The organism is Hydrogenophaga pseudoflava (assembly GCF_031020795.1).
Taxonomy (GTDB): Bacteria; Pseudomonadota; Gammaproteobacteria; order Burkholderiales; family Burkholderiaceae_C; genus Hydrogenophaga; species Hydrogenophaga pseudoflava_A.
Window position 1 is genome coordinate 222,464 of record NZ_JAVHJP010000001.1, and the last position, 55,478, is coordinate 277,941.

Consider the following 55,478-nt stretch of genomic DNA (forward strand, 5'->3'; position numbering starts at 1 on the left):
CAGCTCGTCCATCACCGCGCCCAGGATCACGTAGAACAGCAGGATCGCGGTCACGACCATGATGGGCGACAGGCCCCAGCCGTTGACCACCTCGGCCAGCATCGCCGGCACCTGGGTCAGCGCCAGCGCGGAGTTCATCAGGTCGGCGCCGATGAAGATCATGAAGATCATGGCGCTGGCCTCGGCGGTGGCAAAGAAGCAGTGCTTGACCTTGGCCCAGGTGAGCTCGCGCTTGAGCAGTGCCGCCACGAAGGTGGCCGCCGCGCCCACGCCCGCGCCTTCGGTGGGCGTGAACAGGCCGCCGTAGATGCCGCCGAAGACGATCAGGAACACCACCGCGATCGGCGCCACGCCCAGCACCAGCTTGCCGGTCAGCTTGGGCTGCCCATCGTCGTCGTGCTCGGGTGCCTGGCCAGGCACGACGCGCACGTAGATGGCGATCGCGATGATGTAGCCGGTCATCGCGATGATGCCGGGGATCATGGCCGCGGCGAACAGCTTGGCGATGTTCTGCTCGGTCAGGATGGCGTAGATCACCAGCGGCACCGACGGCGGAATCAGGATGCCCAGCGTGCCACCCGCGGCCAGCGTACCGGTCGCCAGACGGCCGGAATAGCCGTGGCGCTTCATCTCGGGCAAGGCCACCGAGGTGATGGTGGCGGCGGTGGCGATGGACGAGCCGCAGATCGCGCCGAACGCGGCGCTGGCCATCACGGCGGCCATGGCGAGGCCACCGCGGAAGCGGCCCATCAGCGCCGCAGCCAGCTCGAACAGCGATTTGGAGATGCCGCCCTGGGTGGCGAAGTTGCCCATCAGGATGAACAGCGGGATCACCGACAGGTCGTAGCTCGCGAAGCGGGCGAAGGCCATGCCGTTGACGTTGTTGGAGAACGGCAGCCAGCCCACCTGGCTGAGGTAGCCGAACACGCCGGCGGTGAACATCGAAACGGCGATCGGCACCCGCAGGGCCATCAGGACCAGCATCACGCCAAAAATGGCGCCGGCCATGGACAGGGAACTCATTGTTCTTGCTCCTCGAAGTTGCCGATGAAGGCCTGGTACAAGGCAATGAGACCGGTCAGGCACAGGGGCGGCACCATGGCCGCATAGACGATCCACTCGGGGAATCCGAGCATCATGGTGGTGGTCTGGGAGCTGTAGGAACTCATGCCACCGATGGCGGTGCGCCAGGCCAGCAGCAGCATCATGCTGGCCATGACCAGCGCGCCGAAGCGGTCCAGCCGGGCGTTGATCCGCTCGGGCACCTTGGCGGTGAAGAAGTCCACGATGATGTTGCCGCGGCGCAGCTGGGCCCACGGCAGGAACAGCGCCACCGCAGCGCCGGCCGTGACGGCCGTGAGCTCATAGTCACCGAGCAGCGTGACACCGATGGTGTTGCGACCCAGCAGGCTGGCACAGGTGACCAGTGTGATGGCGGTCATCAACAGACCCGCCAGGATGGCGCAGTACCGCGCCAGGGCAGAGAGCAGTTTCAATCGATCACCTTGAAGAAGAGGGGTTCGAAGAAGTCCTGACGGTGCAGGACGGAGGGCGCGGACCGGGGCCGCTGGCGGAAGGATTATCGCGTCCGGGTTCCGGCGTCATCTCGAAGAAGGCCGGCCGGACCAGGGCGCGACACTATAGCCTGAAGTTATGCATTGTTAAATGCATTCAACTTATCGAAATCCCTGAGCCGTGTCGCTCACTTGGCGTGCTTGGCGATGAGCGCACGGGCCTCGGACGCCAGCCTGGCGCCGTCGATGCCCTTGCCTTTCATCTCGGTGACCCAGTCGGACTCGACCGTGCCGGCGGTGCGCTTCCAGCGCTGCACCTCGGCGAGTTCCAGCTCGGTGATTTTGTTGCCCGCCTTGACGGCGATGTCGCGGCCGATCTTGTCGCCCTCCTCCATCGCGCGACCGAACAGCGCAGCGGTTTCGACGCCGGAGTTGTTGTCGATCACCTTCTTCAGGTCGGCCGGCAAGTTGTCGTAGGCGGCGCGGTTCATCGAGAAGGCGAAGGTCTGGGTGTACAGGCCTTCCTTGCCGGCGAAGGTGGTGTGGTTCTTCACCAGCTCGGCGATCTTGACCGAGGGTGTGACCTCCCATGGGATCGTGGTGCCATCGATCACGCCCTTGGTCAGCGCATCGGTGACGGCCGGCACTGGCATGCCGACCGGGGTGGCGCCCAGCTTGACCAGCATGTTGTTGATGATGCGCGAGCCGCCGCGCACCTTCATGCCGCGCAGGCTCTCCAGGCCGGTCACCGGCTGCTTGGTGTGGAACAGGCCGGGGCCATGGGTGTGGGCGGCCAGCAGCTTGACAGTCTTGAACTCGTCGGCGGCGTTCTTTTCCACGTACTCATGGAAGGCCCGCGAGCAGTTCTCGGGGCCTCCGCTGCACATGAACGGCAGCTCGAACACCTCGGACTTGTTGAAGCGGCCCGGGGTGTAGCCCAGCACCGTCCAGGTGATGTCGGCCACGCCGTCCTTGGCCTGGTCGAACAGCTGCTGGGGCGTGCCCCCCATCTGCATGGCGTGAAAGAGCTGGACCTTGATGCGGCCGCCCGATTCGGCTTCGACCTTCTTGGCCCAGGGAATGATGGCCTTGGCCGGGATTGCAGCCTGCTGAGGCAGGAACTGGTGCAGGCGCAGGGTCACGGTCTGGGCCTGGGCCAGCGTGGCCCCGGACAGCGCGGACAGGGCGGCCAATGCCACGAGGGCACGACGACGGAACGATTGCATGCTTGTCTCCAGAGATCGGGTGGGAACGGTCCGGCGAGGGCGGGAGCAAGCCCGGGCGCGTCGAACCATTGAGCGCCCGGGACTGTGCGCGCTTTGCCACCTATTGAAAAGCGGCAAGTGCGACTTTCAGCTATGCCGGTTTGGTCTGTACCAGACGGTTAATTTATCGGACCATCACCACCGCCGGGGGGCGGTCCACGGCGCGATGAGCGCGTCCCCTCACGGGTGCCAGGTCGCCGCCGGGCCCCCGGCCGGCGACGGCCGCCGCGTGCCCGCGATCGCGTACGACAACTCGTTGGCCGCGCTCATCACCGTCTGCGCCAGCTCCATCAGGCGCGCCTCCGGCAGGCGCGCCGTCGGCCCCGAGATGCAGACCGAGCCCAGCAGTCGCCAATGAAGCCCGAACACCGGCGCGGACACGCTGGAGACCTCGGGCTCGCGCTCGCCCAGCGAGAGGTGAAAGCCCCTGCGGCGGATCGACTCGTAGGGCTCGCCCGGCTCGCCGGAGAACGCCAAGATGACGCGCCCCGGGGCGCCCAGGTTCAGCGGCAGGCCGACGCCCACGCGCACGTGGTGGCGGATGGTCTGCGGCCCATCCACCCGCGCCAGGCACTGGCGCTGCTGGCCCTCGCGCACATAGAACGAAGCACTCTCGCCGCTCTGCACCGTCAGCGCGCGCAGCACCGGTTCCACCACCTCGTGCACGTCGAACACGGCCTGGTAACACGCCCCCAGCCAGCCCGCCGCACGCCCCAGGCGCCAGCTGCCGTCCTCCTTCTGCACCAGGTAACTCTCGGCCGCCAGCGTGCGCGCCAGGCGCAGCGTGGTGGTCTTGTGCATGCCGGTGCGCCGGCTCATCTCGGCCAGCGTGAGCTGGGGGTCGTCCATGCCGAAGCACTCCAGCAGGCGCAACGCACGGGTCACGGCGGTCACGCTGCCGGTGCTGGTGTCGCTGTCCGGGGCGTCGTCGGAAGGCTTTTTTGCGGGTTTCATGGTTTGGTCGTTGTTTCGACTATTGAAACACCATTGTATTGAACGAAACGCCGCCGTACAGTCCGCGCCAGCCGCCGGAACCCTCACCGCGGCCCTTCCATCCACCGATTGCCGGAGACAAGACATGAACCTTTCCCGCCGCCACGCCCTCGCCGCCGCCAGCCTGCTGCTGGCCACCGGTGCCGCCTTCGCACAGGCCTACCCCACCAAGCCCATCAAGGTCATCGTGCCCTTCCCGGCCGGTGGCGGCACCGACCTGATCGCCCGCGAAGTGACCACCAAGATCCAGACCACCAAGGGCTGGAACATCGTGGTCGAGAACCGCCCGGGCACCGGCGGCAACATCGGCATCGACGTGGTGGCCAAGTCGCCGGCCGACGGCTACACCATCGCGCTGGGCCAGACCAGCAACCTGTCGATCAACCCGACGCTCTACACCAAGATGCCGTACGACTCGGTCAAGGACCTGACCCCCATCGGTCTGGTGGCCAGCGCGCCGCTGGTGATGGTGGTGGGCGAGACCTCGCCTTTCAAGACCCTGGCCGAGGTGGTGGCCGCGTCCAAGGCCAAGCCTGGCTCGCTGAACATGGCCTTCTCGGGCAACGGCACGGTGGCGCACCTGGCCAGCGTGCTGTTCCAGAAGTCGGCCGGCGTCGACTTCACCCACGTGCCCTACAAGGGCGCGGCCCAGGCGGCCACCGACGTGGTCAGCGGCCGTGTGGAGCTGTACCTGTCTTCGGTGCCGACCCTGATCGGCCAGATCAAGACCGGCAAGATGCGCCCGATCGCGGTGACCTCGCTCAAGCGCGTGGACGACCTGCCCCAGGTGCCCACCATCGCCGAGTCGGGCGTGAAGGACTTCGAGGCCGTCACCTGGTTCGGCTTCGTCGCCCCCGCCGGCACACCCAAGGACATCGTCGCCGTGCTCAACACCGAGATCAACAAGGCGCTGCAGTCGCCCGACGTGAAGAAGAAGCTGAGCGACCAGGGCGCCGACGTGCTCGGCGGCACGCCCGAAGCCTTCGGCAGCCTGATCAAGAGCGACCTCGCACGCTGGGCGCCCATCGTCAAGGCCTCGGGCGCAACGCTCGACTGACACCCCCTGCGCCGCTGACGCGTCTTCCCCCTCTCTGGCGCGCCTGCGGCGCTGGGAGGGGGACACACCCTGCGGCCCGGCAGAGCCGGTTCCGCGGGTGCCCTGGACTCAGGCACTTCGCACCGGAGGCGGTGGTTGTGCCTCCCTCCGGCGAAAACCAGTTTCCTTTCTCTTTCTTTAACTGAGAGCCCCACCATGTCCCAGCCCGACATCGTCAAAGACTTCCCGCGCGTCGCGCCCGACCTGGTGGCGCAGGCCGCCCGGTTCCAGCCGGCCATCTTCTCCGACATCAACGGCCGCCGCGGCGCGCTGCACGGCCGCATCCAGGCCCTGCGCCCGCGCATGAAGGTGGCCGGCCCGGCCTTCACCGTCGAGGTGCGCCCGGGCGACAACCTCATGATCCACGCCGCCATGGCGCTGGCCAAACCCGGCGACGTGCTGGTGATCGACGGCAAGGGCGACCAGACCTCGGCCCTGATGGGCACCATCATGATGACCGCCTGCCGCCAGCTCGGCCTGGCCGGCGTGGTGATGGACGGCGCGGTGCGCGACAGCCTGGAGATCGACGAGATGGACTTCCCGGTCTTCTCGGTCGGCACCAACCCCAACGGTCCGACCAAACAGGTCGGCGGCCGCATCGGTCACCCGGTCAGCGTGGGCGGCGTGACGGTGCACCCCGGTGACTTCGTCATCGGCGACGGCGACGGCGTGGTGGTGATCGAGCGCGAGGCGCTGGCCGGCCTGCTGCCGCTGGCCGAGCACAAGGTGCAGGCGGAGGCCAAGCGCATCGCCCAGATCAAGGAAGGCAACACCTCGGCGTCGTGGCTGACCTCGTCGCTGGTCGCGGCCGGTGTGCTCAAGCAAGGAGAGACGCTGTGAGCGGCAAACCCGTCATCCTCATCACCGCCGCCGACCTGGCGCCGCAGGCCCTGGCCCTGCTCGCAGACCATGACCTGGTCTTTGCCGGCAAGACGCCGACGCAAGCCGATGTGGTGGCGCTGGCGCGCCAGCACAACCCGGTCGGCATCATCGTGCGCTACAGCGGCGTGAACGCAGAGGTCATGGACGCGGCGCCCGCGCTGCGCGTGATCTCCAAGCACGGCAGCGGCACCGACACCATCGACAAGGCGGCCGCCGCCGAGCGCGGCATCGCCGTCACGGCCGCCGTGGGCGCCAACGCCGCCGCCGTGGCCGAACAGGCCCTGGCCCTGCTGCTGGCCTGCGCCAAGTCCGTGGTGCAGCTGAACCAGCGCATGCACGAGGGCCACTGGGACAAGGCCACGCACAAGAGCCTGGAACTGGGCGGCCGCACGGTCGGCCTGGTCGGTCTGGGCGCCATCGGCCTGCGCTTTGCGAAGATGGCCGACGCCATGGGCATGCGCGTGATCGGCTTCGATCCGTTCGCCAAGAACCTGCCGGCCTACGTGACGGCGGTGGACCTGGAAACGATCTGGAAAGAATCGGACGCGATCTCGCTGCACTGCCCGCTCACGCCCGAGAACAAGGGCCTGCTGAACGCGCAGACCCTGGCGCGCTGCAAGCCGGGCGTGATCGTGGTGAACACCGCGCGCGGCGGCCTGATCGACGAGCCGGCGCTGCTGGCCGCGGTGCAGTCGGGCCAGGTGCGCATGGCGGGTCTGGACAGCTTCGCGATCGAACCCATGACCGTGCCGCACATCTTCCACGGCCAGCCCGGCTTCATCCTCAGCCCGCACATCGGCGGCGTCACCAGCGACGCCTATGTGAACATGGGTGTGGCCGCCGCGCAGAACACGCTCGCGGTGCTGCAGCAGACCGCCGCCACGGCCTGAGCCATGCCGCCCCGCTGGAAGCACGCGCCACCCGGTGGTCACTGGGGCGAATTCGGCCCCGATGACCAACGGGGCCGCATGAACCTGGTGGACACCACCAAGGTGTTGCAGGGAGTGGCCGAGGTCAAGACCGGCCGGACTTTCTGCCTGTCACTGCCGCTGGACGTCCCCGGTGGTCAGCGCATGAACCCGCGCCGCATGCCACCGCGCCGCTACAGCGTGCTGCGCGACGGCAAAAGCGCCGGTCAGCAAGGCTTTTGCTGGTCGTACCAGAGCGAAGACCCGGACCTGACCGACGTCGTCAACGACGATGTCGTGCTGATGAGCCTGCAGTACTCGACCCAGTGGGACAGCCTGTCGCACATGGGCAGCCACTTCGACGCAGACGGTGATGGCGTGGCCGAGGCCGTGTTCTACAACGGCTTTCGGGCGGGCGTCGACATCCGCCCCGGCACGGAAGACCCCGGTGCGGCCGAGCCCTGGGCCCGCTACCGGGACCCGAAAGCCGATGTGCTGGACATCGCGGTGCTGGCCGAACATGGCGCACAAGGCCGGGGCGTGATGATCGACCTGGAGCACCACATCGGCCGCCAGCGGCAGGCCGTGGGCTACGACGCACTGATGCGCATCCTCGACGCGGACGGCGTGGCGGTCGAGCCCGGCGACATGGTCTGCATCCACACCGGCTTCGCCGACACGCTGCTGGCCATGAACCGGAACCCGGACGTCGAGCACCTGCACGCCACCGGCAGCGGTCTGGACGGCCACGACGGCCGCTTGCTCAACTGGATCACCGACACCCGGCTGGCCTGCCTGCTGGCCGACAACCCGGCGGTGGAACTGGTGGTGCCCAAGCTGGCCAGCGGCTCGCAACCCGGCACCCCGATGCGCCAGCCGCGCCTGCCGCTGCACGAACACTGCCTGTTCAAGAACGGCATCCACCTGGGCGAGCTCTGGTACCTGACCGAACTGGCGCACTGGCTGCGCCTGAACCAGCGCAACCGTTTCCTGCTGACCGCCCCACCGCTGCGCCTGCCCGGCGCGGTCGGATCACCCGCCACCCCGATCGCCACCGTTTGAACCCAGAAAGACAGGAGACAAGATGATGAACAACCGCCACCTATCCCGCCGCCAATGGGTCGCCGCCGCGACCGCCGGCATGGCAACCCTCTGGATGAGCGCGCCAGCCTGGGCGCAATCCTGGCCCGACCGCCCGATCAAGCTGGTCGTTCCCTATCCCGCCGGGGGTGCCGCCGACCAGACCGCCCGCCTGATCGCCGGCCCCCTGGGTGAGCGACTGAAAACCACGGTGGTGGTGGACAACCGCCCCGGCGGCGGCGGCTCCATCGGCGCGGCAGCCGTTGCGAAGGCGGCGCCGGACGGCTACACATTGCTGCTCGATGCCACGGGCTTCACCGTCAACCCGGCCCTGCTGCCCAAGATGCCGTTTGATCCGGTCAAAGACCTGCAGCCCGTGTCGCTGGTCATGCAGGTGCCCATGCTGCTGGTGGTGCCGGCGGGTTCGCCGCACAAGACCGTGGCGGACCTGATACAGGCCGCACGCAGCCAGCCCGGCAAGCTGTCGTTCGCGTCAGCCGGCAACGGCAGCGCCCAACACCTGACGGGGGAACTGTTCAAGCAAGGACACAAGCTCTTCATCACCCACATCCCGTACCGGGGTGGCGCCCCCGCGCTCAGCGATCTGATGGGCGGACAGGTGGACATGATGTTCTCGGCCATGCCCGCATCACTGCCCCTGGTGCGCAGTGGCAAGCTGCGCGCTCTGGCGGTCACGGCGCCGCAGCGCGCCGAGCTGGTCGGGGCCATCCCGACCGTCGCCGAAACCGGTCTCAAAGGTTTCGCGGCCCAGGAGTGGAACGGCATCTGGGCGCCCACCGGGACACCACCCGACGTCATGGGGCGGCTGGAGACCGAACTGCGCGCGGTCATGGCCCTGCCCGAAGTCCGCCAGCGCCTTGCCGCCAACGGTGCCGTCGCGATGGGCACCCCCCGCGCCGACTTCGGCAAATTCGTCCAGACAGAAATGGCCCAGTGGGCCCGCGTGATCCAGCAAGCGGGCATCAAGCTGGACTGAGCCCCCATATCAACAACACAGGAGACACACATGATCCATCCCGAACCCAACAAGCAAGTTCAAGCAAGCCGTCGTTTCATGCTTCTGGCGGTGATGGCCGCTGCCGCAGGATCGGTGGCGCCCCTGGCCCACGCCCAGCAGGCCCCCTGGCCCGGCAAAACCGTCAAGATCATCGTGCCTTACCCGCCCGGCGGAGCCGTGGACGTGGCCACCCGGAAGATGGCGCAGAAGCTCACCGAGCAGACTGGCCAAAGCTTCATCGTGGAAAACAAGCCCGGCGCCACGGGCACCATCGGCGCCAGCTTCGTGGCCCAGGCCCAGCCCGACGGTTACACCCTGCTGGCCAATGACACCACCTATTCGCTGCTGCCGCACATCTTCAAGAAGCTGCCTTTCGACCACGCCACGCAACTGGTGCCCGTCAGCGCCTACCTGTTTGCGCCCATGGGACTGGCGGTCAACGCGGGTTCGAAATACAAGACCCTGGCCGAACTGACCGCGCAGGCCAAGGCCGCGCCCAACACCGTCACCTACGGCACCGGCGGCCCGGGCACCACGCCGCACTTCGCCAGCGAAGCCCTGGGCATTGCCACCGGCGTGAACTTCATGCACATCCCCTACAAGGGTGCGGGCGAAGCAACGGCCGGCCTGCTGTCCAGCACCATCGACTTCCAGATCGCGTCCACCACCAGCCTGATGGGCAACGTCAAGGGGGGCAAGTTGCGCCTGCTGGCCGTCAGCGGCGACAAGCGCCTGGCGGCGCTGCCCGACGTGCCCACGTTTCAGGAAGCGGGCGTGAACTGGCGCGGTGTCGTGAACTGGACCGGCTTGTGGGCGCCACAGGGCACGCCGGCCGATGTGACGCAACGCCTTCAGAAGGAAGTGGCCACGGCCATGGCGTCGGACGACATGAAGCAGTTCGCGCAAAGCACAGGAGCCGATGCGCGTCAGGTGGGCTCGGAGGATTTTGGCCGACTGCTCAAGGACAGCACCGAGGCCTGGGGCAAGGTCGCCGCCAACACCGCGTTCGAGAAGCAGTAAGGTATCCGTTCCTGCCTGCTCCGCCTGAGACCTCCATGTTCCTGCTCCAGCCGCCCGAAGTCCGCACGCTCGACGTCTTCACCACCCTGCCCGCGCGCTTCCGCCAGCGCCGGCGCACGGTGTGGAGCGACGCCAACATGGGCGGGCGCGAGGTCGACTCGTTCCTCGAAGGCCCGGTGTTCGACGACGCCGGCCACCTCTACGTGACCGACATTCCGTTCGGCCGCGTGTTCCGCATCGACCCGCAGGGCGAATGGGAGCTGGTGGCGCAGTGGGACGGTGAACCCAACGGCATGAAGTTCCTGAGCGCCACCGAACTGCTGGTGACCGACTACCGCAACGGCCTGATGGTGTTGGACAGCCGCAGCGGCGCGGTGCGACCCTACCTGGGCCGGCGCAACACCGAGAGCTTCAAGGGCCTGAACGACCTCACCTTCGATTCGACGGGCAACCTGTATTTCACCGACCAGGGCCAGACCGGCCTGCACGACCCCACGGGCCGCGTCTACCGGCTCAGCCCGGCGGGCCGGCTCGATGTGCTGCTGAACAACGTGCCCAGCCCCAACGGCATCGTGCTGTCGCTGGACGAGAAGTTTTTGTTCGTCGCCGCCACGCGCGGCAACTGCGTCTGGCGCATGCCGCTGCTGGCCGACGGCGGCGTGTCCAAGGCGGGGCAGTTCTTCACGTCCTACGGTCCCAGCGGCCCGGACGGCCTGGCGATGGACAGCGCCGGCCAGTTGCTGGTGGCCAACCCGGGTCTGGCCTACGTGTGGGTGCTCAACCACCGGGCCGAGCCGGTGCAGGTGCTGCGCGCCGAGACCGGCGCCTCGCTCACCAACCTCGCCTTCGGCGGGCCGGAGCGCAAGACGCTGTACTGCACGGAGTCGACCAGCGGGACCATCCTGCGTGCACCGATGAGCGATGCGGGCGCCACGGTGCACCGATCCGCGCAAGTCGCTTGATGCGATTCACACCAACGGAGAGGGGCTGCCGACCCACGCCGGCAGCCCCCGTCTGATCACTGATCGCGCGGCTTACTTGTTGTATTTCGCGATCAGCGCCCGTGCCTCCGAAGCCAGCCTGGCGCCGTCGATGCCCTTGGCCTTGACCTCGTTGATCCAGTCGGTTTCCACCGTCGAGGCCGTGCGCTTCCAGCGCTGCACCTCGGCCAGCTCCAGCTCGGTGATCTTGTTGCCGGCCTTGACGGCGATCTCGCGCCCGACCTTGTCGCCATCGTCCATGGCCTTGCCGAACAGCGCCGCGGCCACCTGGCCCGAGTTGTCGTCGATCACCTTCTTCAGGTCGGGCGGCAGCTTCTCGTAGGAGGCCTTGTTCATCGAGAACGCGAAAGTCTGGGTGTACAGGCCTTCCTTGCCGGCGAAGGTGGTGTGGTTCTTCACCAGCTCGGTCACCTTCAGCGAGGGCGTGACCTCCCAGGGAATGGTGGTGCCGTCGATCGTGCCCTTGGACAGCGCGTCCGTGACGGCCGGCACCGGCATGCCCACCGGCGTGGCACCCAGCTTGGTCAGCATGTTGTTGATGATGCGCGAGCCGCCGCGCACCTTCATGCCGCGCAGCGACTCCAGGCCCACCACCGGCTGCTTGGTGTGGAACAGCCCGGGACCGTGGGTGTGCACCGCGATCAGCTTGACATCCTTGAACTCGTCGGCCGCGAACTTTTCCACGTACTCCTGGATGGCCTTGGACGAGGCCTCGGCAGAGCTGCTCATGAACGGCAGTTCGAACACCTCGGTCTTGGGGAAGCGCCCCGGGGTGTAGCCCAGCACCGTCCAGGTGAGGTCCACCACGCCGTCCTTGGCCTGGTCGAACAGCTGCGGTGGTGCGCCACCCAGCTGCATGGCGTGGAACAGCTGCACCTTGATCTTGCCGCCGGACTCGGCCTCCACCTTCTGCGCCCACGGCACGATGGCCTTGGCGGGAATGGTGGCCTGCGGCGGCAGCATCTGGTGCAGGCGCAGCGTCACGGTCTGGGCCATCGCGGTGCCGGCCGTCGCCAGGGCGGCCACAGCGCCGAGCGTGGCCAGGGCGGTGCGACGGGGAATGAGCTTCATGGGTGTCTCCTTGGGTTGAAAAACGGATGGGGTCAGCGGCGGCGCCGGATCATGCGGATCGCCGGCATGTTGCCCGCCAGCGGCTCGGAGGGATGGGCCGCCAGCACCTCGACCAGATTGCGGCGCGCCAGCCGCGAGTGCTCGCGCATGATGGACTCGGCGCGCGTGCCCTCGCGCTGCTCGATGGCGTCCAGCACCTGGCGGTGCTGGTCCTGCGCGACGATCAGCATGTCGCGCGCACGCGTGGACTGCGCCTGCAGCAGCACGAATCCCGAGGGCGACGCGAAGGGCAGGCTGGCGGCGCGCTCCAACTGGCGCGTGATGGTGGGGCTGTCCGCCAGCTCGTAGAGCAGCGCGTGGAAATGGCTGTTGAGCGCGACGTAGGCGGAGAACGCCTCGTCGTCCAGTGTCGGCGCGGTCAGCAGCGCATCGATGCGGTCCAGGCACTGGCGCGCTTCGGCCAGCACCACCAGGGGCGCACCGCGTTCGGCCGCGAGCCGGGCCAGCAGGCCTTCGAGCGTGCCGCGCAGCTCGATGGCATCGGCCACGTCGCGCTCGGAAAAACTCTGCACCACATAACCGCCGCTGGGCAGGGCCTCCAGCAGACCCTCCTGTTCCAGCCGCAGCAGCGCGGCGCGGATGGGGGTGCGCGACATGCCCAGGCGCTCGACGATGGCCAGCTCGGCGATGCGGGTGCCGCCGGGCAGTTCGCCCGAGAGGATGAGCTCGCGCAGCTGCAGCAGCGCGCGCACCTGCGCGGTCTCGGCGGACGCGCTGGACGAGGCGCCGGGTGCGGCGTCGGCGGAAAGGTCCTGGACCGTGTTCATGGATACCCAATGTATACAGAAACCCCCGGATTTCTCTCAGAGAGAACCCGATATCAGGGAAATCCATGATCCCCTGTATCCAGACACGGAGCCGATGTGTTGGCTACGATGCCGCTGGCCACCACCACACGGAGACACCATGAGCACCCGCATCCCGTTCCGCGCCGACCACGTCGGCTCCTTCCTGCGCCCGGCCTACCTGCTGGAGGCGCGCGACCAGTTCTTCAACAAGAAGTCGATCACGGCCGAGCAGCTGCGCGCCGTGGAAGACAAGGCCATCACCGAGATCGTGAAGTTCCAGGCCGATGTGGGCCTGCAGTCGATCACCGACGGCGAGTTCCGCCGCACCTACTTCCACATCGACTTCCTGGAGCAGCTCGGCGGCGTCAAGACCGACATCCCGGTCACCATCGTGCGGCCCGACGGCACCGAAGAACTGGCACCGCCGGTGATCCGCGTGATCGACAAGGTGCGCCACGCCAGGAACATCCAGCTGGCCGACTTCCAGTACCTGAAAAGCCAGGTCGAGGCGCTGGGCATCAGCGGCCTGGTGCCCAAGGTCACCATCCCCTCGCCCACCATGCTGCACTTCCGCGGCGGGCGCGCCGGCATCAGCAAGGAGGCCTACCCCGAGCTCGACCCGGTGTTCTACGACGACGTGGCCAAGGCCTACGGCGACGAACTGCAGAGCCTGGCCGACGCCGGCTGCACCTATGTGCAGATGGACGACACCAACATGGCCTACCTGTGCGACGAGAAGATGCGCGAGGCGGCGCGCCAGCGCGGCGACGACCCCAACGAGCTGCCGCACCGTTACGCGGCCTTCATCAACAAGGTGGTGGCGCGCAAGCCGGCCGGCATGACGTTGTGCATGCACCTGTGCCGAGGCAACTTCAAGAGCACCCACGCGGCGGCCGGCAACTACGAGCCGGTGGCCGAGGCCCTGCTCTCGGAGATGCACCTGGACGCCTACTTCATGGAATACGACGACGACCGCTCGGGCGACTTCCGGCCGCTGCGTTTCCTCAAGCCCGGCAAGACCGTGGTGCTGGGTCTGGTCACCACCAAGTTCGGCCAGCTCGAAAGCAAGGACGACCTCAAGCGCCGCATCGCCGAGGCCGCGCAGTACGCGCCGCTGGACCAGCTGGCGCTCAGCCCCCAGTGCGGCTTCTCGTCCACCGTGCACGGCAACAACATCGCCGTGGAGGACCAGCGGAAAAAACTCGCCCTGGTCGTCGAAACCGCCCGCGAGGTCTGGGGCGGTTGAGGCCCCTGCGCCGCAAAGCGGCGCAGGGAGATCACTTGTCGTACTTGCCGATCAAGGACTTGGCTTCCGACACGAGACGGGCACCGTCGATGTTCTTGGCCTGCATGTCCTTGACCCAGTCGGACTCCACCGAACCGGCGGTGCGCTTCCAGCGCTGAACCTCGGCCAGCTCCAGCTCGGTGATCTTGTTGCCTCCCTTGATGGCCAGGTCGCGACCGACGTTGTCGCCCACGTCCTGGGTGCGTGCGATCAAGGCGCTGAACTCGGCGCCCGAGTTGTCGTCGATGATCTTCTTGAGGTCTGCCGGCAGCTTGTTGTAGGCCGCCTTGTTCATGGCCACCACGAAGGTGGTCACATACAGGGCACGGTTGCCGGCGAACGTCGTGTGGTTCTTCACCAGCTCCTGCACCTTGAGCGCCGGCGCCACCTCCCAGGGGATGGTGGTGCCGTCGATGGTGCCCTTGGACAAGGCATCGGTCACGGCCGGCACCGGCATGCCCACCGGGGTCGCACCCAGCTTGACCAGCATGTTGTTGACCACGCGCGTGCCACCGCGGATCTTCATGCCGCGCAGACTCTCCAGACCGACCACGGGCTGCTTGGTGTGGAACAGACCGGGGCCGTGCGTGTGCAGGGCCAGCACGTGCACATCCTTGTACTCGTCCATCGCGTTCTTCTGCACGTAGTCCCACAGGGCGCGCGAGGTGTTCTCGGCCGACAAGCCGGCAATGAACGGCAGTTCGAACACCTCGGATTTCGGAAAGCGCCCCGGCGTGTAGCCGGGCAGGGTCCAGACGATGTCCACCACGCCGTCGCGCGCCTGGTCATACAGCTGCGGCGGCGTGCCACCCAGCTGCATCGACGGATACAGCTGGATCTTGATGCGCCCCTTGGACTCGTCTTCGATCTTCTTGGCCCAGGGGGCCAGCGCCTTGGAAGGCACCGTGCCCTGCGGCGGCAGGAACTGGTGCAGGCGCAGGGTCACTTCCTGCGCGAAAGCACCCATGCTGGTGGCGGCGGCCAGGGCGATGCCGGCGAGTCTGAACTTCCATGCGGACATGGTCTTGTCTCCTTCTGCTGAGGGTTGGGGTTGAGATGGGGGTGAAGAGAAACTGGAAACGGATCAGGCCAGGCCCAGCAGGCGCACGGCGTTGCCCTTGAGGATGCCGGGCATCACCTCGGGCTTGAAGCCGGCCACCTCGAAGTCCTTCATCCAGCGCTCGGGCGTGATCAGCGGGTAGTCGCTGCCGAACAGGATGCGGTCCTTGAGCAGCGTGTTGGCGTACTGCACCAGCTGCTTGGGGAAGTACTTCGGGCTCCAGCCCGAGAGGTCGATCCAGACGTTGGGCTTGTGCGTGGCGACCGACAGCGCCTCGTCCTGCCAGGGGAAGCTGGGGTGCGCCATGACGATCTGCATGTCGGGCCAGTCGATCGCCACGTCGTCCAGGTGCATGGGGTTGCTGTACTCCAGCCGCAGGCCGCCACCGCAGCGCATGCCGCTGCCAATGCCGCTGTGGCCGGTGTGGAAGATGGCCGGCATCTTGTGCTCGTTGATCACCTCGTAGATCGGCCAGGCCATCTTGTCGTAGGGGTGGTAGCCCTGCACCGTCGGGTGGAACTTGAAGCCCTTGATGCCTTCTTCCTTGATCAGGCGCTCGGCCTCGCGCGCGCCCATCTTGCCCTTGTGCGGGTCGATGCTGGCGAAGGCCATCATCATGTCGCTGTTGTCGCGCGCGGCCTTGGCGATCTCCTCGTTGGGGATGCGTCGGCGGCCCAGCTTGGACTCGCTGTCGACGGTGAACATCACCAGGCCGATCTTGCGTTCGCGGTAGTACGCGACGGTCTCTTCGATGGTCGGGCGGCGGTTGCTGCCGAAGTACTTGTCGGCGGCGCGGTCGTACTCCTCGCCGTAGTTGTCGAACGGGTTCCAGCAGCTCACCTCGGCGTGGGTGTGGATGTCGATCGCGATCAGGTTCTGGTGGTCCATCGTGGTCTCCTCATGGAAGGTGGGACTAGGGTAAATACGGGGTCGGTGGCGCGGGCTATCGCTTGATTTGGTTATTGTTTATAACAATAATTCCATCACCCAACAAGCTCCAGAACCCGAACCACCATGACCACCCAACACCCCGACCTGAGCGTGCAGCTGCACGGCGAACAGCAGGAAATCGCCATCGTCACCCTCACCCGTCCGGCCAAGCGCAACGCGCTCAACGACGGCCTGATCCTGGCGATCCGCGACGCCTTCCAGAACCTGCCCGCCAGCGTGAAGGCGGCCGTGATCGACGGCGAGGGCGAACACTTCTGCGCCGGCCTGGACCTGTCCGAGCTGAGCGAGCGCGACGCGGCCGAGGGCGTGTTCCATTCGCGCATGTGGCACGCCGCGCTGGACTGCGTGGAAAAGGGCACCGTGCCCGTCATCGCGGCGCTGCACGGCGCGGTGGTCGGCGGCGGCCTGGAGCTGGCCAGCGCCTGCCACATTCGCGTGGCCGACGAGTCCACCTTCTACGCCCTGCCCGAAGGCACGCGCGGCATCTTCGTCGGCGGCGGCGGCGCGGTGCGCGTGCCCAAGCTGATCGGCGCGGCGCGCATGACCGACATGATGCTGACGGGCCGCGTCTACAACGCCGCCGACGGTGAGCGCGTGGGCCTGGCGCAGTACCTGGTGCCCACAGGCACGGCGCGCGAGAAGGCCATCGAACTGGCCACACGCATCGCCACCAATGCCCGCATGACCAACTTCGCGCTCATGCACGCACTGCCCCGCATCGCCGAGCAGCCCACCGACCACGGCCTGTTCACCGAAGCGCTGATGGCCTCCATCGCGCAGTCGGCGCCGGAAGCCAAGGCCCGGGTGCGCGCCTTCCTCGAAGGCAAGGCGGCGAAGGTGAAGAAAGACTGACCGAGCAGGCGCCGCACAAAAGACCCGAGGAGACAACATGAGCACAGCGAAATACCGCCCCCTGACATTCGGCGTGACCCGCGCCACCCTGCGCGATGGCGACACGGGCGTGCACTACCTGCGCGCCGACCAGGACCTGGGACCCTTCCCTGCGCGCCTGACCGACCGTCTCGTGCACTGGGCCAAAGAGCGGCCGGACCAGACCCTGTTCGCCCGCCGCGTGAAGAACGCCGACGGCAGCAGCGGGGATTGGAAGCACATCAGCTTTTCGCAGGCGCTGGACGCCGCGCGCCGCATCGGCCAGGGTCTGCTCAACCGCGGCCTCTCCGCCGAACGCCCGGTGCTGATCCTCAGCGAGAACGACCTTGAACACGCGCTGCTCGCGCTGGGCTGCCTGTACGCCGGTGTCGCCTACTGCCCCACCTCCCCGGCCTACTCGCTGGTGAGCCAGGACTACGACAAGCTCAAGCACGTCATCAAGACGCTCACGCCGGGCCTGGTGTTCGCGAGCGACGCGCTGCGCTACAGCCGCGCCATGCTTGCCACCGTGGCCGAGGACGTGGAGCTGGTCTGCACGAACGGCACCGTGCCGGGCCGCGACACGACTTCGTTCGCTGCGCTGCTGGCCACCGAGCCAACGCCCGCGGTGGACGCCGCGATGGCCGCCACCGGCCCCGACACCATCGCCAAGTTCCTGTTCACCTCGGGCTCGACCAAGATGCCCAAGGCGGTGATCAACACCCAGCGTCTGTGGTGCGCCAACCAGGCCCAGATGACGGCCTCCATGCCGGTGCTGGCCGAAAAGGAACTGGTGCTGGTCGACTGGCTGCCCTGGAACCACACCTTCGGCGGCAACCACAACTTCGGCATGGTGATCTACCACGGCGGCACGCTCTACATCGACGACGGCAAGCCCACGCCCGCGCTGATGCACGAGACCCTGCGCAACCTGCGCGAGGTCTCGCCCACGGTCTACTTCAACGTGCCGACCGGCTTCGAGGCGATCGCCAACGCGATGAAAACGGACGATGTCCTGCGCCGGACCCTGCTGGCGAAGGTCAACATGTTCTTCTATGCGGGCGCCGCCCTGGCCCAGCCGATCTGGGACAGCCTGTTCGAGAGCGCCGAGCGCGAGGTGGGCGAGCGCATCGTCATGGGCACCGGCCTGGGCATGACCGAGTCCGGCCCCTTCGGCATCTTCGTCACCAGCCCGAACGTGAACGCCGGCGACCTGGGCCTGCCCACACCCGGGCTGGAGCTCAAGCTGGTCGACATGCAGGGCAAGACCGAGGTCCGCTACAAAGGCCCGAACATCACGCCGGGCTACTGGCGCCAGCCGGAGGAGACGGCCGAGGCCTTCGACGAAGAGGGCTTCTTCAAGACCGGCGACGCGGTCAAGTGGATCGACGAGACCGATGTGCACCAGGGCCTGAAGTTCGACGGCCGCATCGCCGAGGACTTCAAGCTCGCCACCGGCACCTTTGTCAGCGTGGGTCCGCTGCGCGGCAAGATCATCGCCGCCGGCGCGCCCTACATCCAGGACGTGGTGCTCACCGGCCTGAACATGAAGGAGGTGGGCGCCATGGTGTTCCCGACCCCGGCCGTACGGCAGCTCTCGGGCCTGCCGGCCGATGCCTCGATGCACGATGTGCTGGACACCCCCGGCGTGCTGGCGCAGTTCCAGAAGATCGTGGACGAGCTGGCGAAGAACGCCACCGGCTCGGCCAACCGCATCGCGCGCCTGTGCCTGCTGGCCGACCCGCCCACCATCGACCGCGGCGAGATCACCGACAAGGGCTCGATCAATCAGCGCGCCGTGCTGTCGCACCGCGCCGACACCGTGGCCAAGCTGCACAGCGACGGGCTCAGATTCATTCTGAAGCCGACGGCCTGATCAGCGTTTTTCAAAGGAACCCGACATGAACATCCAAGGACACGCCGCCCTCGTCACCGGCGGGGGCTCCGGCCTCGGCGAGGCCACCGCCCGCGAACTGGCACGGCTCGGCGCCAGGGTCGCGGTGCTCGACCTGAACATCGAAAACGCGCAGCGCGTGGCGGCCGACATCGGCGGCGTGGCGGTGCAGTGCAACGTCTCGGACGAGGCCAGCATGCAGGCGGCCATTGAAGCCGCGGCGGCGGCCCACGGCCCAGCACGCATCCTGATGCAGATCGCCGGCATCGGCAGCGCCAAGCGCGTGGTCGGCAAGGACGGCAACGCCGCCCCGCTGGCCGACTTCGCGCGCGTGATCAACGTCAACCTGATCGGTACCTACAACGCGGCCCGTCTGTTCGCCGCCGCCTGCGCCAAGCTCGACCCGATGGAAGATGGCGAGCGCGGCGTGATGGTGTTCACCGCCAGCGTGGCCGCCTTCGACGGCCAGGTCGGCCAGCAGGCCTACAGCGCCTCCAAGGCCGGCGTGGTGGGCATGACGCTGCCGATGGCGCGCGACCTGGCGCAGCACGGCATCCGCGTCTGCACCATCGCCCCCGGCCTGTTTGCCACGCCGCTGATGAAGGAGCTGCCCGAGCCGGTGCAGGAGTCGCTGGCCAAGAGCATCCCCTTCCCCAACCGCCTGGGCAAGCCGGAGGAGTTCGCGCAGCTGGCGGTCCACATCGTGAGCAACGGCCACCTCAACGGCGAGGTGATCCGCCTCGACGGCGCCCTTCGCATGGCTCCCCGCTGATGAGCAAGGTGGTCGTCTACGAGGTCGAGGTGATGTTCGGCGACTGCGATCCCGCCGGCATCGTCTTCTTTCCCAACTTCAGCAAGTGGATGGACGCCTCGTCGCTGAACTTCTTCGTGAAGTGCGGCGTGCCGCCCTGGCGCGAGCTGGTGAAGACCACCGGGATCATCGGCACGCCACTGCTGGAGATCCACACGAAGTTCTTCAGACCCGCCACCTACGGCGAGCGGCTGCAGATCCACACCAGCGTCACCGAGTGGCGCGAGAAGGTGCTGATCCACAAGCACCTGGTCAAGCGGGGCGACGACCTGCTGTGCGAAGGCGAGGAAACCCGGGCCTTCTGCATGCGCGACCCGGCGAACCCGGACCGCATCAAGGCCGTACCGATACCGCCCGACATACGGGCCCTGTGCACCTGATTCCGAAGCCCTCGCAGAAGGGTCCGATTTTTCAACCACCACAACCGGAGACAACACCATGAGCATCGCCCGCCGTCAGTTCATCCAGGCGTCCGCCGCCTCCACCCTGCTGGCCGGCCTGGGCCTGCAGAGCGCCCACGCCCAGGGGCTCGAACAGGTCAAGATCGTCAACGGCTTTCCCGCCGGCGGCAGCGCCGACGTGACCAGCCGCCGCATCGGCGACAAGCTGGGCGGCACGGCGTACACCAAGAACGCCGCGGTGGTGGAGAACAAGACCGGCGCCGCCGGCCGCATTGCGGTGGAGACGGTGAAGAACGCCGCTCCCGACGGCGCCACGCTGCTGCTCACGCCGTATTCGATGATGTCGATCTACCCGCACATCTACAAGCAGCTGAGCTACGACCCGTTCAAGGACCTGGTGCCGGTGGCGATGGCCTCGATGCTCTCGCACGGCCTGGCGGTCGGCCCGATGGTGCCGGCCTCGGTGAAGACGGTGAAGGACTACCTGGCCTGGTGCAAGGCCAACCCCAACCTGGCCAACTACGGCTCGCCCGCCGCCGGTTCCACGCCGCACTTCCTGGGCGCGCTGCTGGGCATCGAATCGGGCGTCGAACTCAAGCACGTACCCTACCGCGGCTCCATCCCGGGCATCACCGATGTGATCGGTGGTGCGCTCGCCTCGATGTTCACGCCGCACGGCGACTTCCTGCCCAACCACAAGGCCGGCAAGCTGCGCATCATCGCCACCTCCGGCAAGCAGCGCTCGGCCTTCGTGCCCGAGGTGCCCACCTTTGCGGAGCAGGGCTTCCCGGATCTCGTGGTCGAGGAGTGGTTCGGCTTCTACGCGCCGGCCAAGACGCCGGCCCAGGTGATCACCAACGCCAACCAGGCGATCAACGCGGCGCTCAAGGAAAAGACGGTCATCGACAGCCTGGCCCTCTCGGCCATGGTGCCGGTCGGCGGATCGCCCGAAGACATGGCCAAGAGCATGAAGTACTACCACGACTTCTGGGGCCCGCTGGTCAAGAAGATCGGTTTCACCGCCGAGTCCTGATCCGCCCTGTCCGCAGCCCTTACCTCACGAGGCCTTTCATGATGCGTTCCCCCGCTCCCCGCCGCCTGGCCCTGGCGGCCCTTCCTGCGCTCGCGCTGAGCGCCTGTTCCCAGATGGGACCGGCGTCCCCCACCGGTACCACCGGCGCTGCCCGGGGGGCCACCCTGCAGCAGTGCGAAACCCTGGCCGCCAGCTTCCGCCACGACCAGACTTCGCTGGACTCGGCCGCCGTCCAGACAACCGGCACACTCAAGCTCGCCGAGCAGCCGGTGGCCGAACACTGTCTGGTCAAAGGCGCCATGCACAAACGCAAAGGCAGCGACGGCCGCGACTACGCCATCGGCTTCGAGATGCGCCTGCCCAAGGCCTGGAACGGGCGCTTCTACTACCAGGGCAACGGCGGGCTGGACGGCTCTGTGAAGACGGCCGACGGCGCACTGGGCGGCGGCCCCCTGACCGGCGCGCTGATGCAGGGCTTTGCCGTCATCAGCTCCGACGCCGGGCACTCGGGTCCTCAAACGCCCTACTTCGGTCTGGAGCCGCAGTCGCGCCTGGACTATGGCTACCAGGCCGTGGCCAAGCTCACGCCCATGGCCAAGGCCCTGATCGCCGCGGCCTATGGCAAGGGACCGGACCGCTCCTACCTGGGCGGCTGCTCCAACGGTGGTCGCCACGCGCTGGTCGAGGCCGCGCGCGGCCAGGCCTACGACGGCTACCTGGTCGGCGCGCCTGGCTACCGTCTGCCCAACGCCGCCCTGGCCCAGCTCTGGGGTGCTCAGCAGTGGGCCCCCCTGGCCGTGCCCGGTGCGACCACCCAGCACCCGCTCAACCCCAGCGCGAAGATCCCCGACCTGAGCGGCGCCTTCACCAAGGCCGAGCGGCAGCTCGTGGCCGACGCCATCCTGGGCAAGTGCGATGCGCTCGACGGCGCCAAGGACGGCATGGTCCAGGCCACACAAGCCTGCCAGGCCGCGTTCAGCCTCAAGACCGACGTGCCCACCTGCTCCGGCGAGCGCAACGGCTCGTGCCTGAGCGCGGCTCAGAAAGAAGTGGTCGCCAGCGTGTTCGCCGGTGGTCGCACCACTTCCGGCGCGCCGATCTACTCGGCCTTCGCTTACGACCCTGGCCTGGCGGGCGACAACTGGGGCACCTGGAAGTTCGCCAACTCGGTGGCGCTCGATCCGCTGTCGGTCGGCACCGTGTTCAGCGTGCCGCCGGGCATGTTCGACCCGCTCAAGGTCGACATCAACGCACGCCTGCCGATGTTCAGCGCCACCAGCGAGGTCTACCGCGAGTCCGGCCTGTCGCTGATGACGCCACCCGGTCACGAGAAACCGGTGAACCTGGCGAAGCTCAAGGACCGCGGCGCGAAGATGATCGTCTACCACGGCGTGGCCGACGCGATCTTCTCCGCCGAAGACACGCGCCAGTGGATGCTGCGCCTGGACCAGGCCCTGGGCGGCCAGGCCGACCGCTTCGCGCGCTACTTCCCGGTGCCGGGCATGGCGCACTGCAGCGGCGGTCCGGCCACCGACCAGTTCGACCTGCTCTCGCCGCTGGTGAAGTGGGTCGAGCAGGGTGAAGCGCCACAGGCCGTGAAGGCCACTGCGCGCGGTGCCGGCAACCCGGGCGGGGAAAACAAGGAGCTGCCGGCCGGCTGGGCACCCAACCGCAGCCGACCGCTGTGCGCCTACCCCACGGTCGCGACCTACAAGGGGTCCGGGCCGGTGGAAGACGCGTCCAGCTTCGCCTGCCGCTGATCCCCCGGCGTCCACCGAACGGAGTTCCACCATGTACTACGAACCGGGCAAGACCCCCCACGGCCTGCCGCACGACCCGTTCAAGTCCTGCGTGATCCCGCGTCCCATCGGCTGGATCTCCACGGTGGACGCGCAGGGCCGCGACAACCTCGCGCCCTACAGCCAGTTCCAGAACGTCACCTTCGACCCGCCCATCGTCATGTTCAGCGCCAACCAGAGCACGCAGGGCGAGCGCAAGGACTCGGTGCGCAACGCCGAGCAGATGGGCCAGTTCGTCTGGAACATGGCCACGTATGCGCTGCGCGAGGCGGTCAACATCAGCGCCGAGGAGCTGCCACCCGGTGTCGACGAGTTCGAGCGCGCCGGGCTGGAGAAGCTGGAGAGCCGGCTCGTGAAGCCCAGGCGCATCAAGGGCTCGCCGATCCAGTTCGAGTGCGAGTACCTCAACACCGTGCGCTTCCCCGGCCGCCCGCCCATGGGCACGGTCGATGTGGTGTTCGGCCGCGTGGTCGGCATCCACATCGACGACGCCTACATCGACGGCAACGGCCTGGTCGACGTGCTCAAGATCCAGCCCATCGCGCGCATGGGCTACTACGACTACACCGTGGTCGACAACAAGTTCCGGATGGTCATTCCCGGCAGCAACCAGGCGCTGCTGGCCGGACTCGAAGGCTCGCCCGACAAGGCACAGGACGCCACCGGCGGCCGCTGACGTTTTCTCTCTCTCCGCTTCTCTGCACACCGTGAACCACTTCCAGCCCGCCACCGCCGACATGGCCTTCGTCCTGCAGTCCGTGCTGCAGGCCCCGCAACAGCTGCAGGCCCTGCCCCCCTACGCCGCCGAGGGGGCCGAAGCCGACCTGATGCAGCAGGTGATCGAAGAGTCGGGCAAGTTCGTGGCCGAGGTCGTGGCGCCGCTCAACCGCGACGGCGACGAGATCGGCGCGCAGTTCAGGGACGGCGCGGTCACCATGCCCCCGGGGTTCCGCGAGGCCTACCAGGCCTTCTGGCAGGCCGGCTGGCCAGCCCTGGCCTGCGCGCCCGAGGACGGCGGCCAGGGCCTGCCTGCGGTGCTGGAGGCCATGCTCTACGAGATGCTCAGCGCTGCGAACCACGGCTGGACCATGGCGCCCGGTCTGCTGCACGGCGCCTACGAGTGCATCAAGCACCACGCGTCCGACGAACTCAAGGCGCGCTATCTGGAGAAGGTGGCGACCGGCGAGTGGCTGGCCACCATGTGCCTGACCGAGCCGCACGCCGGCTCCGACCTCGGCCTGTGCCGCACCAAGGCCGTGCCGATGGCCGACGGCCGCTTTGCCTTGAGCGGCACCAAGATCTTCATCTCGGGCGGCGAACACGACCTGACCGACAACATCGTGCACCTGGTGCTGGCGCGCCTGCCCGACGCGCCGCCCGGCCCCAAGGGCCTGTCGCTGTTCCTGGTGCCGAAGTTCTACGAAGACGGGACCCGAAGTGCCTCGGTCTGCGAGCGCATCGAGGAAAAGATGGGCCTGCACGGCAGCCCGACCTGCGTGATGCGCTTCGACGAGGCGCCCGGCTGGATCGTCGGCGAGCCCGGCAAGGGCCTGAACGCGATGTTCGTGATGATGAACGCGGCCCGGCTGCACGTGGGCCTGCAGGGCATCGGCCTGCTGGAAGCCGCCTGGCAGAAGGCCGATGCGTACAGCAAGGAGCGCCGCCAGATGCGCGCGCCTGGCGGCTCGGCGAAAGCGGGCGAAGCTGATCTCATCGAGCAGCACCCGGCCATGCGCCGCATCCTCGACGCACAGCGCGCCTGGATCGACGCCGGCCGCGTCGTGGCCTACCGCACGGCACTGGAACTGGACATCCTCAAGCACCACGACGGCGCCGAGCGCCGCGAGGCCGCCGGCCGCTGGTGTGCGCTGGTCACCCCGGTGCTCAAGGCCGCCTGGACCGACCAGGCCTTCCACGGCGCCAGCGCCTGCCTGCAGGTCTTCGGCGGCCACGGTTTCGTGCGCGAATGGGGCATCGAGCAGATCGTGCGCGACTCGCGCGTGGCCATGATCTACGAGGGCACGAACGAGATCCAGGCCATCGACCTGCTGCTGCGCAAGACCCTGCCCGACGGCGGTGCCGCCTTGCTGGCACTGCTGGGCGAGCTGTCCGGTGAACTGGGCGGCGACGAACAGTCCGGCCGGGTGAAGGCACAGATCGACCGCTTTGCCACCCTGCTGTGCGAACGCCTGCTGCCCCGCGCCACGGCGAAGGACGCGCCCGCCGATCTGCCGCACTGGCTGGCCGACGACTTCCTGCGCGCCGTGGCCCTGCTGCTGATGGCCTGGGCCTGGGCCCGCATCGGGGCCACCCCCGGCGCCGACACGCCGCGCTGGCGAACCGCACAGACCGGCTTCTGGCGCTGGGTCTGGCCGGAGTTCGGCATGCGCGTGGCCATGATGGAGAGCACCCTGGCGGGGTGATGCCCCTGCCAGCTCGCGGCGCGATACCGGTATCCTCAGCACCCATGCCCGAAACGTCTGTCGCCAACGCCCTGCGCCGCCCGCGCACCCCCCGCAAGACCGCCGAACCGGGTGCGGCCCGCGCCATGCCCGATGCAGACGCCGAGGGCCGGATCGACACCAGCTACCTCGAATCCCTGCTGGGCTACAACGCCCGGCGCGCCGCGCTGGCGGTCATCGGTGTGTTCCTGCAGCGCATGGCGCCGTACGGCCTGCGCCCGGTCGACTTTTCGGTGCTCACGCTGATTGCCCACAACCCCGGCATCACCTCGCGCCAGATCTGCGCGGCGCTGGACATCCTGCCGCCCAACCTCGTGGGCATGATCAAAAGCCTGGACAAGCGCGGCCTGATCGAGCGCCGCCCGCACCCGACCGACCGCCGCGCCCAGGGCCTGCACCTCTCGCCCGCCGGCCGCAAGCTGCAGAAGGACGCCCAGGCCACGGCAACGAAGCTGGAACGGGACGTGGCCAGCCGCCTGTCGGCCCAGGAGCTGACCACGCTCAAGGACCTTCTGCGCAAGGTGTACCAAGGCCATTGATCCGGCGCCGGGCCGCCCCAAGCCGGATCAGCCCCCTTGGGGGGCAGCGACCCGCGCAGCGGTGGAGCGTGGGGGCCCCATCCCGCAATCCGGGTAAATCCCGACCGTGCTTTCCCGGTGGGGCTGGCTTTCCAGCTAGCGAACTGGTAGCGCCCGCCGTATAGTGGTTTCAAGCCTCGACGCAGAAGGCTGGTCCAGGAGACAAACCATGAGTGCCAAAGACCATGCGGCGGTCATTCAGCTGTTCGACCTGCTCGAGTCGCGCTATGCGATGCGTGTGATCTGGGCCTTGAGCGACGGGCACCCCCAGACCTTCCGCCTGCTTCAGGACAGCATCGGCGGCGTCACCCCCAACACGCTCAACACGCGCCTGAAGGAACTGCGCGCCGCCCGGCTGGTGGACCACACCGGCGACGGCTACCGCCTCACCCACCAGGGTGCCGACCTGGCGCGCCGCATGGTCGATGTGCAGCAGTTCGCCGGACGCTGGGCCCAGCAGCAGGCCCGGGCGGCGATGGCGGTCTCCGCCGCCGCACAGCCCTCCCACGCGCCCTGACACCGCCTCAGGGGGTTTGCACCACCCGCTGCTGCTGCCGGCCCAGCCCCCGCCCACCGAGCGTCACCACGTCGCCCGCCTGCAGGAACAGCGGCGGCTTCTGGCCCATGCCCACGCCCGGCGGCGTGCCGGTGGGAATCACGTCGCCGGGTTGCAGCGCCATGAAGCGGCTGAGGTAACTCACGATCTGCGCCACACCGAAGATCATGGTGCGGGTGTTGCCACTCTGGCGGCGCACGCCGTTCACCTCCAGCCACAGGTCCACGTCCTGCGGGTCGCCCAGCTCGTCGGGCGTCACCAGCCAGGGGCCGATGGGGCAGTGCGTGGGGTAGCTCTTGCCCTTTGTCCACTGGCCTTCGTATTCGATCTGGTAGGCGCGTTCGGACACATCGTTGACCAGGCAGAAACCGGCCACGTGCTGCAAGGCGTCCGCTTCGCTGACATGAAACGCCCGCTCACCGATGACGATGCCCAGTTCCACCTCCCAGTCCAGCTTCTGCGAGCCGGGGGCCAGCCACACGTCGTCGTCCGGGCCACTGATGGCGCCGTTGTGCTTGTTGAAGACGATGGGCTGGCCCGGCGCCTTCATGCCGGCCTCGGCCGCGTGATCGGAATAGTTCAGGCCGATGCAGACCACGTTGCCCACGCCCCCGACACAGGCGCCCAGGCGCGTGCCGGCCGGCACCTCGGGCAGGCGGGCCGGGTCGAGCGCCCGCAGCCGGGCCATAGAATCACGCCCGAGCACGGTGCCGGCGATGTCCGCCACCACGCCCGAAAGGTCGCGCAGCCCGCCGTTGGCATCGATCAGACCGGGTTTCTCGGCACCCAGCGGGCCGTGGCGAAAGAGTTTCATGACGGGCTTCCGTGCAAAAAAGCCCCGATTCTCACCGCCACCGCGTGTTTTTGGCTGTCACCCCTTGAACCGATCGGCCGCGTCCCAAACTACCGCGCACGGCGTTTTACGCCCTTGATTTATTTGAACTTTTGACATGACCCAAGCCCAGAACCCCGCCGAACAAGCCGCCCAGGCCCCGCAGAGCCCTGAAGAAGCCCTGGCCGCCGCCGCAGCGACCGAAGCCGATGCGCTGGCCGCCCTGACCAACGAGGTCGCCGAGCTCAAGGCCAAGAACGCCGAACTCGCCGAGCAGTTCCTGCGCGCCAAGGCCGAGGCCCAGAACACCATGCGCCGAGCCGAAGAGGAAATGGCCAAGGCTCGCAAATTCGCGGTGGAGAGTTTTGCCGAAGGCCTGCTGCCGGTGCTCGACAGCTTCGAGGCCGGCCTGGCCATCCAGGAAGCGACCCTGGAACAGCTGCGCGAGGGCTCGGAGGCCACGCTCAAGCAGCTGCGCAGCGCCCTGGAGCGCAACAAGGTGGTGGCGATTGCGCCCGAGGTCGGCGCCAGGTTCGACCCCGCCCAGCACCAGGCCATCAGCCTGGTGCCGGCCGACCAGCCCACCAACACCGTGGTGACCGTGCTGCAGAAGGGCTACCTGATCGCCGAGCGCGTGCTGCGCCCGGCCCTGGTGACCGTGGCAGCGCCCAAGTAAGGACACAAAACGTGGCCGGCCGGGCTTGAAATTTTCACCGGTTATCCACACCTCCTCCACAACGGGTCCACACCCACCCCACACACTTATTCAAACTTTCGAAAACGGAGCAGAACATGGGAAAAATCATCGGCATCGACCTGGGCACCACCAACAGCTGCGTGTCCATCATGGAAGGCAACACCACCAAGGTGATCGAGAACTCGGAAGGTGCACGCACCACGCCGTCGATCGTGGCCTACCAGGAAGACGGTGAAGTGCTGGTCGGCGCCTCGGCCAAGCGCCAGGCCGTGACCAACCCCAAGAACACGCTCTACGCCATCAAGCGCCTGATCGGCCGCAAGTTCACCGAGAAGGAAGTGCAGAAGGACATCGACCTGATGCCCTACTCCATCGTGGCCGCCGACAACGGCGACGCCTGGGTGGAAGTGCGCGGCAAGAAGATCTCGGCCCAGCAGGTCTCCGCCGACATCCTGCGCAAGATGAAGAAGACCGCCGAGGACTACCTGGGCGAGCCCGTGACCGAAGCCGTGATCACGGTGCCGGCCTACTTCAACGACGCCCAGCGCCAGGCCACCAAGGACGCCGGCCGCATCGCCGGTCTGGAAGTCAAGCGCATCATCAACGAGCCCACCGCTGCGGCCCTGGCCTTCGGCCTGGACAAGCAGGACAAGGGCGACCGCAAGATCGCCGTGTACGACCTGGGCGGCGGCACCTTCGACGTGTCCATCATCGAAATCGCCGACGTTGACGGTGAAAAGCAGTTCGAGGTGCTCTCCACCAACGGCGACACCTTCCTGGGCGGCGAAGACTTCGACCAGCGCATCATCGACTTCATCATCGGCGAGTTCAAGAAGGAGCAAGGCGTTGACCTCAGCAAGGACGTGCTGGCCCTGCAGCGCCTGAAAGAAGCCGCCGAGAAGGCCAAGATCGAGCTGTCCTCTTCCGCCGCGACCGACATCAACCTGCCCTACATCACGGCCGACGCCTCGGGCCCGAAGCACCTGAACATCAAGCTGACCCGCGCCAAGCTGGAAGCCCTGGTGGAAGAGCTGATCGAACGCACGATTGCACCCTGCCGCACCGCCATCAAGGACGCCGGCATCAGCGTCAGCGACATCCACGACGTGATCCTGGTCGGCGGCATGACCCGCATGCCCAAGGTGCAGGAGAAGGTCAAGGAATTCTTCGGCAAGGACCCGCGCAAGGACGTGAACCCCGACGAAGCCGTGGCCGTGGGCGCCGCCATCCAGGGCCAGGTGCTCTCCGGTGACCGCAAGGACGTGCTGCTGCTGGACGTGACCCCGCTTTCCCTGGGCATCGAGACCATGGGCGGCGTCATGACCAAGATGATCGCCAAGAACACCACGATCCCGACCAAGTTCTCGCAGGTCTTCTCGACCGCCGAGGACAACCAGCCGGCCGTGACCATCAAGGTGTTCCAGGGCGAGCGCGAAATCGCCGCCGGCAACAAGCTGCTGGGCGAATTCAACCTCGAAGGCATCCCCAGCGCACCGCGCGGCATGCCGCAGATCGAAGTGACCTTCGACATCGACGCCAACGGCATCCTGCACGTGGGCGCCAAGGACAAGGGTACCGGCAAGGAAAACAAGATCACCATCAAGGCGAACTCGGGCCTGTCGGAAGCCGAGATCCAGCAAATGGTGAAGGACGCCGAGCTGAACGCCGCCGAAGACCACAAGAAGGTCGAACTGGTGCAGGCCCGCAACCAGGCCGAAGCCTCGGTGCACAGCGTCAAGAAGAGCCTGGGCGAACACGGCGACAAGCTCGAAGCCGCTGAAAAGAGCGCCATCGAGGACGCGATCAAGGCCCTGGAAGAAGCCGCCAAGGGCGACGACAAGGCCGCCATCGAAGCCAAGACCGAGGCCCTGATGACCGCCAGCCAGAAGCTGGGCGAGAAGGTGTACGCCGCCTCGCAGGCCGAAGCCGCGGCCGCGGCGGGTGCCGCCGGTGGTGCCGAGCAGGCCAGCGCCGGTGCCTCGTCCAGCGCCAAGGACGACGACATCGTCGACGCCGAAGTCAAGGAAGTGAAGAAGGGCTGATCGGCCGCCCCGCCGATTGACCGTTACCGCCGCGTCGGGGCAACCTGGCGCGGCGTTTGTGCTCAACAGAACCCCGATTGACCACCATGGCCAAACGCGACTTTTACGAAGTGCTGGGCGTGCCCAAGAACGCTTCGGACGACGAGATCAAGAAGGCGTATCGCAAGCTGGCGATGAAGTACCACCCGGACCGCAACCAGGGTGACGCCGCCAAGGGCGCCGAAGAGAAGTTCAAGGAGGCCAAAGAGGCTTACGAGATGCTGTCGGACCCGCAGAAGAAGGCGGCCTACGACCAGTATGGGCACGCGGGTGTGGACCCCAACATGCGCGGCCCGGGCGGCCCCGGCGCGGAGGGTTTTGCCGGTTTCGGCGAGGCCTTCGGCGACATCTTCGGCGACATCTTCGGCGGCTCGCGCCGTGGCGGTGGTGGCCGGCAGGTCTACCGCGGCGCCGACCTGTCCTACGCCATGGAGATCACGCTGGAAGAAGCGGCCACCGGCAAGGAGACGCAGATCCGCATCCCCAGCTGGGACGACTGCGAAACCTGCAAGGGCACCGGCGCCAAGCCGGGCACCAGCGTCAAGACCTGCACCACCTGCCACGGACAGGGCGTGGTGCAGATGCGCCAGGGCTTCTTCAGCGTGCAGCAGACCTGCCCGCACTGCCACGGCAGCGGCAAGATCATTCCGGAGCCCTGCACCACCTGCAACGGCCAGGGCAAGATCAAGAAGCAGAAGACGCTGGAGATCAAGATTCCCGCGGGCATCGACGACGGCCAGCGCATCCGCTCCAGCGGCAACGGCGAACCCGGCCAGAACGGCGGCCCGGCCGGCGACCTCTACATCGAGATCCGGCTGCGCAAGCACGACATCTTCGAACGCGAGGGCGACGACCTGCACTGCCAGGTGCCGGTGAGCATGACCACCGCTGCGCTCGGCGGCGAGATCGACGTGCCCACGCTGCAGGGCAAGGCCACCATCGACCTGCCCGAAGGCACGCAGAGCGGCAAGACCTTCCGCCTGCGCGGCAAGGGCGTCAAGGGCGTGCGCAGCAGCTACCCGGGCGACCTGTACTGCCACGTGGCGGTGGAGACGCCGGTCAAACTCACCGAACACCAGCGCAAGCTGCTCAAGGAACTCGACGAGTCGTTCAAGAAGGGCGGCCACAAGCACAGCCCGAACGACAAGGGCTGGTTCGAGAAAGCGAAGAGCTTTTTCAGCTGATTCGCGCCGGGGGGGCGGAAACGGGGAGGGGGAGGAAGGCATCAGGCGACTACCGGGGTCGATTTGGTCGACGAAAATACTTCGTTCGATCCCCCGATAGAAAGACACCCGTGAACCAGTGTCAGAGATTCCCGCTTGCCCTCCTCAAACACAAGCCCACCCTGGCGCGCGGGCGCTTCTGGAAGGTGCCTCGCCTCTGGTTCACAGGCCTTGTGCTGGCGCAGCTCGTGGCCTGTGGAGGCGGAACATCGGCCTCGGCGCCGACCAACCGTTCGGCGCCGCCTCTCGGAGAAGTGGTGGCGACCGCTGAGGACAACGGATCGACAGCCCACTGGAATATGGTCCACAGGACCAGCGGATCCAAAGCGCCTCCGGCACACAGCCCGCAATGGCTTCAACTGACGAGGCGTTGGACGACCGTCAAAATGGGCGGTGGTGGTTATGTGCCCGGCATCATCTACCACCCCACCGTGCCCAACCTACGCTACGCCCGCACCGACGTGATGGGTGTGTACCGATGGGACCATGCCAAATCGATCTGGACTGCGCTGACCGATCACTTTGGCCGGCCCGACGGAGGGCACCAGGGTGCGGAAAGCATGGCCGTCGATCCGACCGACCCGAACCGCGTCTACATGACCACCAGCATGGCCGTGCAGTACGGGAATGGGCGCTTCTATTACTCGTCAGACCAGGGCCGCACATGGGACCACGTGACCCTGCCTTTTCCGGTTGGATCGAACAACCAGGGCCGTGCGATCGGTGAGCGGTTGATGGTTGACCCCAACCAGCCAACCACACTGTTCTACGCGTCACGCACAGCCGGCCTGTGGAAGAGCGCGGACCGCGGGTTGAACTGGAGCCAGGTCACGTCCTTGTCGTCGTTCGTGATGAACAACACCCAGCGGGACAGCGCCAACGGCGGCAGCCCGGTCGGCGTCGAGTTCGTGGTGTTTGACGTCACGGTTCCAACGTCCGGCTTCACGGCTTCGGGGAGCGCGACGCAGACGATCTACGTCGGTGTCGCGCCCGACTACAAGAACCTGGCCGGGCTCACCCACTACCTCTACAAGTCGACCAACGGCGGCACCAGCTGGACGGGCGTGCCGATTCCGGCGGCCGCCACCACCGCGCTCGGGGCCGACGTCTACATCCCACATTTGGCGCGCGCCGGGGACGGCGTGTTGTACATACCGTTTGCCTCCAGCTCCGGTCCCGGTAGCAGTGCGCCATCAATGCTCTACAAGTTCGACGGCACCACTTGGACCAAGCTGATCGCCTCGGGTGAAGGCCAGTACTACGGCGGCATTGGCGGGCTTTCGGTGCACGGCTCGGGCGCGTCGACCAAGGTCGTCTTCGGCGTCTCGGGCACCTGGGGCGACGAAGGCTGGATCCAGATCGCGATGCGTTCGTCCAATGGCGGCGCGACCTGGCAGGAATTCGGACGCTCCGGCGACACCGGCGGCAGCCTCAACTACCACGACGGCACCGGCTACTGGGGATGGGTCGACGACCTGGACATCGATCCGTTCAACCCGGACAACGTGTCGTACGTGCTTGGCGGCGGCATCATGTCCACCACCGAAGCCTTCTCGGCGGCGCTTCCGCGCTGGAAATACGATGTCGAGGGGATCGAGGAGATGGTCAACCTCGCGATGGCCGCGCCACCACCAGGCGCTCCCTACGTGCTGGCCAGCGGGCACGGCGACACCGGCATGTTCGTGCACACCTCGCTGACTACGTCGCCGACCCGTTCACCGACGGCGCAGCTCAGCGGCAGCGGGGGCAACGGCACCGGCATCGACATGGCCTGGAACACGCCGTCCTTCATCGCCGCCGTCGGAACCTTCGGCACGTCCAAGGGGGTGTACAGCACGGACGCGGGTCTCACGTGGACGATCTTCCCGAGCGTGCCTCCTGTGGCGACCTCGACCGGTGACGAGTCCAAGGTTGCCGTCACCGCCAACGGCGCCAACATCATCTGGGCGATCAAGGGCGAAGTTCCGTACTACTCGACCAACCGGGGCGTCTCCTGGACGGCCACGAACCTGCCGAAACCGGCTGTGGCCTATCACATCGCCGCTGATCGTAAGAACCCGCTCAAGGTCTACGCCTATGACCACGGCGGCAACTGGTGGTACCCATCCAACAGCGCCAGGTTCTATACCTCGACCGATGGCGGGCGCACCTTTGCATCGAGCGCACGCACCTGGGCGCCAAACGGAAACGGTGTCACCGGCCTGGCCGTGAATCCCTTCGTCGAAGGCGACGTCTGGCTGGCGGACGCGAACAACCTGTGGCGCTCGGTGGACTCAGGCATCACCTGGACGATGCTGACCGGCATGGCAACGGTGGGCGTGGAGTACACCAATGTGCATGGCGCCATCAAGGTCGCACTCGGAGCGCCTGCTCCGGGATCGGTGCATTCAGCCACGGTCTATCTCATTGGAACGATCAACGGCGTCGAAGCCGTTTATCAATCCGTCGACATGGGTGCCTCCTGGTCCCGAATCGTCGACGATCAACACCGCTATGGCGGTGTCAACGGAATCGCGGCTGACACCAGTGTCTTCGGACGTGTCTATCTCAGGGGTCGCGGAATCAACTACAACGCCAGTGGCCCGCAGCCAGCAGGCCGCTTCAGACGCCCCCATGACTTTGCGAACGGTGGGACATAGCTGGCCTTTAGGCACAAGCCCTGGCCGAACGAACGGGGGCCTTGAGAAAGTGAAGAGCTTTCTCACCTGATGGCGACGGAGGGGTTCAGACATGAAAAGGGCGACGGGTGACCGTCGCCCTTTCTTCGAAAAAAGTTCCGAATCACCGAGGTCCACGTCGAGGCGCACCACCAAACTCCGCATCCACCTCGCTGTACATCGGGCCTGCCGGTGCCCGGTGGGGTTGTACCGGAGGAACGCTCACAACCAAGGTTTGGCTCCACAAGTCGGCCAAGCTTTGCCGGGACGGCAAACGGTACATCAGGAAGAGCTCCAGTGCAGGCCAAGCAGCCACGATCGAATAGGCCAACAAGAGATTGATGTCGTCGACTGGGAAGGTCATCAGCAACTCACCGAGCGCCACATAAACCACCACCCGGAAAAACGAGCGGCCCAATGCCTGCAGCATGGATACGGATCCAAGTGATGTGGTGACGACACATATGCCCATCAGCCATCGTCCAGGACTTTGACCTTTCCACAGATAGAGAAAGGCTGCGTGGTAGAGCGCGTAAAGGATCAGAAATATTGGTTCCTCTGGCACCCCGAGCCAGTCGATCACATCCGCGAGTACAAAACCTGACAAAGCCAGCAGCAAGGCATCCGCCAGCGCAGCCAGGATCCGCCGATGCGGTGCAGCGAGTTGAGCCTGATGGTTCGCCATAGAGCGGTTCAGCTCAAAAAACCTCGAGCCATCTCCACCGCCCCCACGTCCTCCTTCACCGCCTCCGGCGGCCCACCCTTGCCCCACAACACCCCGGCCAGCGGCATGTCCAGGAACCTGGCGCACATCGCGGTCGAGTCGATCATGGGCTGGGCCTTGGCCCGATCGCCGTTGGTGGTGACCAGCCACAGGCGCTTGGCGCTCATCTGCGCTTTGAACTCCAGCCCCGGCACACGCAGCCAGGCGCTCCAGTGGTCCAGGTAGGCCTTGAGCGTGCTGGGGAAGCTGAACCAGTAGACCGGCGCGACGAGGACGAGGTCAGTGCAGGCCAGGGTCTGGTCCAGCAACTGGCGCATCACAGAGCCCTCGTCCGGCATGGGGTAGCTGCCCACGGTGTGGCGCTGGTCGACAAACTCTGGGATGCCTGCGCGGGCGAGGTACACCCAGGTCTGGGTCGTGTCGGCGGGCAGGCTGGCCGCAGCCTGCCGGGCCAACCATTCGGTGTTGCCGACATGGCCGGGTTCGCGGGTGGAGGCGACGAGGAAGAGAACATGGCGTGTGGTCATGTCAATATCCTGCCATGACCGCCACCTCAACCGATTTCCTCATCCTCGGCGCCGGCATTGCAGGCGCCTCCACCGGCCACTTCCTAGCGCCGCACGGCCGCTGCGTGGTGCTCGAACGCGAAAGCCAGCCGGGTTACCACAGCACCGGGCGCTCGGCGGCGCAGTTCATCGCCAGCTACGGGCCGGCGCAGGTGCGCGCGCTCTCGCGGGCCAGTGAACCCTTCTTCCAGAACCCGCCGCCGGGTTTTGCCGAGGCCCCCCTGCTCACGCCGCGCGGCCTGCTGACGGTGGCCGGGCCGGACGAAATGAATCACCTCGACGAGGCCTGGGCCACCCTGCAGCAGACCAGCCCGCGCGGGCGCCGCCTGGACGCAAGCGAGGCGCTGGCCATGGTGCCTGCGCTGCGGCCGGAGAAGGTGACCGCCGCGATATACGAACCGGACAGTTTCGACATGGACGTGCACGCCATCCACCAGGGCTACCTGCGCGGCTTGCGGCGCGCGGGTGGCACGCTGGTGTGCGACGCGGAGGTGGTGGCCATCGAACGCCGTGGTGACCTGTGGCGGGTGCGCACAGCAGCAGGTGCCGAATACGCGGCGCCGGTGCTCATCAACGCCGCGGGCGCCTGGTGCGATGCGGTGGCGCAGCTGGCGGGCGTGGCGCCCATCGGCCTGGTGCCCAAACGCCGCACCGCCTTCACCTTCCTGCCACCGGCCGGCACCGACACGGCTCGCTGGCCGCTGCTGCTGGCCGCCGACGAGAGCTTCTACATGAAGCCCGATGCGGGTGCCCTGCTCGCCTCGCCGGTCAACCAGGACGCCACGCACCCGCAGGACGTGCAGCCGGAAGAGCTGGACATCGCGCTCGGCCTGCACGCGCTCGAGACCTGGACCACCCTCTCGCCGCGCCCCACCCACACCTGGGCCGGGCTGCGCTCCTTCGTGGCCGATGGCGAGCTGGTGGGCGGCTTCGATGCGACAGCCGAGGGCTTTTTCTGGTGCGCCGCACAGGGCGGCTACGGCATCCAGACCAGCGCGGCCATGGGCGAGGCCTGCGCGGCGCTGGTGCGCGGGCTGCCGCTGCCGGCGCACGTCAGCGGGTGCGGTCTGACGGCGGAGATGCTGTCACCCGCGCGGGCGACGTTGCGCGGCTGAACCGTCTGACAACGGTCATTGCACGGCAAAACGGAACGGCAGGTTCATGCGGACGGAGGTGGGCTTTCCGTCGCGCAGCGGCGGCTCGAACCGCCAGGTCTCCAGCGCTTCGGTCATCAACCGGACCAACTCCGGGTTGTCATCCGGCCTCGGCGTCACGCCAGTCACCAGCCCCAGCGGATTGATCGTGAACCGAATCAGGACGCTGCCCGAGTGCACTTTCGAAATCCATTTGGGGTAGTCGGGCGCTACCACGGTGATGGCCTTCAAGGGTTTGTCTAGAGACGGTGGGGACAACTTCTCGATCTCTTTCGCGAGGAGACGGTCCACCTCAGACGGACTGAACTCACCCTCCGCCGCCGACGGCATCGAATAGCGCAGCAGAGGCGATCGGCACCCCTGCAAACCAAGGCCTATCACGGCCCACGCCAGGCTTCGGCCCAGAAAAACTCGTCGCAGACTCAAAGCGGACCACTCCCATTTCGCCAACTTGACCAGCACCGCCTCCCCGGAAGGTTCGGCACACAAAAAAAGTAATGCCCGTCACCCCATCGAATGCAGCCCGACGCGGTTGCCTTCGGTGTCGATGAAGTGGGCGAAGAAGCCGAAGCCGTTGCCGATGTCGGTCTTGGGCACGGCCACCGTGCCACCTGCGGGCGCCACCCGGGCCAGCATCACCGCAAGGTCGTCGCCGCCGTTGAGGTAGACCAGGGTGCCGCTTTGGGACGGCGCGGTACCGTCGCCGTGCACGATGGCACCGCCGATGGCCTCGGGGCTGCTGGAGAGGAACCCCATGGTGGACGGCCCCATGGTCATGGTCTCGATGGGGCGGCCGAGCACGGCCTCGTAGAACGCCTTGGCGCGGGCGAAGTCGCTGGCGGGAATCTCGAACCAGCTGATGGCGTGGGGACTCGCGGGCATGGGAACCTCCTTGAAAGAACAGGCTGCTGACTGTGCCCGGCAGAGGCGGGGCGGTCAACCGGATCAACACCTCAGGTGCTGATCCACCAGAGCACCAGCAGGACCAGCCCCATGAGAAGGTGCAGACGAACCGCCCATCGCACCAGCCCCCCGGCAACCGCCGCGCTCCGCGTGAGTGAGCGCGCCCACAGGCCGATCAGGCCCGACACGGCGTACACCACCGACCAGGTGAACCAGTAGACCCCCAGGCCCATGCAGCCGAAGCCCTCGCAGTGCAGGCCCAGGCCGTAGACCACGCCCATGACCAGCGACACGAACAGGGCCAGGTACACCACCGCCGCGGCGAGCGCCAGCGTTCTCGATGCCGGGCTGGCCAGCGGCTCGCCGGCGCCAGCGGGCGGCCGGGGCACGCCCATCGCGTACAGCTTCTCTTCCACCGCCACCAGCCCCATCTGCCGGGCGGCCTGCAGCGGCGTGGCGGCATCGAACTCGGACGCCAGGGCCGGGTTGGCACCATGGTCCAGCAGGTACAGGGCCACCGCTTCCTGCCCCGCCAGAATGGCCGCGACCAGCGGGGTGGACAGGAACTCCGGGTGGGCGTAGTTCACGTCGACGCCCGACTTCACGTGGTGTTCCACCAGCGCCAGGTCGCCCGCGCAACCGGCATTGAACATCTCTTTCCAGTCACCCCCAGACATACGCCTCCTTTGCACGACGGTTGTGGCCCGCAGCGTGCGACCGGCGCGCAGTCTGACAGAGACCCGGCTGCCCGAGGCCGACACCCCTGGGGTTTCTGCAGGGACCGCAGGGGCTTCGCTGGCCGCCTGCGGCACACTGGCACACGCCATGGCCGCCACCCCCACCGCCACCGCTTCCGACCTCATCGTCGCCCGACCCGAAGGCCTCTACTGCCCGGCGGGCGACTTCTTCATCGACCCGTGGCGGCCGGTGGAGCGCGCCGTGATCACGCACGGCCACTCGGACCACGCGCGCTGGGGCCACGCGCACTACCTGGCGCACACACATAGCGCGGGCACGCTGCGCCAGCGCCTGGGCAGCGACATCGCGCTGCAGACGCTGGACTACGGCGAGGTCATCGAACACCACGGCGTGCGACTGTCGCTGCACCCGGCCGGCCATGTGCTGGGCTCGGCCCAGGTGCGGCTGGAACATGGCGGCCGCGTCTGGGTGGCCTCGGGCGACTACAAGACCGAGGCCGACGGCACCTGCACCCCGTTCGAACCGGTGCGCTGCGACACCTTCATCACCGAATCCACCTTCGGCCTGCCCATCTACCGCTGGCCCACACAGGCCGTGCTGTACGACGAAATCAACGCCTGGTGGCGCCGCAACGCCGACGAAGGCCGCGCTTCGGTGTTGCTGTGCTACGCCTTCGGCAAGGCGCAGCGGCTGCTGCACGGGGTGGACGCCAGCATCGGCCCCATCGTCGTGCACGGCGCGGTGGAGCCGCTGAACGCGGTGTACCGCGCGGCGGGTGTCGAGCTGCCGCCCACGCACCGCGTGACCGAACTGGACAAGACCGCGCTGCAGCGCGCGCTGGTGCTCGCCCCTCCCTCGGCCCAGGGCACACCGTGGATGAAGCGTTTCGGCGCCGACGCGGTGGACGCTTTCGCCAGCGGCTGGATGCTGGTGCGCGGCACGCGGCGGCGGCGCGGTGTGGACCGGGGCTTCGTCATGTCCGACCACGCGGACTGGCCGGGGCTGATGAGCGCGATCAAAGCGACCGGGGCGGAACACATCCGCGTGACGCACGGCAGCGTGCCGGTGCTGGTGCGCTGGCTGACCGAGCAGGGCCTGGACGCGCAGGCCTTCGAGACCGAGTACGGCGAAGAAGACGTGGCGGACAAGAGCGAACCGGTGGAGCCCATGGCATGAAGCGCTTCGCCGCGCTCTACCGCGAGCTGGACGCCAGCACCGCCACGCGCGAGAAGCAGGCCGCGCTGCAGCGCTACTTTGCAGAAGCTTCGGCCGAAGACGCGGCCTGGGCGGTGTACTTCCTGGCCGGCGGCAAACCGCGCCAGACCGTGCCCACGCGCACGCTGCGCGAGCTGGCGCAGGCCGCGGCGGGTCTGCCCGAGTGGCTGTTCGAAGAGAGCTACCAGACCGTGGGCGACCTGGCCGAAACCGTGTCGCTGCTGCTGCCCCCGGCGACGGCACCGGTGGACCGCGGCCTGGCCGAATGGCTGACCCGGCACCTGCTGCCACTGCGCGGCCTGCCGCCCGAGACGCTGGCCGAACGCCTGCGCGCGCAGTGGGACGCCCTGCCCGACGACCAGCGCTTCGTCTACTTCAAGCTCATCACTGGCGGCTTCCGCGTCGGGGTCTCCAAGCTGCAGGTGACCCAGGCGCTGGCGACTGTGGCCGGCGTGGACGCCAAACGCGTGGCGCAGCGGCTCATGGGCTACACCCACATCGGTGCCCAGCCCTCGGCGGCCGACTACGCCGCGCTGGTGGCGCCGGAGAGCGCCACCGAACAGAACCAGCAGACCAGCGGCCAGCCCTACCCCTTTTTCCTCGCGCACCCGTTCAACGAAGCGCTGGGCCGCTTCGACGAGCTGCTGGGCCCGCCCACAGACTGGCAGGTGGAGTGGAAGTGGGACGGCATCCGTGCGCAGTTGGTGAAACGCGCGGGTCAGGTGTGGCTGTGGTCGCGCGGCGAAGAGCTGGTGACCGAGCGCTTTCCCGAGCTCGCCGCACTCGGCGAGGCCCTGCCCGAGGGCACGGTGCTCGATGGCGAGATCGTGGTGTGGCGCGAGGGGGCACCGCAGCCGTTTGCCGACCTGCAGAAGCGCATCGGCCGCAAGACCCTGGGCCCCAAGATCCTTCGCGAGCTGCCGGTGGCCCTGCTGGCCTACGACCTGATCGAACGTGATGGCCAGGACCTGCGCGAGCAACCCCTGCACGCGCGCCGCGCCGCGCTGGATGCGCTGGTGCAGGACCTGAACCACCCGCTGCTGATCGCCAGCCCGGTGCTCACCGGCGCCACATGGGTCGATCTCGCCGCGCTGCGCGAAGAAGCCCGCGAACGCGGCACCGAAGGCTTCATGCTCAAGCAGCGCGGCAGCGGCTACGGCGTGGGCCGCACCAAGGCCGCGGGCACCTGGTGGAAATGGAAGATCGACCCGATGAGCGTGGACGCGGTGCTGATCTACGCACAACGCGGCCACGGCCGCCGCGCCAGCGTGTACAGCGACTACACCTTCGCCGTCTGGAACGCACCGTCCGGCACCGAAGGCCGCGCGCTGGTGCCGTTTGCCAAGGCCTACTCGGGCCTGAGCGACGCCGAGATGGCCAAGGTGGACGCCATCATCCGCGCCACCACCATCGAAAGCTTCGGCCCGGTGCGCAGCGTCCGGCCCACGCTGGTGTTCGAGCTGGGCTTCGAGGGTATCGCACGCAGCCCGCGCCACAAGAGCGGCATCGCGGTGCGCTTTCCGCGCATGCTGCGCTGGCGCGAGGACAAGCCGGTCGACGAGGCCGACACGCTGCAGACGCTGGCCGCGCTGCTGCCGGACAGGCCGGGTCAGCCGGGCTGAGCGCCCGGCACCAGCGCAGCCACCAGGTGGTCGATCAGCGCACGCACCTTGGGTGCGGTGTGGCGAGAGGCCGCAAACAGCAGGTAGGCCGTGCCCTGGTAGCGGGTGTCGAAGGTCCAGTCGGCCAGCAGGCGCACCACGCGCCCCTCGGCGATCGCGGCGCGCGCGCCGAAGTCGGGCATGCAACCGATGCCCAGCCCGGCCTCCACCGCGGCCAGCCGCATCTCGCTGTGGTTGACGGTGTAGCGGCCGGTCACCGCCACTTCCACGGCTTCGTCCCCCCGCACGAAGCGCCAGCGCCCGTCGCGCTCCTGCTCGCCCAGGGCGATGCAGCTGTGCGCCATCAGGTCGTCGGGCGTGTGCACCGGCGGCTGCGCGGCCAGGTAGGCCGGGCTGGCGACCACCCACTGCTGCACCGGGCACAGCGCGCGCGCCACCATGCCCGGCGGCGGGTCGTCGGTCAGGCGCACCACCAGGTCCACGCCTTCGCGCAGCGCGTCCACCGGCCGGTCCTGCACCAGAAAGTGCACGTCCACTTCGGGGTAGCGCTGCAAAAACTCCAGCACCGGCCGGTGCAGCACCTGGCGCGCAAAGGCCTTGGGCGCGCTGATGCGCACCCGCCCGCGCGGCACGTCGACATGGCCCTCGGCCACTTCCAGCGTGGCGCGCGCCGCGGCCACCATGGCGCGGCCGTGTTCCAGCACCGCCAGGCCGGCGTCGGTCAGGCGCAGCTGGCGCGTGGTCCGCTGCAGCAGGGCCAGACCCAACGCTTTTTCCAGCCGCGCCACCTGGCGGCTGATGGCCGAGGGCGTCACGCCCTGCGCCCGCGCGGCGGCCGAGAAGCTGCCCGCCTCCGCCACGCGCACAAAGGCCACCAGCTCCTGCATCACGTCCAGAAAATCATTGCTTCCCACGGCGCACAACTCCTGTTCCAGCGGCCAGTCTAGTCGGCGCGGGGTGCACTCCGAACAATCGCCGCATGTCCTCTTCGCTCGCGCTTCCCGCTTCGTTCCCCCGCACCCTCCGCGTCGAATGGCTGCTGCTCCTGGTGGCCGCCATCTGGGGCGGCAGCTACAGCGCCGCGAAGGTGGCCACCGATCAGGTGCCGGTGCTGCAGTTCCTCTTCCTGCGCTTCGGCCTGACCTTCGTGCTGCTGCTGCCCGCGCTGCGCGGCCTGGCCGTGCCCCGCTGGCGCGCCGCGCTGGCCGGCACCAGCCTGCTGGGCGCGAACCTGCTGGCCATCTACCTGTGCGAGACCTTCGGCGTGTCGCTCACCACCGCGTCGAACGCGGCCTTCCTGATCAGCCTGTGCGTGGCCTTCACGCCGCTGTGCGAATGGGGGTTGCTGGGCCAGAAGCCGACCGGCACGGTGCTGGCCGCGGCCGCGCTGTCGCTGGCGGGCGCGGGCCTGCTGGCCTTCCAGCACGGCGGCGGTGGGGCGGGCTGGTCCTGGGGCGACGCGCTCATGGTGGCCGCGGCCTTGCTGCGTGGCGTCATGGTCTGCCTGACGCGCCGCGTCGGCCAGCGCCACGGCCTGCCGGCGCTGACCACCACCGCGGTGCAGATGGGCGTGATGACCCTGGGCACGGCCGGGCTGATGGCGGTGGCGCCCGGCCCGGGCTGGGTGCCGCTGCCCACGGGCGCCGGCTTCTGGGGCGCCATGGCCTTCCTCGTGCTGCTGTGCACCGTGCTGGCCTTCTTCGTGCAGAACCACGCGGTGGCGCGCACCAGCCCCTCGCGCGTGGCCCTGCTCATGGGCAGCGAGCCGCTGTGGGGCGCGCTGATCGCGGTGCTCTGGCTGGGCGAGCAGATGACGTGGATGGGCTGGCTCGGCGGCCTGTTGATCGTGGCGTCGGCCGCCTGGGTGACGCGCCCGCGCGCTTGACCCCGGCCGGGCGCAGCGGCCGTCCCGCTGCCAGAATGGCCGCACCGTGCCCGCCCGCGCCCCTGCCCCCCAACGCCCCGACGCCGCCGCCTGGATGGCCGCGCGCGGCTGGTCGCCCTTCCCCTTCCAGCGCGAGGTCTGGGACGCGATGGCGCGTGGTGAGAGCGGCCTGCTGCACGCCACCACCGGCGCCGGCAAGACCTACGCCGTGTGGCTCGGCGCGCTGCAGGCGCTGGCCGACGCGGACGCCAAGCGCACACCGCCGCTCACGGTGGTCTGGCTCACCCCCATGCGCGCGCTCGCGGCCGACACGCTGCGGGCCTTGCAAGCACCACTGCCCGACCTGGCACCCGCGTGGACGGCGGGCGCACGCAGCGGCGACACATCGAGCAGCGAGCGCGCCAGGCAGGCCGAGCGCCTGCCCACCGTGCTGGTGACCACGCCCGAGAGCCTGAGCCTGCTGATCGCCCGCGCCGACGCACCGGAACAACTCGGCCGCACCGCGCTGGTGGTGGTGGACGAATGGCACGAGCTGATGGGCAACAAGCGCGGCGTGCAGGCGCAGCTGGCCATCGCACGATTGCGACACTGGAACCCGGCGCTGCGCGTCTGGGGCATGTCGGCCACGCTGGGCAACCTCGATGAAGCCATGCACACCCTGCTCGGCCGGCAGGCCGCAGGGGCCGGCCGCCTCGTGCGCGGGCTGACGCCCAAGCAGCTCACCGTCGATACCCTGCTGCCGCCGCGCGTGGACCGCTTCCCCTGGGGCGGCCACCTGGGCCTGGCCATGCTGCCGTCGGTGGTCAGCGAGATCGAGCGCAGCGGCAGCACCCTGGTCTTCACCAACACCCGCTCGCAGGCCGAGATCTGGTACCAGGCGCTGCTGGACGCCAAGCCGGAGTGGGCCGGCCTGATCGCACTGCACCACGGCTCGCTGGACCGCACGGTGCGCGAGTGGGTCGAGGCCGGGCTGAAGGCGGGCGAACTGCGCGCCGTGGTCTGCACCAGCAGCCTGGACCTGGGCGTGGACTTCCTGCCGGTCGAGCGCGTGCTGCAGATCGGTTCGCCCAAGGGCATTGCGCGGCTGCTGCAGCGCGCGGGCCGCTCGGGCCATGCGCCGGGTCGGCCCTCGCGCGTGAGCATCGTGCCCACACACAGCCTCGAACTGGTCGAGGGCGCGGCCGCGCGCGCCGCGGTGTTGGCCGGACAGATCGAGGCGCGTGAGACACCGTGCCAGCCGCTGGACGTGCTGGTGCAGCACCTGGTCACCGTCGCGCTGGGCGGCGGCTTCACGCCCGATGCGCTGCTGGCCGAAGTCCGCGGCACCGCGGCCTACGCCGAACTGCCCGACGAGCACTGGCGCTGGTGCCTGGACTTCGTCTCGCAAGGCGGTCCCTCGCTCGCGGCCTACCCGGACTACCACCGCGTGGTGGCGGACGAACACGGCGTCTGGCGCGTGCCCGACGCGCGGCTGGCGCGGCGCCACCGCATGAACATCGGCACCATCGTCAGCGACGCGAGCATGGCGGTGCAGTACGTCGGCGGCAACAAGATCGGGAACGTGGAAGAGAGCTTCGCCGCGCGCCTGAAACCCGGCGACTGCTTTCTGTTCGCGGGCCGGCTGCTGGAGCTGGTGCGCATCCACGACATGACGGCCTGGGTCAGGCGCGCGACCGGCCGCCGGCCCGCCGTGCCGCGCTGGAACGGCGGCAAGATGCCGCTCTCGACCACGCTGGCCGACGCGGTGGTGGCGCAGCTGGCGCGCGTGCGGGGCGGTGACTTCGGCGACCCCGAACTGCAGGCCGCGCGGCCGCTGCTGGAGCTGCAGGCGCAATGGTCCGCCCTGCCCTCACCCACCACCCTGCTGGCCGAGGTCTTGCACTCGCGCGAAGGCACGCACTTGTTCCTCTACCCCTTCGCCGGCCGCCAGGCCCACCTGGGCCTGGCCAATCTGCTGGCCTGGCGCGTGGCCCAGCACGCACCCAACACCTTCTCCATCGCCGTCAACGACTACGGCTTCGAGCTGCTGAGCGCGACGGACATTGACTGGCCATCGCTGCTGCCCGATCTGTTGAAAGAACAGACCGACGACGACGCCTTGCTGCACGAGATCCTGCAGAGCCTGAACGCCAGCGAACTCGCCCAGCGGCGCTTCCGCGAGATCGCGCGCGTCTCGGGCCTGATCTTCCAGAGCCACCCGGGCGAGCGGCGCAGCAGCCGCCAGCTGCAGGCCTCCAGCAGCCTGTTCTGGGAGGTGTTCCGCAAGTACGACCCGGGCAACCGCCTGCTGCAACAGGCCGAGGCCGAGCTGCTGGCACAGGAGCTGGAGATCGGCCGGCTGCGCGAGGCCCTGCACCGCATGGCGCGGCAGGCGCTGGTGCTCAAGACACTGGCGCGCGCGACCCCGTTCGCCTTCCCGCTGATGGTCGAGCGCCTGCGCGAGAAGCTGAGCAACGAGAGCGTGGCCGACCGCATCGCGCGCATGCTGGCGCCGCTGGAAAAGGCGGCCGGCGCCAACGGCGGACACACCGCCGAAGACGTGAATGCGTCACTGGCCTTTGGGCGCGAGGGCGCACCCGACAAGGCCGTGTCGAAAGACCAGCGCGAACGGCGGCCGCACCGTCCACGCCGGCCACGGTAGTCCCCTTTTAGGCTGCGCGCCCCAGCCAAAAGCACCACAATCCCGCCTCCACGCCGTTCAAGGAATCGCCGCATGAGTCTCATCGTCCACCACCTGAACAACTCCCGCTCGCAGCGCCTGCTGTGGATGCTCGAAGAGCTGGAGCTGCCCTACGAGATCCGCTTCTACGAGCGCGACAAGGCGACCATGCTCGCGCCGCCCGAATTGAAGAAGGTGCACCCGCTGGGCAAGTCGCCGGTGCTGGAAGACGGCAAGCTCAAGCTGGTAGAGACCGGCGCCATCTGCGAGTACCTGGTCGACAAGACCGGCCAGCTCGGCCCCACCAGCCAGGGCGAGGGCCTGCTGCAGTACCGCCAGTTCATGCACTACGCCGAAGGCTCGCTCATGCCCAACCTGCTGCTGATGCTGGCCATGAGCAAGGTGCCGCTGATCGGCGGGATCGCGGTGAAGAAGGTGCAGCCCATGGTGGACGTGCACCTGGACTACGTGGAGCAGGTGCTGGCCTCGCGCCCCTGGTTCGCCGGCAGGCAGATGACCGCGGCCGACATCATGATGAGCTTCCCGCTCGAAGCCGCCGTCTCGCGCGCCGGCCTCGGCCCGTCCCGCCCGGCCACCATGGCCTGGCTCAAGAAGATCCACGCCCGCCCGGCCTACAAGGTCGCGCTGGAAAAGGGCGGCACCTACGATTACGCATGAGCCCCCACGCTCCACCGCTGCGCGGGTCGCTGCCCCCCAAGGGGGCTGATCCGGCTTGGGGCGGCCCGGCGCCGGATCGATTGCTGGCGCACGCCACCGTCCACTGGGCCGGCGAGGCGCTGCACCTGCTGCCCGCGCACGCGCTGTGGTGGCCGGCGGGCCAGGCGCTGTTCATCGCCGACCTGCACCTGGGCAAGGCCGCCAGCTACCGCGCGCTGGGCCAGCCCGTGCCCGGCGGCACCACGCGCGACAACCTCGCGCGGCTGAGCGAGCTCATCGCGGTGCACCGCCCCGAACGGCTGGTGTTCCTCGGCGACTTCCTGCACGCGGCCACCGGCCGCACGCCCCCGGTGCTCAAGGCCCTGCACGACTGGCGCGAACGCCACCGCAGCGTGGCGATGACCCTGGTGCGCGGCAACCACGACGACCGCGCGGGCGACCCGCCGCCCGAGGCGCGCATCGAGGTGGTGGACGAACCCTGGCTGCTCGGCCCCTTCGCCTGCAGCCACCACCCACAAACCCACCCCACCCACTTCGTGCTCGCCGGCCACCTGCACCCGGTCTGCCAGCTCAGCGGTCCCGCGCGCGACGCGCTGCGCCTGCCCTGCTTCGTGAGCGAACCGGGACAGGCCATCCTGCCGGCGTTTGGTGCGTTCACGGGCGGGCATGTCCTGCCGGCTGCGCCGGGACGCTGTTTTCACGCCATCGGCGGCCACCGCGTGTGGGCCGTCCCTGCCCAATGAGTCCCGCCATGAATCTTCACGCCCCCAACCCCTACCCCAGCACCCGCCTGCCGCTGTTCGCACGCAACGTCGTCAGCACCTCGCACCCGCTGGCCGCGCAGGCCGGGCTGCGCATGCTGCTGACCGGCGGCAACGCGGTGGACGCGGCGATTGCCGCCGCCGCGGCGCTGACCATCACCGAGCCTGTGAGCAACGGCCTGGGCTCGGACGCCTTCTGCATCCTCTGGGACGGGCAGCGGCTGCACGGCTTGAACGCCAGCGGTCCCGCGCCCCAGGCCTGGACGCCCGGCTACTTCCACGCCAAGTACGGCGCCGACGCGCTCACACCGCCCAAGCGCGGGCTCGATTCGGTCACCGTGCCCGGCGCGGTGGCGGGCTGGGTGGCGCTGAGCGAGCGCTTCGGCCAACTGCCGTTCGCCGACCTGATGCAGCCGGCCATCGAGCTCGCCGAGCGGGGTTACGCGGTGCCGGTGGTGGTGCAGCAGAAGTGGGCAGCGGCCACGCCCGAGCTGCAGTCGCTGCCCGGCTTCACCGAGGCCTTCCTGCCCTGGGGCCGCGCGCCGCAGGTGGGTGAACTGTTCTGTTTTCCGGCCGCGGCCAAGGGCCTTCGTGCGATTGCCGAGAGCAAGGGTGAGGCCTTCTACCGCGGCCCCATCGCACAGGCGCTGGCCCGGTTCTCCGCCGCGCAGGGAGGCGCCCTGACCGAGGCCGACCTCGCGGCCTACAGGCCCGAGTGGGTCGCGCCCATCGGTCAGGACTACCGCGACCACACGCTGCACGAGATCCCGCCCAACGGCCAGGGCATCGCGGCGCTGATCGCGCTGGGCATCCTCTCCAACTTCGACCTGGCGGCCATGAAGGTCGACAGCGTGGCCGCGCAGCACCTGCAGATCGAGGCCATGAAGCTGGCTTTCGCCGACGTGTACCGCTTCGTCGCCGAGCCCGGCGCGATGGAGGTGACCGCCGAGCAGATGCTGGACCCGGCCTACCTGAAGCAGCGCGCCGCCCTGATCGACATGCACAAAGCGCAGGACTTCGGCGCCGGCAACCCGGCCAAGGGCGGCACGGTGTACCTGACCGCGGCCGACGAGCACGGGATGATGGTGAGCTTCATCCAGAGCAACTACATGGGCTTCGGCTCGGGCGCGGTCGAACCCACGTTCGGCATCAGCCTGCAGAACCGCGGCCACGGCTTCAACCTCGGCACCGGCCCGGGCCGCAACACCGCCAACCTGGTGGCGCCGGGCAAGCGGCCCTTCCACACCATCGTCCCGGCCTTCCTCACCAAAGACGGGCAGCCGGTGATGAGCTACGGCGTGATGGGCGCCAACATGCAGCCCCAGGGCCACATGCAGACCCTGGTGCGCCTGCTCGACCACGGCCAGAGCCTGCAGGCCGCCTGCGACGCGCCGCGCTGGCGCTTTGACGCCGGGCTGCACATCAACGTCGAATCGGCGATGGACCCGTCTGTGGTGCAGGGCCTGAAGGACCTGGGCCACCAGACCCGCCTGATCGACGACCCCTACCAGGACTTCGGGGCCGGCCAGTTCATCTGGCGGCTGGGTGATCCGGGTGCCGAAGGCTATGTGGCCGCCAGCGACCCGCGGCGGGATGGCGCGGCCGTGGGGTTCTGAACACGCTACAGCGCCCGCTCCCACACCTCGCTCACCAGGTCCTTGCCAAAGCTGTGGTGCGGTGAGGACTCCACCAGCCGGAACCCGGCCACCTGGTAGATGCGCCGCGCCGACACCAGGATGTCGTTGGTCCACAGCACCATGCGCTGGTAGCCCCGATCAGAGGCAAACCGCAGGCACTCGTCGACCAGGCGCCGCCCCAGGCCCATGCCGCGCGCGCCCGGCTCGACGTAGAGCATGCGCAGCTTGGCGGTCTGGTCGTCCTGCCGCACCACGAACGCGGAGCCGACGATCTCCCCCTCGCTCTCGGCCACCCAGCAGCGTTCGCGGTCCGGGCGGAATTCGCGAACGAACTGGGCCGCGATCTCGGCCAGCAAGGCCTCAAAGCTCGCATCCCAGCCGTACTCGGTGGCGTACAGCCGGGCCTGGCGGTGCACGATCCAGCCCATGTCGCCGGGCACCGGGTCGCGCAGGACGAAGGTGCGGCCCTCCGGGACATCGCCCAGCAGGCGTCGGATGCGCGCCATCGCACCCACCAGCTCGTCGCGCTCGGCCGGCGACAAGGGTGCGAGCAAGGCCTCGATCTCCTGGGCGGAGGCCGCATTGAGCTGTGCGTAGGCGTCACGCCCCCGGGGTGTGAGGCGCAGACCCAGCCGGCGGGCATTGGCGTCCGAGGGCTGACGCGCCACCAGCCCGTCGCTTTCCAGTCCCGCCAGCAACCGGCTCAGATAGCCCGTGTCCAGCCGCAGCCGCTGGCCGATGTCGCGCGCCGACAGGGGCCGGTCGCGCGGCGCGCTGGCAATCTCGTACAACACCCGCGCCTGCGGCAGGGAATGGCCCGAACCGAGCAGCGACTCGTCGAGCGCGCCGACCAGTCGGGTGTGGAAACGGTTGAACGCACGAACGGCGTCGACGGGCTGCAATGTTGACATGAGCGCATGATATTGCTTTTATCAACATTTTCAACGCGCCGCGGTGGCGCCGATGCGCCCTCTACAATCGCGCCCTTTTTTGCCCGAGGGAGCGCGCACCGTGAACATCGTCGTCCTGGAAGAACTCAAGGCCTACATCGAGCCGCTGACCCCCGACGAGCACGATGCGCTGGAGCGCAGCCTGCTGGCCGAGGGTTGCCGCGACGCGCTGGTGCTCTGGGGCGACATCCTGGTCGACGGGCACAACCGCTACGGCATCTGCACCAGGCATGGCCTGCCGTTCCAGACCGTGCAGAACCCGCGCTTCCAGTCGATGGAAGACGTGCACCTGTGGATGATCGACCAGCACCTGGGGCGGCGCAGCCTCTCGGACTTCCAGCGCGGCGTGCTGGCGCTGCGCAAGCGCGAGATCGTGGCCGAGCGGCGCTCGCGCGCCAAGGCCGAGGCGGAGCAGACCGCCGGGCCGGTGCCCGAAGCGCCGTCGGGCGATGCCCCCTGGGAAGGCGAGGCACCCGCGGCCGCCCTGGCCGCGGTGCTCGAACCCAAACCGCTGCAGAGCCGCGAGGACATCGCGCGCGCCGCGCGCCTCAGCGCTTCGCAGGTCGGCATGATCGAGAAGATCCAGAAGCAGGCCGCGCCCGAGGTGGTGGCGGCCGTGCGGGCCGGTGACATTTCGCTCAACGCCGCCGCCGTGGTCGCCACGCTGCCGGAAGAGGAACAGCGCGCCGCCGCGGCCGCCGGCAAGGACGAACTCAAGCAGGCCGCCAAGCGCGTGCGCGAGTCGCGCCGCAAGCCGCGCGAAGAGAATGCCGATGCCACCAGCGAGGCTGCCCCTGAAGCGGCCCCAGCCAGCGACGAAGTGAGCGCCCTGCGCCAGCGCATCGCGCAGCTCGAAGCGGAGAACACCGAGCTGCGCCAGCAGGTGCAGATGCTCAGCGCGCAACTGGTCTGACCCGGCGGTCGCGCGGGGCGCGTGCGGGACAATCGCGGCACCGTCCGCACGTCCGCGCCATGAACACCCTGCCCACGCCCACCAGCCGCCCGCCCCATTGCTCGCACGGTCACGCCTTCGACAGCGGCAACCCCGCCGCCGAGCGCGGCACGCGCCTGGTGATGTGGTTGACGCTGGCGACCATGGTGGTCGAGATCACGGCCGGCTGGTGGTTCAACTCCATGGCGCTGCTGGCCGACGGCTGGCACATGAGTTCGCACGCGGTGGCCATCGGCCTTTCGGCGCTGGCCTATGCGATGGCACGGCGCCTCGCAGCCGACCCGCGCTTTGCCTTCGGCACCTGGAAGATCGAGGTGCTGGCGGGGTTTTCGAGCGCCCTGTTCCTGCTGGGCGTGGCGGTGCTGATGGTGGTCGGCTCGGTCGAGCGCCTGCTGGACCCGCAACCGATCCGCTACGTCGAAGCCATGGCGGTCGGCGTGCTCGGGCTGGTGGTGAACCTGGCCAGCGCCTTCATCCTCGGCGGCGCGCACCACGGCCATGACCATGGGCATGACCACGGGCACGCGCACGGCGGACATCACGAGCACCACGAAGAGCACGACGGTCCCGGCCACCACGAAGACCTCAACCTGCGCGCCGCCTACCTGCACGTGATCGCCGATGCCGCCACTTCGGTGCTGGCCATCCTGGCGCTGGCCGGCGGCTGGTGGCTGGGCTGGGGCTGGCTGGACCCGGTGATGGGCGTGGTGGGCGCGGTGCTGGTGGCGCTGTGGGCCAAGGGCCTGGTCGTCGAGACCGGCAAGGTGCTGCTGGACCGCGAAATGGACCACCCGGTGGTCGAAGAAATCCGCGAGGTGATTGCCGGACACGCCGCCGCCCACGGCCTGCGCCTGACCGACCTGCACGTCTGGCGCGTGGGGCGTGGCGCCTGGGCCTGCGCGCTGACACTGGTCACGCACGACCCGGCGCTGACCGCCGACGCGGTGCGCCAGTGGCTGTCGGTGCACGAGGAGATCGTGCACGTCACGGTCGAGCTGCAGCGCGGCTGAGGCCGCGCCCCGGGTCAGGCCGGCTGCAGGAACACGCGCGCCTTGCGCGGCGACACCACCAGGATCTCACCTTCCTGGAAGCCGAGTTCGCGGAACTGCTGCGCCGGGATCTGGGCCTCGATCAGCGGGTCGTGGCCCTCGCGGGGTGCCGCGTCCACCGGCATGAGTTCCAGCCGGGCGATCGGGCCGACCACGATGGCGCGGTCCAGCCGGGCCACGATGCCGTGCGGGCGTCCCGCGGCATCGACCTCGCCACCGGCCTGGTAGCGGTGCACGTCCAGGTCGTGCGGGCGCACGTAGGCAAAGGCCTGGGCGTTCTGGGCGCTGGCGTGTTCGGGGGTCTGGATGGCGACGCCGTCCAGGTGCAGCAGGCCCTCGTGCGCGCGGCCATGGAACAGGTTCACGTCGCCCAGGAAGCCATACACAAACGGGCTGGCCGGGTGGTCCCACACGTCCTGCGGTGAGCCGACCTGCTCGACCACGCCCTGGTTCATCAGCACCACGCGGTCGGCCACCTCCAGCGCTTCTTCCTGGTCGTGCGTCACGAAGATGGAGGTGACGTGCAGCTCGTCGTGCAGGCGGCGCAGCCACCTTCTCAACTCTTTGCGCACTTTGGCGTCCAGCGCGCCGAAGGGCTCGTCGAGCAGGAGCACCTTGGGTTCCACCGCGAGCGCGCGCGCGAGCGCGATGCGCTGGCGCTGACCGCCCGAGAGCTGCGAGGGGTAGCGGTCGGCGATCCAGTCCAGCTGCACGAGCTTGAGCAGATCGGTCACCTTCTGGCGGATCTGTGCCTCGCTGGGGCGTTCGCCACGCGGCTTGACGCGCAGGCCGAAGGCCACGTTCTCGAACACGGTCATGTGGCGGAACAGCGCGTAGTGCTGGAACACGAAGCCCACGTTGCGCTCGCGCACGTGCACGTCGGTGGTGTCTTCGCCGCTGAAGTGGATGCTGCCGGTGTCTGGCGTTTCCAGGCCGGCGATGATGCGCAGCAGCGTGGTCTTGCCGCAGCCCGAGGGGCCCAGCAGGGCCAGCAGCTCGCCGGAATCGATGTCGAGGTTCACGTTCTTCAGCGCGTGGAAGCTGCCGAAGTGCTTGTTGACGTCGCGGATCTGGATGCTCATGGTGGTGTCCTCTATCGGTTCAGGCGGCGGCCACGGGGGCCGGCGCGGGCCGTGCGTTCGGGTTCTCGGGCGGCAGCTCGGCAGACGCTTTCAGCTCGCGTTCGTGGCGCCACTCGACCACGCTCTTGATCACCAGCGTGACCAGGGCCAGCAGGGCCAGCAGCGAGGCCACGGCGAACGCCGCGACGGACTGGTACTCGTTGTAGAGCACCTCGATGTGCAGCGGCATGGTGTTGGTCTGGCCGCGGATGTGGCCCGAGACCACCGAGACCGCCCCGAACTCGCCCATGGCGCGCGCGTTGCAGAGGATGACGCCGTAGATCAGGCCCCACTTGATGTTGGGCAGGGTCACGCGCCAGAAGGTCTGCCAGCCGGTGGCGCCCAGCACGATGGCGGCCTGTTCTTCGTCGTTGCCCTGGGCCTGCATCAGCGGGATGAGTTCGCGGGCGATGAAGGGGAAGGTGACGAAGATGGTGGCCAGGATGATGCCGGGCACGGCAAACACGATCTTGATGTCGTGCTCCATCAGCCAGGGGCCGAGCCAGCCCTGCGCACCGAACACCAGCACGTAGATCAGGCCGGCCACCACGGGCGAGACGGAGAACGGCAGGTCGATCAGCGTGGTCAGGAAGGACTTGCCTTTGAACTCGTACTTGGCGATCGCCCAGGCGGCCGCAATGCCGAACACCAGGTTCAGCGGCACGGCCACCGCGGCGGTGATCAGCGTCAGGCGAATCGCCGCCCAGGCGTCGGGCTCCTTCAGCGCTTCCCAGTAGGCGTCCCAGCCCTTGCGCAGGGCCTCGGTGAACACCGCCGCCAGCGGCAGCACGAGGAACAGGAACATGAACACCAGCGCGATGCCGGTGAGCGTGTAGCGCACCCAGGGCGCCTCGGTGGTGCCGCGCTGGGCGGTTCTGACGTTGTTCGTTTCCCGCCGGGCCGCCCCAAGGGAAACGGCACCCCCTTGGGGGGCAGCGACCGGCGCAGCCGCGGAGCGTGGGGGCTTGTGGTCTTGGCTCATTGGGAGTTACCTGCCGAACGCTTGCGCTGCCAGCCCTGCAGGCCGTTGATGATGAGCAGCAGGATGAAGGAGATGCCCAGCATCACGGAGGCCACCGCGGTGGCACCCGCGTAGTCGTACTGCTCCAGCTTGCCGATGATGATCAGCGGCGTGATCTCCGAGACCATGGGCATGTTGCCGGCGATGAAGATGACCGAGCCGTACTCACCCACGGCACGGGCGAAGGCCATGGCAAAACCGGTCAGCAGCGCAGGCGCGATGCTGGGGAAGATGACGCGGCTGAAGGTCTGCCAGCGTGTGGCGCCCAGGCAGGTGGCCGCTTCTTCCAGCTCCTTCTCGGCGTCTTCCAGCACCGGTTGCACCGTGCGCACCACGAAGGGCAGGCCGATGAAGATCAGCGCGATCACCACGCCGTTGGGGTTGAAGGCGAGCTGGATGCCGTGCGGCTCGAAGTACTGGCCGACCCAGCCGTTGCCGGCCAGCAGCGCGGTGAGCGAAATGCCGGCCACGGCCGTGGGCAGCGCGAACGGCAAGTCCACCAGCGCGTCCACGATCTTCTTGCCCGGGAAGGGGTAACGCACCAGCACCCAGGCCACCAGCAGACCGAACACCACGTTGACCAGGGCCGCGATGAACGAGGCGCCGAAGGTCAGGCGGTAGGACGCCAGCACCCGCGGCGAGCTGACCGCCTCCCAGAACTGCGGCCAGGTCATGCCGAAGGTCTTGAACACCAGGGCCGAGAGCGGGATCAGCACGATCAGGCTCAGGTACAGCACCGTGTACCCGAGCGTGAGGTTGAAGCCCGGCAGCACGCGCGCGCTGCGGCGAGGACCGGAAGAAGGAGCCGTCCCGGCGGACAGCGTGGCAGTGGTCATGGGAAGGAGCCCAAATCGGAACGAGTGACGTGTCTTGGAACAGGGGCTGCGGTGGAACCGGCTCCGCCGGGCCACTCGCACCGTCCCCCTGCCCAGCGCCGCAGGCGCGCCAGAGCGGGGGGAAGCCGCGTCAGCGGCGCAGGGGGGTGTGCTTATTTCGTCGTGTAGAGCTTGTCGAACTGCCCGCCGTCGTTGAAATGCACCTTCTGCGCTTCACCCAGCGAACCGAAGTACTGCTCGACGGTGAACAGCTTGATGGGTTTGAAGGCGCTGGCGTACTTCGTCAGGACGGCCTCGTTGCGCGGGCGGATGTTGTGCTTCGCGGCGATCTCCTGGCCTTCCGGGCTGTACAGGAAGTCCAGGTAGGCCTTGGCGTCGGCGGCCGTGCCCTTCTTGGCCACGGTGCGCTCGACCACGGCCACCGGGTTCTCGGCCACGATGGAGGCGCTGGGGTGGATGGCGTCGACCTTGCCCTTGCCGAACTCGTTGTCCACCGACACGACCTCGGATTCAAACGTCACCAGCACGTCGCCGATGTTGCGTTGCAGGAAGATGCCGGTGGCGTCGCGGCCACCGCGGGCCAGCACCGGCACGTTCTTGTAGAGCTTGCTCACGAACTCGGCGGCTTGCGCGTCGGTGCCGCCCTTGGCGCGCACCTGGCCCCAGGCGGCCAGGTAGGCCATGCGGCCGTTGCCACCGGTCTTGGGGTTCACCACCACCACCTGCACGCCGGGCTTGATGAGGTCGTCCCAGTCCTTGATGCCCTTGGGGTTGCCCTGGCGCACCAGGAACAGCATGGTGGACGTGGTGGGCGCGGCGTTGTTCGGGAATTTCTGGCGCCAGTCCTTGGCGACCACGCCCTTCTCGGCCAGGAAGTCCACGTCGGTGGTGGTGTTCATGGTCACCACGTCGGCGTCCAGACCGTCGGCCACGGCGCGCGCCTGGGCGCTCGAGCCGGCGTGCGACTGGTCGACCTTGATGTCCTTGCCGGTGGTCTTCTTGACATGCGCCACGAAGGCGGTGTTCAGGTCCTTGTAGAACTCGCGCGCCACGTCGTAGGAGACGTTGAGCAGCGTGGTCTGGGCAGAGGCGGCGGAGGCGGCGGCGAACGCGATGGCGCCGAGGGCGAGCTTGAGAGAGTTCTTCATGGGAATCGGGCT

General features: G+C 68.3%; 52 protein-coding genes (1 of these 52 cut by a window edge). 32 read left to right on the forward strand and 20 right to left on the reverse strand.

Features of this window, described 5'->3' with window-relative positions; translation table 11 throughout:
- The 4 genes from RCO38_RS01065 to RCO38_RS01080 form a co-directional block, all read right to left on the reverse strand.
- Positions 1-1,023 carry the 5' portion of a TRAP transporter large permease gene (locus RCO38_RS01065; protein ID WP_308326458.1) on the reverse strand. The gene continues 303 nt to the left of window position 1, outside the view, so the window shows 1,023 of its 1,326 coding nt (coding positions 1-1,023); its start codon is at positions 1,021-1,023; its stop codon lies off the left edge, out of view.
- Complete coding sequence (locus RCO38_RS01070; protein ID WP_308326459.1) at positions 1,020-1,496, reverse strand: TRAP transporter small permease; 477 nt, start codon at positions 1,494-1,496, stop codon at positions 1,020-1,022. Before RCO38_RS01070 ends, RCO38_RS01065 begins: the two co-directional genes overlap by 4 nt.
- Positions 1,497-1,702: 206 nt before the next feature.
- Positions 1,703-2,740, reverse strand: a complete 1,038-nt coding sequence (locus tag RCO38_RS01075; RefSeq protein ID WP_308326460.1) for a TRAP transporter substrate-binding protein — start codon at positions 2,738-2,740, stop codon at positions 1,703-1,705.
- 219 nt (positions 2,741-2,959) lie between these two features.
- A complete protein-coding gene (locus RCO38_RS01080; RefSeq protein ID WP_308326461.1) occupies positions 2,960-3,733 on the reverse strand; it encodes an IclR family transcriptional regulator in 774 nt (257 codons plus the stop codon).
- 124 nt (positions 3,734-3,857) lie between these two features.
- On the opposite strand from RCO38_RS01080, the gene RCO38_RS01085 reads away from it, so the two are divergent.
- The 7 genes from RCO38_RS01085 to RCO38_RS01115 all read left to right on the forward strand — a co-directional run bounded on the left by RCO38_RS01085 (position 3,858) and on the right by RCO38_RS01115 (position 10,738).
- Positions 3,858-4,829, forward strand: a complete 972-nt coding sequence (locus RCO38_RS01085) for a Bug family tripartite tricarboxylate transporter substrate binding protein (protein ID WP_308326462.1) — start codon at positions 3,858-3,860, stop codon at positions 4,827-4,829.
- A 195-nt stretch (positions 4,830-5,024) separates the two neighbouring features.
- On the forward strand, positions 5,025-5,708 hold the full coding sequence (locus RCO38_RS01090) for an RraA family protein (protein WP_308326463.1): 684 nt from the start codon (positions 5,025-5,027) through the stop codon (positions 5,706-5,708).
- Positions 5,705-6,640: an NAD(P)-dependent oxidoreductase gene (locus tag RCO38_RS01095; protein WP_308326464.1), complete on the forward strand. Its 936-nt coding sequence runs from the start codon at positions 5,705-5,707 to the stop codon at positions 6,638-6,640. The genes RCO38_RS01090 and RCO38_RS01095 overlap by 4 nt, the downstream gene beginning before the upstream one ends.
- Positions 6,641-6,643: 3 nt before the next feature.
- Positions 6,644-7,720 carry a cyclase family protein gene (locus RCO38_RS01100; protein WP_308326465.1) on the forward strand — a complete coding sequence of 359 codons (1,077 nt, stop codon included), beginning with the start codon at positions 6,644-6,646 and terminating at the stop codon, positions 7,718-7,720.
- A gap of 25 nt (positions 7,721-7,745) precedes the next feature.
- Entirely contained in the window at positions 7,746-8,735 is a 990-nt protein-coding gene (locus RCO38_RS01105) for a Bug family tripartite tricarboxylate transporter substrate binding protein (protein ID WP_308326466.1), read from the forward strand.
- A 93-nt stretch (positions 8,736-8,828) separates the two neighbouring features.
- A complete protein-coding gene (locus tag RCO38_RS01110; RefSeq protein WP_308327303.1) occupies positions 8,829-9,776 on the forward strand; it encodes a Bug family tripartite tricarboxylate transporter substrate binding protein in 948 nt (315 codons plus the stop codon).
- Between the two features lie 35 nt (positions 9,777-9,811).
- Positions 9,812-10,738 carry an SMP-30/gluconolactonase/LRE family protein gene (locus RCO38_RS01115; RefSeq protein ID WP_308326467.1) on the forward strand — a complete coding sequence of 309 codons (927 nt, stop codon included), beginning with the start codon at positions 9,812-9,814 and terminating at the stop codon, positions 10,736-10,738.
- Positions 10,739-10,810: 72 nt separating this feature from the next.
- On the opposite strand, the gene RCO38_RS01120 is transcribed toward RCO38_RS01115, so the two are convergent.
- Both RCO38_RS01120 and RCO38_RS01125 read right to left on the reverse strand, forming a co-directional pair.
- The gene (locus RCO38_RS01120) at positions 10,811-11,848 is read right to left on the reverse strand and encodes a TRAP transporter substrate-binding protein (protein ID WP_308326468.1); all 1,038 of its coding nucleotides are present in this window, start codon (positions 11,846-11,848) and stop codon (positions 10,811-10,813) included.
- Between the two features lie 32 nt (positions 11,849-11,880).
- Complete coding sequence (locus RCO38_RS01125) at positions 11,881-12,675, reverse strand: GntR family transcriptional regulator (protein WP_308326469.1); 795 nt, start codon at positions 12,673-12,675, stop codon at positions 11,881-11,883.
- 139 nt (positions 12,676-12,814) lie between these two features.
- Here RCO38_RS01125 and RCO38_RS01130 point away from each other — a divergent pair, with 139 nt between their 5' ends.
- Positions 12,815-13,942: a 5-methyltetrahydropteroyltriglutamate--homocysteine S-methyltransferase gene (locus RCO38_RS01130; protein ID WP_308326470.1), complete on the forward strand. Its 1,128-nt coding sequence runs from the start codon at positions 12,815-12,817 to the stop codon at positions 13,940-13,942.
- 31 nt (positions 13,943-13,973) lie between these two features.
- On the opposite strand, the gene RCO38_RS01135 is transcribed toward RCO38_RS01130, so the two are convergent.
- Positions 13,974-15,002 (reverse strand): TRAP transporter substrate-binding protein, encoded by a 1,029-nt coding sequence (locus RCO38_RS01135; RefSeq protein ID WP_308326471.1) that lies wholly within the window; start codon positions 15,000-15,002, stop codon positions 13,974-13,976.
- Positions 15,003-15,065: 63 nt separating this feature from the next.
- Positions 15,066-15,929 carry an amidohydrolase family protein gene (locus tag RCO38_RS01140; protein WP_308326472.1) on the reverse strand — a complete coding sequence of 288 codons (864 nt, stop codon included), beginning with the start codon at positions 15,927-15,929 and terminating at the stop codon, positions 15,066-15,068.
- A gap of 126 nt (positions 15,930-16,055) precedes the next feature.
- Between RCO38_RS01140 and RCO38_RS01145 the strand changes: the two genes are divergently transcribed.
- From RCO38_RS01145 to RCO38_RS01190, 10 genes are all read left to right on the forward strand, one after another.
- A complete protein-coding gene (locus RCO38_RS01145) occupies positions 16,056-16,844 on the forward strand; it encodes a crotonase/enoyl-CoA hydratase family protein (RefSeq protein WP_308326473.1) in 789 nt (262 codons plus the stop codon).
- Between the two features lie 37 nt (positions 16,845-16,881).
- Positions 16,882-18,738, forward strand: coding sequence for a feruloyl-CoA synthase (locus tag RCO38_RS01150; RefSeq protein WP_308326474.1), 1,857 nt, complete (start codon positions 16,882-16,884; stop codon positions 18,736-18,738).
- A gap of 25 nt (positions 18,739-18,763) precedes the next feature.
- Positions 18,764-19,528 carry an SDR family NAD(P)-dependent oxidoreductase gene (locus tag RCO38_RS01155; RefSeq protein ID WP_308326475.1) on the forward strand — a complete coding sequence of 255 codons (765 nt, stop codon included), beginning with the start codon at positions 18,764-18,766 and terminating at the stop codon, positions 19,526-19,528.
- Complete coding sequence (locus tag RCO38_RS01160) at positions 19,528-19,947, forward strand: acyl-CoA thioesterase (protein ID WP_308326476.1); 420 nt, start codon at positions 19,528-19,530, stop codon at positions 19,945-19,947. Before RCO38_RS01155 ends, RCO38_RS01160 begins: the two co-directional genes overlap by 1 nt.
- A 58-nt stretch (positions 19,948-20,005) precedes the next feature.
- The gene (locus tag RCO38_RS01165; protein ID WP_308326477.1) at positions 20,006-21,001 is read left to right on the forward strand and encodes a Bug family tripartite tricarboxylate transporter substrate binding protein; all 996 of its coding nucleotides are present in this window, start codon (positions 20,006-20,008) and stop codon (positions 20,999-21,001) included.
- A gap of 38 nt (positions 21,002-21,039) precedes the next feature.
- Positions 21,040-22,761 carry a tannase/feruloyl esterase family alpha/beta hydrolase gene (locus tag RCO38_RS01170; protein ID WP_308326478.1) on the forward strand — a complete coding sequence of 574 codons (1,722 nt, stop codon included), beginning with the start codon at positions 21,040-21,042 and terminating at the stop codon, positions 22,759-22,761.
- A gap of 31 nt (positions 22,762-22,792) precedes the next feature.
- Positions 22,793-23,476 (forward strand): flavin reductase family protein, encoded by a 684-nt coding sequence (locus RCO38_RS01175; RefSeq protein ID WP_308326479.1) that lies wholly within the window; start codon positions 22,793-22,795, stop codon positions 23,474-23,476.
- A gap of 61 nt (positions 23,477-23,537) precedes the next feature.
- Positions 23,538-25,223, forward strand: coding sequence for an acyl-CoA dehydrogenase family protein (locus RCO38_RS01180; RefSeq protein ID WP_308327304.1), 1,686 nt, complete (start codon positions 23,538-23,540; stop codon positions 25,221-25,223).
- A 44-nt stretch (positions 25,224-25,267) separates the two neighbouring features.
- A complete protein-coding gene (locus RCO38_RS01185) occupies positions 25,268-25,801 on the forward strand; it encodes a MarR family winged helix-turn-helix transcriptional regulator (protein WP_308326480.1) in 534 nt (177 codons plus the stop codon).
- A gap of 208 nt (positions 25,802-26,009) precedes the next feature.
- On the forward strand, positions 26,010-26,357 hold the full coding sequence (locus RCO38_RS01190) for a winged helix-turn-helix transcriptional regulator (RefSeq protein ID WP_308326481.1): 348 nt from the start codon (positions 26,010-26,012) through the stop codon (positions 26,355-26,357).
- Between the two features lie 7 nt (positions 26,358-26,364).
- Here the strand turns inward: RCO38_RS01190 and RCO38_RS01195 are convergent, their stop codons facing one another.
- A complete protein-coding gene (locus RCO38_RS01195; protein ID WP_308326482.1) occupies positions 26,365-27,210 on the reverse strand; it encodes a fumarylacetoacetate hydrolase family protein in 846 nt (281 codons plus the stop codon).
- Between the two features lie 136 nt (positions 27,211-27,346).
- Between RCO38_RS01195 and grpE the strand changes: the two genes are divergently transcribed.
- The 4 genes from grpE (at position 27,347) to RCO38_RS01215 (ending at position 33,868) form a co-directional block, all read left to right on the forward strand.
- Positions 27,347-27,904, forward strand: a complete 558-nt coding sequence (gene grpE / locus RCO38_RS01200; protein ID WP_308326483.1) for a nucleotide exchange factor GrpE — start codon at positions 27,347-27,349, stop codon at positions 27,902-27,904.
- A 116-nt stretch (positions 27,905-28,020) separates the two neighbouring features.
- A complete protein-coding gene (dnaK, locus tag RCO38_RS01205) occupies positions 28,021-29,967 on the forward strand; it encodes a molecular chaperone DnaK (RefSeq protein WP_308326484.1) in 1,947 nt (648 codons plus the stop codon).
- A gap of 86 nt (positions 29,968-30,053) precedes the next feature.
- Complete coding sequence (dnaJ, locus tag RCO38_RS01210) at positions 30,054-31,190, forward strand: molecular chaperone DnaJ (RefSeq protein ID WP_308326485.1); 1,137 nt, start codon at positions 30,054-30,056, stop codon at positions 31,188-31,190.
- A gap of 110 nt (positions 31,191-31,300) precedes the next feature.
- Positions 31,301-33,868 carry a dockerin gene (locus RCO38_RS01215; protein WP_308326486.1) on the forward strand — a complete coding sequence of 856 codons (2,568 nt, stop codon included), beginning with the start codon at positions 31,301-31,303 and terminating at the stop codon, positions 33,866-33,868.
- Positions 33,869-34,010: 142 nt separating this feature from the next.
- Here RCO38_RS01215 and RCO38_RS01220 read toward each other — a convergent pair whose 3' ends face one another.
- Both RCO38_RS01220 and RCO38_RS01225 read right to left on the reverse strand, forming a co-directional pair.
- Entirely contained in the window at positions 34,011-34,571 is a 561-nt protein-coding gene (locus RCO38_RS01220) for an RDD family protein (RefSeq protein ID WP_308326487.1), read from the reverse strand.
- A gap of 8 nt (positions 34,572-34,579) precedes the next feature.
- Positions 34,580-35,137 (reverse strand): flavodoxin family protein, encoded by a 558-nt coding sequence (locus RCO38_RS01225; RefSeq protein ID WP_308326488.1) that lies wholly within the window; start codon positions 35,135-35,137, stop codon positions 34,580-34,582.
- A gap of 14 nt (positions 35,138-35,151) precedes the next feature.
- On the opposite strand from RCO38_RS01225, the gene RCO38_RS01230 reads away from it, so the two are divergent.
- Positions 35,152-36,291 carry an NAD(P)/FAD-dependent oxidoreductase gene (locus RCO38_RS01230; RefSeq protein WP_308326489.1) on the forward strand — a complete coding sequence of 380 codons (1,140 nt, stop codon included), beginning with the start codon at positions 35,152-35,154 and terminating at the stop codon, positions 36,289-36,291.
- Between the two features lie 15 nt (positions 36,292-36,306).
- Here RCO38_RS01230 and RCO38_RS01235 read toward each other — a convergent pair whose 3' ends face one another.
- The 3 genes from RCO38_RS01235 to RCO38_RS01245 all read right to left on the reverse strand — a co-directional run bounded on the left by RCO38_RS01235 (position 36,307) and on the right by RCO38_RS01245 (position 37,910).
- Positions 36,307-36,561, reverse strand: coding sequence for a TonB family protein (locus tag RCO38_RS01235; protein ID WP_308326490.1), 255 nt, complete (start codon positions 36,559-36,561; stop codon positions 36,307-36,309).
- A 273-nt stretch (positions 36,562-36,834) separates the two neighbouring features.
- Complete coding sequence (locus RCO38_RS01240) at positions 36,835-37,212, reverse strand: VOC family protein (protein WP_308326491.1); 378 nt, start codon at positions 37,210-37,212, stop codon at positions 36,835-36,837.
- 71 nt (positions 37,213-37,283) lie between these two features.
- Entirely contained in the window at positions 37,284-37,910 is a 627-nt protein-coding gene (locus RCO38_RS01245; RefSeq protein WP_308326492.1) for a hypothetical protein, read from the reverse strand.
- A 148-nt stretch (positions 37,911-38,058) separates the two neighbouring features.
- Between RCO38_RS01245 and RCO38_RS01250 the strand changes: the two genes are divergently transcribed.
- Together RCO38_RS01250 and RCO38_RS01255 are read left to right on the forward strand one after the other, a co-directional pair.
- Positions 38,059-39,108, forward strand: coding sequence for a ligase-associated DNA damage response exonuclease (locus RCO38_RS01250; RefSeq protein WP_308326493.1), 1,050 nt, complete (start codon positions 38,059-38,061; stop codon positions 39,106-39,108).
- Complete coding sequence (locus RCO38_RS01255) at positions 39,105-40,769, forward strand: ATP-dependent DNA ligase (protein ID WP_308326494.1); 1,665 nt, start codon at positions 39,105-39,107, stop codon at positions 40,767-40,769. The genes RCO38_RS01250 and RCO38_RS01255 overlap by 4 nt, the downstream gene beginning before the upstream one ends.
- Here the strand turns inward: RCO38_RS01255 and RCO38_RS01260 are convergent.
- Positions 40,757-41,683, reverse strand: a complete 927-nt coding sequence (locus tag RCO38_RS01260; RefSeq protein WP_308326495.1) for a LysR family transcriptional regulator — start codon at positions 41,681-41,683, stop codon at positions 40,757-40,759. The genes RCO38_RS01255 and RCO38_RS01260 overlap by 13 nt on opposite strands.
- 65 nt (positions 41,684-41,748) lie before the next feature.
- Here RCO38_RS01260 and RCO38_RS01265 point away from each other — a divergent pair, with 65 nt between their 5' ends.
- The 5 genes from RCO38_RS01265 to RCO38_RS01285 all read left to right on the forward strand — a co-directional run bounded on the left by RCO38_RS01265 (position 41,749) and on the right by RCO38_RS01285 (position 48,368).
- Positions 41,749-42,654: a DMT family transporter gene (locus tag RCO38_RS01265; protein ID WP_308326496.1), complete on the forward strand. Its 906-nt coding sequence runs from the start codon at positions 41,749-41,751 to the stop codon at positions 42,652-42,654.
- Positions 42,655-42,748: 94 nt separating this feature from the next.
- Positions 42,749-45,295, forward strand: a complete 2,547-nt coding sequence (locus tag RCO38_RS01270) for a ligase-associated DNA damage response DEXH box helicase (RefSeq protein ID WP_308327305.1) — start codon at positions 42,749-42,751, stop codon at positions 45,293-45,295.
- Between the two features lie 72 nt (positions 45,296-45,367).
- Positions 45,368-45,991 carry a glutathione S-transferase family protein gene (locus tag RCO38_RS01275; protein ID WP_308326497.1) on the forward strand — a complete coding sequence of 208 codons (624 nt, stop codon included), beginning with the start codon at positions 45,368-45,370 and terminating at the stop codon, positions 45,989-45,991.
- On the forward strand, positions 45,988-46,734 hold the full coding sequence (pdeM, locus tag RCO38_RS01280; RefSeq protein ID WP_308326498.1) for a ligase-associated DNA damage response endonuclease PdeM: 747 nt from the start codon (positions 45,988-45,990) through the stop codon (positions 46,732-46,734). The genes RCO38_RS01275 and pdeM overlap by 4 nt, the downstream gene beginning before the upstream one ends.
- Before the next feature lie 8 nt (positions 46,735-46,742).
- Complete coding sequence (locus tag RCO38_RS01285) at positions 46,743-48,368, forward strand: gamma-glutamyltransferase family protein (protein ID WP_308326499.1); 1,626 nt, start codon at positions 46,743-46,745, stop codon at positions 48,366-48,368.
- A 5-nt stretch (positions 48,369-48,373) separates the two neighbouring features.
- On the opposite strand, the gene RCO38_RS01290 is transcribed toward RCO38_RS01285, so the two are convergent.
- On the reverse strand, positions 48,374-49,300 hold the full coding sequence (locus RCO38_RS01290; protein WP_308326500.1) for a bifunctional helix-turn-helix transcriptional regulator/GNAT family N-acetyltransferase: 927 nt from the start codon (positions 49,298-49,300) through the stop codon (positions 48,374-48,376).
- Between the two features lie 100 nt (positions 49,301-49,400).
- Between RCO38_RS01290 and RCO38_RS01295 the strand changes: the two genes are divergently transcribed.
- Both RCO38_RS01295 and dmeF read left to right on the forward strand, forming a co-directional pair.
- Positions 49,401-50,252, forward strand: a complete 852-nt coding sequence (locus RCO38_RS01295) for a plasmid replication/partition related protein (protein ID WP_308326501.1) — start codon at positions 49,401-49,403, stop codon at positions 50,250-50,252.
- 59 nt (positions 50,253-50,311) lie between these two features.
- A complete protein-coding gene (gene dmeF / locus RCO38_RS01300; protein ID WP_308326502.1) occupies positions 50,312-51,301 on the forward strand; it encodes a CDF family Co(II)/Ni(II) efflux transporter DmeF in 990 nt (329 codons plus the stop codon).
- A gap of 14 nt (positions 51,302-51,315) precedes the next feature.
- Here dmeF and RCO38_RS01305 read toward each other — a convergent pair whose 3' ends face one another.
- The 4 genes from RCO38_RS01305 to RCO38_RS01320 all read right to left on the reverse strand — a co-directional run bounded on the left by RCO38_RS01305 (position 51,316) and on the right by RCO38_RS01320 (position 55,466).
- A complete protein-coding gene (locus RCO38_RS01305) occupies positions 51,316-52,422 on the reverse strand; it encodes a sulfate/molybdate ABC transporter ATP-binding protein (RefSeq protein WP_308326503.1) in 1,107 nt (368 codons plus the stop codon).
- A gap of 19 nt (positions 52,423-52,441) precedes the next feature.
- Positions 52,442-53,443 (reverse strand): sulfate ABC transporter permease subunit CysW, encoded by a 1,002-nt coding sequence (gene cysW, locus RCO38_RS01310; RefSeq protein ID WP_308326504.1) that lies wholly within the window; start codon positions 53,441-53,443, stop codon positions 52,442-52,444.
- On the reverse strand, positions 53,440-54,318 hold the full coding sequence (gene cysT / locus RCO38_RS01315) for a sulfate ABC transporter permease subunit CysT (protein WP_308326505.1): 879 nt from the start codon (positions 54,316-54,318) through the stop codon (positions 53,440-53,442). Before cysT ends, cysW begins: the two co-directional genes overlap by 4 nt.
- Positions 54,319-54,470: 152 nt before the next feature.
- Positions 54,471-55,466 carry a sulfate ABC transporter substrate-binding protein gene (locus RCO38_RS01320; RefSeq protein WP_308326506.1) on the reverse strand — a complete coding sequence of 332 codons (996 nt, stop codon included), beginning with the start codon at positions 55,464-55,466 and terminating at the stop codon, positions 54,471-54,473.
- Positions 55,467-55,478: the final 12 nt, after the last annotated feature.

What these genes read in the sequence shown, in the direction of transcription:
- RCO38_RS01180 (WP_308327304.1), top strand. Translation starts at nt 23,538, where the DNA reads ATGGCCTTCGTCCTGCAGTCCGTGCTGCAGGCCCCGCAACAGCTGCAG.
- RCO38_RS01090 (WP_308326463.1), top strand. Translation starts at nt 5,025, where the DNA reads ATGTCCCAGCCCGACATCGTCAAAGACTTCCCGCGCGTCGCGCCCGAC.
- grpE (WP_308326483.1), top strand. Translation starts at nt 27,347, where the DNA reads ATGACCCAAGCCCAGAACCCCGCCGAACAAGCCGCCCAGGCCCCGCAG.
- dnaK (WP_308326484.1), top strand. Translation starts at nt 28,021, where the DNA reads ATGGGAAAAATCATCGGCATCGACCTGGGCACCACCAACAGCTGCGTG.
- RCO38_RS01290 (WP_308326500.1), bottom strand. Translation starts at nt 49,300, where the DNA reads ATGTCAACATTGCAGCCCGTCGACGCCGTTCGTGCGTTCAACCGTTTC.
- RCO38_RS01140 (WP_308326472.1), bottom strand. Translation starts at nt 15,929, where the DNA reads ATGGACCACCAGAACCTGATCGCGATCGACATCCACACCCACGCCGAG.
- RCO38_RS01190 (WP_308326481.1), top strand. Translation starts at nt 26,010, where the DNA reads ATGAGTGCCAAAGACCATGCGGCGGTCATTCAGCTGTTCGACCTGCTC.
- RCO38_RS01085 (WP_308326462.1), top strand. Translation starts at nt 3,858, where the DNA reads ATGAACCTTTCCCGCCGCCACGCCCTCGCCGCCGCCAGCCTGCTGCTG.
- RCO38_RS01165 (WP_308326477.1), top strand. Translation starts at nt 20,006, where the DNA reads ATGAGCATCGCCCGCCGTCAGTTCATCCAGGCGTCCGCCGCCTCCACC.
- RCO38_RS01115 (WP_308326467.1), top strand. Translation starts at nt 9,812, where the DNA reads ATGTTCCTGCTCCAGCCGCCCGAAGTCCGCACGCTCGACGTCTTCACC.
- RCO38_RS01130 (WP_308326470.1), top strand. Translation starts at nt 12,815, where the DNA reads ATGAGCACCCGCATCCCGTTCCGCGCCGACCACGTCGGCTCCTTCCTG.
- RCO38_RS01305 (WP_308326503.1), bottom strand. Translation starts at nt 52,422, where the DNA reads ATGAGCATCCAGATCCGCGACGTCAACAAGCACTTCGGCAGCTTCCAC.
- RCO38_RS01110 (WP_308327303.1), top strand. Translation starts at nt 8,829, where the DNA reads ATGGCCGCTGCCGCAGGATCGGTGGCGCCCCTGGCCCACGCCCAGCAG.
- RCO38_RS01155 (WP_308326475.1), top strand. Translation starts at nt 18,764, where the DNA reads ATGAACATCCAAGGACACGCCGCCCTCGTCACCGGCGGGGGCTCCGGC.
- RCO38_RS01240 (WP_308326491.1), bottom strand. Translation starts at nt 37,212, where the DNA reads ATGCCCGCGAGTCCCCACGCCATCAGCTGGTTCGAGATTCCCGCCAGC.
- cysT (WP_308326505.1), bottom strand. Translation starts at nt 54,318, where the DNA reads ATGACCACTGCCACGCTGTCCGCCGGGACGGCTCCTTCTTCCGGTCCT.
- RCO38_RS01245 (WP_308326492.1), bottom strand. Translation starts at nt 37,910, where the DNA reads ATGTCTGGGGGTGACTGGAAAGAGATGTTCAATGCCGGTTGCGCGGGC.
- RCO38_RS01175 (WP_308326479.1), top strand. Translation starts at nt 22,793, where the DNA reads ATGTACTACGAACCGGGCAAGACCCCCCACGGCCTGCCGCACGACCCG.
- RCO38_RS01160 (WP_308326476.1), top strand. Translation starts at nt 19,528, where the DNA reads ATGAGCAAGGTGGTCGTCTACGAGGTCGAGGTGATGTTCGGCGACTGC.
- RCO38_RS01255 (WP_308326494.1), top strand. Translation starts at nt 39,105, where the DNA reads ATGAAGCGCTTCGCCGCGCTCTACCGCGAGCTGGACGCCAGCACCGCC.
- dnaJ (WP_308326485.1), top strand. Translation starts at nt 30,054, where the DNA reads ATGGCCAAACGCGACTTTTACGAAGTGCTGGGCGTGCCCAAGAACGCT.
- RCO38_RS01100 (WP_308326465.1), top strand. Translation starts at nt 6,644, where the DNA reads ATGCCGCCCCGCTGGAAGCACGCGCCACCCGGTGGTCACTGGGGCGAA.
- RCO38_RS01265 (WP_308326496.1), top strand. Translation starts at nt 41,749, where the DNA reads ATGTCCTCTTCGCTCGCGCTTCCCGCTTCGTTCCCCCGCACCCTCCGC.
- RCO38_RS01250 (WP_308326493.1), top strand. Translation starts at nt 38,059, where the DNA reads ATGGCCGCCACCCCCACCGCCACCGCTTCCGACCTCATCGTCGCCCGA.
- RCO38_RS01275 (WP_308326497.1), top strand. Translation starts at nt 45,368, where the DNA reads ATGAGTCTCATCGTCCACCACCTGAACAACTCCCGCTCGCAGCGCCTG.
- RCO38_RS01225 (WP_308326488.1), bottom strand. Translation starts at nt 35,137, where the DNA reads ATGACCACACGCCATGTTCTCTTCCTCGTCGCCTCCACCCGCGAACCC.
- RCO38_RS01285 (WP_308326499.1), top strand. Translation starts at nt 46,743, where the DNA reads ATGAATCTTCACGCCCCCAACCCCTACCCCAGCACCCGCCTGCCGCTG.
- RCO38_RS01125 (WP_308326469.1), bottom strand. Translation starts at nt 12,675, where the DNA reads ATGAACACGGTCCAGGACCTTTCCGCCGACGCCGCACCCGGCGCCTCG.
- RCO38_RS01230 (WP_308326489.1), top strand. Translation starts at nt 35,152, where the DNA reads ATGACCGCCACCTCAACCGATTTCCTCATCCTCGGCGCCGGCATTGCA.
- dmeF (WP_308326502.1), top strand. Translation starts at nt 50,312, where the DNA reads ATGAACACCCTGCCCACGCCCACCAGCCGCCCGCCCCATTGCTCGCAC.
- RCO38_RS01105 (WP_308326466.1), top strand. Translation starts at nt 7,746, where the DNA reads ATGAACAACCGCCACCTATCCCGCCGCCAATGGGTCGCCGCCGCGACC.
- RCO38_RS01195 (WP_308326482.1), bottom strand. Translation starts at nt 27,210, where the DNA reads ATGAAACTCTTTCGCCACGGCCCGCTGGGTGCCGAGAAACCCGGTCTG.
- pdeM (WP_308326498.1), top strand. Translation starts at nt 45,988, where the DNA reads ATGAGCCCCCACGCTCCACCGCTGCGCGGGTCGCTGCCCCCCAAGGGG.
- RCO38_RS01320 (WP_308326506.1), bottom strand. Translation starts at nt 55,466, where the DNA reads ATGAAGAACTCTCTCAAGCTCGCCCTCGGCGCCATCGCGTTCGCCGCC.
- RCO38_RS01270 (WP_308327305.1), top strand. Translation starts at nt 42,749, where the DNA reads ATGGCCGCGCGCGGCTGGTCGCCCTTCCCCTTCCAGCGCGAGGTCTGG.
- RCO38_RS01170 (WP_308326478.1), top strand. Translation starts at nt 21,040, where the DNA reads ATGATGCGTTCCCCCGCTCCCCGCCGCCTGGCCCTGGCGGCCCTTCCT.
- RCO38_RS01075 (WP_308326460.1), bottom strand. Translation starts at nt 2,740, where the DNA reads ATGCAATCGTTCCGTCGTCGTGCCCTCGTGGCATTGGCCGCCCTGTCC.
- RCO38_RS01150 (WP_308326474.1), top strand. Translation starts at nt 16,882, where the DNA reads ATGAGCACAGCGAAATACCGCCCCCTGACATTCGGCGTGACCCGCGCC.
- RCO38_RS01185 (WP_308326480.1), top strand. Translation starts at nt 25,268, where the DNA reads ATGCCCGAAACGTCTGTCGCCAACGCCCTGCGCCGCCCGCGCACCCCC.
- RCO38_RS01135 (WP_308326471.1), bottom strand. Translation starts at nt 15,002, where the DNA reads ATGTCCGCATGGAAGTTCAGACTCGCCGGCATCGCCCTGGCCGCCGCC.
- cysW (WP_308326504.1), bottom strand. Translation starts at nt 53,443, where the DNA reads ATGAGCCAAGACCACAAGCCCCCACGCTCCGCGGCTGCGCCGGTCGCT.
- RCO38_RS01220 (WP_308326487.1), bottom strand. Translation starts at nt 34,571, where the DNA reads ATGGCGAACCATCAGGCTCAACTCGCTGCACCGCATCGGCGGATCCTG.
- RCO38_RS01145 (WP_308326473.1), top strand. Translation starts at nt 16,056, where the DNA reads ATGACCACCCAACACCCCGACCTGAGCGTGCAGCTGCACGGCGAACAG.
- RCO38_RS01120 (WP_308326468.1), bottom strand. Translation starts at nt 11,848, where the DNA reads ATGAAGCTCATTCCCCGTCGCACCGCCCTGGCCACGCTCGGCGCTGTG.
- RCO38_RS01080 (WP_308326461.1), bottom strand. Translation starts at nt 3,733, where the DNA reads ATGAAACCCGCAAAAAAGCCTTCCGACGACGCCCCGGACAGCGACACC.